Here is a 55,874-nt window from a genome sequence, read left to right on the forward strand (position 1 = left end):
GCCTGCCTCGACGACGCGGAGGCCGCCGCCATCACCGAGACCGCGCACGATCTCGGAATGGACGTGCTGGTGGAGGTCCACGACGCGCAGGAACTGGAGCGGGCCCTGCCGCTGGGGACGCGGCTGGTGGGCGTCAACAACCGCAACCTCAAGACCTTCGAGGTCTCGTTCGAGACGGCGATCACCCTCAAGCCCGGCATTCCCGCCGACCGGATCGCGGTGGCCGAGAGCGGCATCGGCAGCCACGCCGACGTGCTGCGGCTGAAGCGGGACGGGCTCGACACCATCCTCGTCGGCGAGAGCCTGATGCGGCAGGCGGACGTGACCGCGGCGACGCGGGCGCTGCTGTTCGGGGATGCCGGCCGGTGAGCGGCGCCGGCCTCACCCATATCGACCGGACCGGCGCGGCCAACATGGTCGATGTCTCCGACAAGGCCGCGACCGCGCGCACGGCGGTGGCCGAGGGCGTGGTGGTGATGCGCCCCGAGACGCTGGCGCTGATCCGCGAGGGCGACGCCAAGAAAGGCGACGTGATCGGCACCGCGCGGCTCGCCGGCATCATGGCCGCCAAGCGCACGCACGAGCTGATCCCGCTCTGCCACCCGCTGCTGCTGACCAAGGTGCGGCTCACCTGCGAGCCCGACGCCGCCCTGCCGGGCCTGCGGCTCACCGCGGAGGTGAAGGTGCAGGGCCAGACCGGGGTCGAGATGGAGGCGCTGACCGCCGTCTCGGTCGCCTGCCTGACGGTCTACGACATGGTGAAGGCCGCCGACCGCGGCATGCGCATCGAGGGCATCCGCCTCCTGTCGAAGGAGGGCGGCAAGTCCGGCGCGTGGAACGCCGGATCATGAGCCTGCTGCCGGTCGCCGAAGCGCTCGAAAAAATCCTCGCCGCGATTCCCGGTCCGGTCGAGGCCGAGGACGTGCCGATCGCCCGGGCCGCCGGCCGCACCCTCGCCGCCGGCCTCTCGGCGACGCGCACGCAACCCCCCTTCCCCGCCTCGGCCATGGACGGCTACGCCGTGCGCGCCGCCGACGTGGCGACCGTTCCGGCGCGCCTGCGCCTGATCGGCACCAGCGCCGCCGGGCACGGCTTTCCCGGAAGGGTCGGGCCCGGCGAGGCGGTGCGGATCTTCACCGGCGCGCCGGTCCCCGAGGGCGCCGACGCGATCCTGATCCAGGAGAACGCCGAGGCCGGGGGCGCTACGGTCACTGCCCGCGAACCCGTCGCGGCGGGTCGCTTCCTGCGCCGGGCCGGCCTCGATTTCCGCGAGGGCGAGACGCTGCTGAGGGCCGGCGCCACCCTCGATGCGCGCCGCCTCGCTCTGGCGGCCAGCGCCGGCCACGCCGTGCTGCCGGTGCGGCGCAAGCCCCGCGTCGCCGTGCTCGCGACGGGCGACGAGCTGGTGCGGCCGGGCGAGACGGCGCGGTGGGACCAGATCGTCGCCTCGAACGGCCTCGCGCTCGCCGCGCTGAGCCTGGAAGCGGGCGCGGAGCCCATCGATCTCGGCATCGTCCGCGACGACCTCGGCGCCCTGCGCGACGCGATCGGTCGGGCCCGCGCGGCGGGCGTCGACCTCCTCGTCACGCTCGGCGGCGCCTCGGTGGGCGATCACGACCTCGTCCAGGCGGCGCTCGGCGCGGAAGGGATGGAACTCGGCTTCTGGCGGGTGGCGCTCCGCCCCGGCAAGCCGCTGATGCACGGGCGGCTCGGGGCCATGACGGTGATCGGGCTGCCGGGCAATCCGGTCTCCTCGATCGTCTGCGGCCTGCTCTTCGTGGTGCCGGCGATCCGGGCGCTCCTCGGCGATCCCCACGCGGATGCGGATCGCGGCGAACCGGCGATCCTGGGGTGCGACATGCCGGAGAACGACGCACGCCAGGACTATCTGCGCGCCCGTCTCGAAACGGCATCGGACCGGGTGCCGGTCGCCCATCCCGAGACCCGCCAGGATTCCTCGATGCTCTCGGTGCTCGGCACCAGCGAGGCCCTGCTGATCCGCCCGCCGCACGCGGCCCCGGCCAGGGCGGGCGATCCCTGCCGCATCATCCGGCTGGACCGGCGGATCGTGTGAGGCGGAAGCACCAACCGTCAAGATTGTATCGAGCCTGCAAGGTTGTTGGCGACTGCGCCATTGACGTAGGACCGCGGACAGCTCATTTGGCTTGATGGCTGACCCGCTCCATACCGTCATTGAGAGCCTGTTTGACCGGCCACCGTGTCTTCGTCAGGCAACGGCAAGGCGAGAGGAAGATCCTACTCCCATCCCCACCCTCATCCTGAGGTGCCGGAGCGCAGCGGAGGCCTCGAAGGGGGCTCCAGGAATCGCGCGGGATCTGGAGCACCCTTCGAGGCCGCTCACGCGGCACCTCAGGATGAGGGGCGAGATGGGATCACTGCAGTCAAACAGGCTCTGAGACCGAAATTCATCTTCGGTCGGCGGAGCGCCTGATGACCGAGCCGGAGCGGGCGGCGGTTGTGGACTTCCTCGCCGCCGAGCCATTCGCCGGTGACGTGATCCCCGGCACGGGCGGACTGCGCAAGGTGCGGGTGCCTTTGGCCGGTCGTGGCAAGCGTGGGGGAGCACGGGTGATCACGTGTTTCGTGGGTGCGCGCGACGTGTACCTACTTCCGGCCTACGCGAAGAGCGATCAAGCCAATCCGACACCGGCACAGGCTCGAGCGCTGGCGCGGTTGGTCGAGACGCTGTTTTGAGGATGAAGCCATGGATGAGGCGAGGTTCCAAAAACTGACGCGCAGCCTTGAGCAGGCGGCCGCCCACGCCCGCGGCGAGGCTGTTCCCGGATTGCGGGTTCACGTTCCCCACGACATTGATGTGGCCGCGGTGCGAAAGGCTTCCGCCCTCTCGCAGGACGCCTTTGCCCGCCGTATCGGCGTGGCCGTCGGCACCTTGCGGAACTGGGAACAGCGTCGCCGTCGGCCGGAGGGGCCTGCCCGCGTGCTCCTTGCGCTCCTGGAAAAGAACCCGCGCCTCGTCGAGGAGACGCTCGGCGGTTGAGCCCCCCCTGCGGCGCAAAAGTCTTGCATCCGCCCGATTTTCTGCCGAAGAGGGCGGCCTTCACCGGATAAAGGTCACCGGCAAGGGGCACGGGATCGTGCGGCGGATGCCGCCGGGCAAGCATGGGCGGGGAGCGTTGGAACCGATGAGCGAGACGCGGGAGTTGGGTTCGGCCGACATCCAGAAGGTGCTGGAACTGCTGCCCCACCGCTACCCCTTCCTGATGATCGACCGCATCATCGAGATCGACCGGGACGAGAGCTGCATCGGCATCAAGAACGTCACCGCCAACGAGCCGCAATTCACAGGACACTTCCCCGGCCTTCCGGTCTTCCCCGGCGTGCTGCTGATCGAGGGCATGGCCCAGACGGCGGGCGCGATCTGCTGCCGCCACATCATGAGCGACGAGTTGAGGACCAAGCAGGTCTTCTTCATGACCATCGACAAGTGCAAGTTCCGCAAGCCCGTCGTGCCCGGCGATCAGGTCCGCTTCCACATGCAGAAGATGAACCAGCGCAAGACGATGTGGTGGTTCCGCGGCGAGGCCCGGGTCGAGGGCGCGCTGGTGGCCCAGGCCGAGATCGGCGCCATGCTGGTGACGGAGTGAGCGCGGTGCGGGACGGCATTCACCCGAGCAGCGTCGTCGAGGACGGCGCCCGGCTCGGGGACGGCGTGCGGATCGGTCCGTTCTGCCATGTCGGGCCGGAGGTCGTGCTCGGCGACGGCTGCGAACTCGTCAGCCACGTCGTGGTCGCCGGCCGCACCACGGTGGGCGCGCGCACCAGGATCTACCCCTTCGCCTCGATCGGCCATCCGCCGCAGGACCTGAAGTACCGCGGCGAGCCCTCGACGCTGGCGATCGGCGCCGATTGCCTGATCCGCGAGGGCGTCACCATGAATCCGGGCACCGAGGGCGGCGGCCTGGAGACGGTGGTGGGCGACGGCTGCGCCTTCCTCGCCAACAGCCATGTCGGCCACGATTGCCGCGTCGGCCATCACGTCATCTTCTCCAACAACGTCATGCTCGCCGGCCATTGCACGGTCGGCAACTACGCCATCCTCGGCGGCGGCGCGGCGGTGATCCAGTTCGCCCGCGTCGGCGAGCACGCCTTCGTCGGCGGCCTGTCGGGTCTGGAGAACGACTGCATCCCCTACGGCATGGTGCTCGGCAACCGCGCCTACCTCTCGGGGCTCAACATCATCGGCCTGCAGCGCCGCGGTTTTTCGCGCGAGGACATCCATGCACTCCGCCGGGCCTATCGGCTGCTCTTCGCCCAGGAGGGCACGCTGATGGAGCGGGTCGAGGACGTCGCGGCCGAGTTCGACACCCATCCGGCGATCCGCGAGATCCTCGCCTTCATCCGCGAGGGCGGCAAGCGCTCGATCTGCACGCCCCGCGCCGTCGCCGCGGCGGCCTGAGGCGACCGGCGGTGACCGATCCCGCCCGGCCCCTCGCCCTGGTGGCCGGCGCGGGACGCCTGCCGGAACTGGTGGCCGCCTCGCTCGACCGGGCGCACCGGCCCTTCCGGGTGCTGGCCGTGCGCGGCTTCACCGAGCGGGCGATGCGGCGCCGGGCCGATGCCGTGGTCGATCTCCTCGACATCCAGAGCGCCCTGCGCATCCTCGAGGGCTGGGCGCCCGCCGCCGTGGTGCCGGCCGGCGGCGTCGCCCGTCCGAGCCCGGCGGCTCTCCTCAACGCGGCCCATGCCGTGCGCAACCGCGGGATCCTCAGGAGCCTCGCCGGCGGCGACGACCGGCTCCTGCGTGCGGTGCTGACGCTGCTGGAGGAGAACGGACACCGGGTTCTCGGCGTCCACGAGGTGGCGCCCGACCTGCTCGGCCGGCCCGGCCGCCTCGGCCGCTTCGAGCCGGATGCCGACGCCGCCCTGTCGATCGCCACCGGGCGCGCCATGCTCGGCGCGTTGAGCCCGTTCGACGTGGGGCAGGCCGCCGTCGTGGCGGCCGAGCGCGTCATCGCCGTCGAGGGGCCGGAGGGCACCGACCGGATGCTCGCCCGCGCCCGCGCGCTCAACCGCAAGCCCCTCGGCCGCGGCCGGCCGGCCAAGGGCACCGTGCTGGTGAAGCTGCCCAAGCTCGGCCAGGATCTGCGCATCGATCTGCCGGCGATCGGCCCGCGCACCGTGCTCCGCGCCGCGCGGGCCGGCTGCGCCGGCATCGCCATCGGCGCCGGCCATACCCTGGTGATCGACGGGCCCGAGACGGTCGCGGCGGCGGATGCGGCGGGCTTGTTCCTGCTCGGCGTGGAGGTCTCTCCGTGACGCACCGGCGGATCTGGCTCGTCGCGGGCGAGGATTCCGGCGATCAGCTCGGGGCCAAGCTGATCCGGGCCCTGCGGGCGCTCTCGCCCGAGCCGCCGACGCTCGGCGGCGTCGGTGGCGAGGCGATGGAGGCGGAAGGCTTCCGTTCGCTCTTTCCCATCGACGACGTGGCGGTGATGGGCTACCTCCCTGTGCTCGCCCGGGCCCGCACGCTGCTGCGGCGCATCCGCGAGACGGTGGAGGATGTCGTCGCGGGCAGCCCCGACGTGCTCGTCATCATCGACAGCCCCGGCTTCACCCACGCCGTGGCGACCCGCGTGCGCAAGCGCCTGCCGGATCTGCCCATCGTCGATTACGTCTCGCCGAGCGTCTGGGCCTGGCGGCCCTGGCGGGCCAAGGGCATGGTGCCCTTCATCGACCACGTGCTCGCCCTCCTCCCCTTCGAGCCGGAGGCGCATCGCCGCCTCGGCGGCCCGGCCTGCACCTATGTCGGCCATCCCCTGATCGAGCGGCTGGCCGAGCTGCGCCCCTCCCCCGGGGAAGCGGCGGTCCGCGAGGGCCGACCGCCGACCCTCGCCGTCCTGCCCGGTTCGCGCCGCTCGGAGATCGAGCGGCTGATGCCGGTCTTCGGCCGGACGGTCACGGATCTCGTCCGGCGGGTCGGGCCGTTCGAGATCGAGCTGCCGGCGGTGAGCCGCCACCGCGCCCTGATCGAGCGCCTCGCCGCCGCCTGGGAGCGGCCGCCGCGCATCGTCCACGGCGAGGCGGCCAAGCACGCCACCTTCCGCCGGGCGCGCGCCGCCCTCGCGGCCTCGGGCACCGTGACGCTCGAACTGGCGCTCGCCGGCGTGCCGATGGTGGTGGCCTACAAGGTCTCGCGGGTCGAGGAGGTCATCGCCCGGCGCCTGATCCAGGTGCCGACGATCGTGCTGCCGAACCTGATCCTGTCCGAGAACGCGATGCCGGAATTCGTGCAGGCCGAGTGCACGCCGGAGCGGCTGGCCGAGACGCTGGAACCGCTTCTCGCCGGTGGGCCCGCCCGGCGGACGCAGCTCGAAGCACTGGCCCGCATCGACGGCCGGATGCGGCTTTCCGGCGACGAGGAGCCGAGCCGAGCCGCCGCGCGGATCGTGCTGGAGGCGCGGCGGGCGGCATGAGCGAGGAAGCGCCCCGGCAACCCATCGCGATCTACGTCGATGCCGACGCCTGCCCGGTGAAGGACGAGGTCTACCGCGTGGCCGCCCGCTACGGCCTCCACGTCACCGTCGTCTCGAACGGTTTTTTGAATTTGCCGCGCGAACCCTGGATCGAACGGGTCATCGTCGGTGACGCATTCGATGCGGCCGACGACTGGATCGCCGAGCGGGCGAGCCGTGGCGCCATCGTCGTCACGGCGGACGTGCCGCTGGCGAGCCGCTGCGTGAAGGCCGGAGCGGTCGCGCTCGCCCCGAACGGCAAGCCCTTCACGGAATCGTCCGTCGGCCTCGCCCTCGCCACCCGCAACCTGATGCAGGAATTACGGGAGGCCGGCGCGATCACCGGCGGCCCCAAGCCGTTCTCGCCGAAGGACCGCTCGGCCTTCCTCGGTGCGCTGGACCGCGTGGTGGTCCGGCTGAAGCGCGATCTCGGGGTCTGATACGCCATCCGGTTGATGACTTCGGCCTGTCCTGCGTCATCGCGAGGCGAAGCCGTGGCGATCCAGGGCGCGCCCTTTCCGGACCTGTGGCGCCCTGGATCGCTTCGCGGCCGCTCGCGAGGACGGAGGGGGGCCAAACCCGAAGCGATCAAGCGGAAACGGTATGACTTCGAGCGAGGAACGCCCGGCTTGAGGCGTTGGACTCTTTATCCCCGGTGGCGAGAAGACATCGCTTCTCGGGCGAGGCCGATGCTGTAGGATCAGGCATGCTCGATCCTGTCGTTCTCGAATCGCTCCATATCCCCTTTCCTCCCGAGCGGCCCGTGCTGGTGGAGGAGCAGGTTCTGCGCAGTGCCGCCACCGAGCAGGCCGCACGGATCGGGCGCCGGTTGGCGGACGGTTTCGACGCGGCGGCCGATGCTTGGATTGCCACCATGGAACGGGCGCACCGCTCGGTCGAACATGCAACGATCGAGAGCGCGTCTCCCGCCGATCTTCGCACCCTCTCAGCAACGATCGACGATTTCGAAACGGTCGCGGAGATGCGGGCGAAGCACGGCGCTCGATTGCAGAAGCGCATCGCCCGCGAGGTGAAGCCGGTCTTCCAGACGGACCCTTCCCTTGCAGCCGCGCATCGCGCGTTCGGCGGTCGGATCGTGGCGACGGAGAAGCGGATTGTCGACGCGCTTCTCGACTACGCCCTGTTCCTGCGAGCGGTGCGGGCCGAAATCGATTCATCGACGCGCGGCGGCCCGACGTTCGAGACGTCGGATAGCCTCGCCCGATATCTTGCCGGCCTCGGTGCTGCGTGAAGGTGCGCCTGACCATTGAAGCCGGTTTCGAGGCGGGCCTCAAAAGTCTAAAAGTCTGCCGCCGGATCGCTGAAAGGCTGCCGGTCGTGCCCTCCTCAAGTTCACCGAGGAGCCCGGCTTGCCGAGCCTACGCTTCCGTCCTTTAGCCGGCCGGGTCGGCTACTTCATCATCAATCCGACGAGAGGGGACCGGATCATCCTGCGGAAGGATGGTGACGATCTCTACGCTGCCGTCGATCTCGGACCTCACGACAACGTCTATCGCCGCTGGGATCGATAGAACGGCGATCGCCCGAACAAAAAGGGGGCGCCCGAGCGCCCCCATCCCTTCGCGTCGATCAGCTCCGCTGGCCGATCGGCACGTAGTCGCGCCGGTCCGGGCCGACATAGAGCTGGCGCGGGCGGCCGATCTTCTGGGACGGGTCCTCGATCATCTCGGCCCACTGGGCGATCCAGCCGACGGTGCGGGCGAGCGCGAACAGCACCGTGAACATCGAGGTCGGGAAGCCGAGCGCCTTGAGCGTGATGCCCGAGTAGAAATCGATGTTCGGGTAGAGCTTCTTCTCGATGAAGTACTCGTCTTCGAGGGCGATCTTCTCGAGCTGCACCGCGACCTCCAAGAGGTCGTCCTTCAGCCCGAGCTCGTTCAGCACCTCGTGGGTGGTCTTCTGCATGATGCGCGCGCGCGGGTCGTAGTTCTTGTAGACCCGGTGGCCGAAGCCCATCAGGCGGAAGGGATCGTTCTTGTCCTTCGCCTTGGCGACGTATTTCTGCACGTTCTCGGGTTGGCCGATCTCCATCAGCATCTTCAGCGCCGCCTCGTTGGCGCCGCCATGGGCCGGCCCCCACAGGCAGGCGATGCCGGCGGCGATGCAGGCGAAGGGGTTGGCGCCCGAGGAGCCGGCGAGCCGCACGGTCGAGGTCGAGGCGTTCTGCTCGTGGTCGGCGTGCAGGATGAAGATCTTGTCGAGCGCGCGGGCGTAGATCGGGTTGACGACATATTCCTCGCACGGCACCGCGAAACACATCCGCAGGAAGTTCGAGGTGTAATCGAGATCGTTCTTCGGATACACGAACGGCTGCCCGATCGTGTATTTGTAGGCCATCGCCGCCAGCGTCGGCATCTTCGCGATCATGCGGAGAGACGCGATCATCCGCTGCTGCTCGTCCGAGATGTCGGTCGAATCGTGGTAGAAGGCCGAGAGCGCGCCGACGCAGGCCACCATCACCGCCATCGGGTGGGCGTCGCGGCGGAATCCCTGGAAGAAGCGGTTCATCTGGTCGTGCACCATGGTGTGGCGCGTGACCCGGTAGTCGAAATCCGCCTTCTGCGCGGAGGACGGCAACTCGCCGAACAGCATCAGGTAGGCGGTTTCGAGGAAGTCGCCCTGCTCGGCGAGCTGCTCGATCGGGTAGCCGCGATAGAGCAGCACGCCCTCGTCGCCGTCGATGTAGGTGATCTTCGACTCGCAGGAGGCGGTCGAGGTGAAGCCGGGATCGAAGGTGAACTTGCCGGTCTTCGCGTAGAGCTTGCCGATATCGACCACGTCGGGGCCGATCGTTCCGGTCTTGATGGGCAGTTCGACGTGGTTGTCGCCCACGATGATGGTGCTGGCGGAAGCGCTCATGGGATCGCGGACCCTTTCTCGCGACGGGAACAGCACGGGAGCGGAAGAACCCGCCTTCCGCTCCGTTGTGGCGCCGCAGCAGAGCGCTGCGCCCGCCCACTGGATGCACCGGGTTAGCGGATCGCTCGGCGCCCAGCAACGGGCGGCCGCTCCCGGTTCCTTCGCAGATGCGAGGACCGGGCCGAATCTGTCACCCTCCGTGAGGGATTAAGGTCTCCCTCGTTCTCCGCAAACAGCGACGCTCCGACCGCATCGGCGCATGGGCGTGTGTTATTGGGCAAAGCGTATCATGACGCGATCGCGATCGAGCCCGCAAGGCAGTGCGTCCGATGATTCATCCGATCACAACGAAGATCGGCCGTCGACGGCTGCCGCACCGACGACGGGAACGCCATCCGCTCCACCGGATACAGGACGAAGTTCTCCCCTCCCTGTCCGCCGTGATGCGCCGATGGGTCGCGCTCCGACGGAGCGCGGCGCGCCGTCACGAACGCCTTTCGAGACCCGTTTCGGGAGGAAGGGCTTTTCGCCCCATGCGCGGCCCCATGCGCGTCAGGCCGGGATCCGATCCCGCAGCCGCGCCAGCGCCTCGTCGCGGCCGAGCACCGCCATCACGTCGAAGACCGGCGGCGAGGTGGCGCGGCCGGTCAGCGCCGCCCGGAGCGGCTGGGCGACCTGACCGAGCTTCACGCCCTCGCTCTCGGCGAAACCGCGCACGGCGGCCTCCGTCGCCGCCGCGCTCCACGCCGGCAGGGCCTCCAGCGCCGACAGAAGGGCGCGCAGCCGCTGGGGCGCCTCGCCCGCGAGCAGGCTCTCGGCCTTGACGTCGAGAGCCAGGGGACGCGGGGCGTAGAGGTAGTAGGCGCTGTCGAGGAGTTCGACGAGGGTCTTGGCGCGCTCCTTCAGGCCGGGCATCGCCGCCATGAGCTTGTCCCGCAGGGCCGGCGTCAGCGCGGTCGGCAAGCCGCGCTCGGGGCCGCGGGCCGGCAGGATCCGCTCGATCGCGTCCACCAGCACCGAATCGGCGCTGCCGCGGATGTAGAGCCCGTTGAGGCTCTCCAGCTTGGTGAAATCGAACCGCGCCGCCGAGCGGCCGATCGCCTTCAGGTCGAAGGCCGCGACCATCTCCTCGGCCGAGAACACCTCCTGATCGCCGTGGCTCCAGCCGAGGCGCACGAGGTAGTTGCGCAAAGCGGCCGGCAGGTAGCCGCGGTCGCGGTACTCCTCGACCCCGAGGGCGCCGTGGCGCTTCGACAGCTTGGCGCCGTCCGCCCCGTGGATGAGCGGGATGTGCGCCATGGCCGGCACGTCCCAGTCCAGCGCCCGGTAGATCTGGCTCTGGCGGGCGGCGTTGGTGAGATGGTCGTCGCCGCGGATCACCTGCGTCACGCCCATGTCGTGGTCGTCCACCACGACGGCGAGCATGTAGGTCGGCGTGCCGTCGGAGCGCAGCAGCACGAGGTCGTCGAGGTCGCGGTTGGCCCAGGTGACGCGACCCTGCACCGCGTCCTCGACCACGGTCTCGCCCTCGGTCGGGGCGCGCAGGCGGATCGCCGGCTTGACGCCCGCCGGCGCCTGCGACGGGTCGCGGTCGCGCCAGCGGCCGTCGTAGCGCGGGGCGCGGCCCTCGGCGCGGGCTCTCTCGCGCATCTGCGCCAGCTCCTCGGCGCTGGCGTAGCAGCGGTAGGCGTTGCCCGACGCGAGCAGGCTCTCGGCCACCGCCCGGTGCCGCTCGGCGCGGGCGAACTGGTAGATCACCTCCCCGTCCCAATCGAGGCCGAGCCAGCGCATCCCGTCGAGGATCGCGTCGATGGCGCCTTGCGTCGAGCGCTCGCGGTCGGTGTCCTCGATGCGCAGCAGCATCCGGCCGCCGAAGCGGCGGGCGTAGAGCCAGTTGAACAACGCCGTGCGTGCCCCCCCGATATGCAGGAAGCCCGTGGGCGAGGGCGCGAAGCGCGTGACGACCGGTGACGACATCGGGCTCTGGGGAGGCTTCTTTTGAAAAAGTGCGGGACGGCGCGAGGGCGGCCGCGGCCGGTCTCGGCGGGCGTGTAGCACGCGGGAGCGGATGCGTTAAGAATCCGTCACGATGGCCCGCCGCGCGGGCATCGCGACGGCGAGGGCCATAGGGGCGATGACGGAGGGCGGCGGCAGGGTGGCGCGCGGGGCCGTTCCGGCCCTCCGCGCCGGCCGTCTCCCGGCACCGTCGCGGCTCGGGCCGATCGTGCTCGGCGGCCTGCGCGCCGGCCTGTCCCGCGAGGCCGAGCGGCGGCGGCTGTTTCCCTGGCTCACCGTGGCGTTCGGGGCCGGCATCCTCGTCTTCTTCACGGCGACCGACGGCGAGCCGGCCCTCGCCGCGCCCCTGGTCGCGGCGGCTCTGAGCCTCGCCGTGACCCCGTTTCTTCGGACGCGCCCCGTGGCGCTCGCCCTGGCGCTCGGCCTCACGGCCGTCTTCCTCGGCTTCGCCGCCGGGGTCTGGCGCGTGGCGTCGGTGGCGGGGCCGGTGCTGGAGCGGGTCACGATCGCGCCGCTCGTCGGCTTGGTGGAGGGGCTCGACGAGCGGGAGGGCGGCGCCCGCCTGATCGTGCGCGTCGAGCGCTTCGGCGATCTCGATGGGGCGCGCCGTCCGCGCCGGGTCCGGGTCTCCTACCGGGCGGCGCAGGCCGTGCAGCCGGGCGATGCCATCCGCGCCACAGCCCGCCTGCTGCCGCCGCCGGAGGCGGTGCGGCCGGGCGGTTACGACTTCGCCCGGGACGCCTACTTCCGCGGCATCGGCGCGGTGGGCTCGCTGGTCGGCAAGGTCGAGGTCCGGCCGCCGTCCGAACCGCTGCCCCTCTCGCTCCGCCTCGCCGCCGCGATCGATCGGGCGCGCAACGCGCTCACCCGACGGATCACCGACGCGATCGGCGGGCAGGCCGGGGCCGTCGCCGCGGCCCTCGTGACGGGAAAGCGCGGGCTGATCGCCGACGAGACCAACGAGATCCTGCGGGCGGCGGGGATCTATCACGTCGTTTCGATCTCCGGGCTGCACATGGTGCTGGCGGCCGGCGTGGTGTTCTGGCTGGTGCGGGCCGGGCTCGCCCTGGTGCCGATCCTGGCGCTGGCTTGGCCGATCAAGAAGATCGCGGCCGGCGCGGCGATGCTGGGCGTGACCGCCTACTGCGTCTTCTCGGGCTGGGATGTCGCCGCCGGGCGATCGCTGATCATGACGCTGGTGATGCTCGGCGCGATCCTCGTCGACCGGCCGGCGCTGAGCATGCGCAACCTCGCCCTCGCCGCGATCCTGGCGCTCGCCCGCGAGCCGGAGGCGCTGCTGGGGCCGAGCTTCCAGATGTCGTTCGGCGCGGTGGCCGGCCTGATCGCCTGCGCACCGCTTCTCGACGGGCGGCTCCTTCGCACGTCCGGCCGCGCGCGGATCGCCCGGGCCGCCTCGTGGATGGTCACGGCGGTGGTGGGCACGCTGGCCACGACCCTCGTCGCGCAGGTCGCCACCGCGCCGTTCGCGACCTTCCACTTCCAGACCGTGCAGCCCTTCGGCCTCGTCGGCAACGCGCTGACCCTGCCGCTCGTCTCGCTCGCGGTGATGCCCGCGGCGGTGCTGGGGATGCTGGCCTACCCCTTCGCCCTCGATCGCCCGGTCTGGTGGCTGATGGGCTTGGCGGTCCGCGGCATGCTCGACATCTCGGGTTGGATCGCCGGGTTCGGGCAGGCGAACGTGACCCTGCCCGCCTTCGGGCCGGGTGCGCTGGCGCTGCTCACCGCGGCTCTTTTGATGGCGACCCTGCCGGTTTCGCGGCTGCGCCTCGTCGCCCTGTTGCCGGCAGGTCTCGGCGTCGCGCTCGCCGCCGCACCGACCCGCTACGACATCTACATCGACCGCGACGGGGCCGGTGCGGCGGTGCGCGCCCGCGACGGCCGGCTGGCGGTGCTCGGGCGTCCGCCCGGCTTCGTCCTGGAGCAATGGCTGAAGGCCGATGGCGACGGGCGGCGACCGGAGACCGCAAGCGCGTCGGCCGGACCGCGCTGCGACCGTCTCGGCTGCACCCTCACGGCGATCGACGGACGGGCGGTCGCCCTGGTCACCGACGCCCGCGCCTTCGCCGAGGATTGCGCCCGGGCCGACATCCTGATCAGCCGCCTGCGCGCCCCGACGGGCTGCGCCGCGCCGGTGATCGCCGACCGCACCTTCCTCGCGGCGCGCGGAGCCACCGCAATCCGCCTCGGCGGGGCCGGACCGGAGATCGTCACCGCCCGCGATGCCGGGCGATCGAAGCCGTGGCAGATCGAGGCCCGCACCGGGCTGCCGACGCCGGCCGCCCTGCCGGAATCCGGCTCCGGGCAAGGGACGAGCGCGGCGGACCCTTCCGACCCGCCACCCGAATCCCCTCAGTAGCGGCGCACGAGGCTGACGAGCTTGCCCTGGATGCGCACCCGGTCGGGCCCGAGCACGCGGGTCTCGTAGGCCGGGTTGGCCGCCTCCAGCGCGATCGAGGAGCCGCGGCGGCGCAGGCGCTTCAGGGTCGCCTCCTCGTCGTCGATCAGCGCGACGATGATGTCGCCGTTATTGGCCGTATCCTGCTTGTGGATCACCACGAGATCGCCGTCGAGGATGCCCGCCTCGACCATCGAATCGCCGCGCACTTCGAGCGCGTAGTGCTCGCCGCCCGACAGGAAGTCCGGCGACATCGAGATGGAGTGGCTCTGGCTCTCGATCGCGGAGATCGGCGTACCGGCGGCGATCCGGCCCATCACCGGCACCATCACCGATTGCCCGCTCCCGTCATGAGCCTGGAGCATCGGCGGCTTCGGGGCGGGCGGCTTTCCGGACAGGCCGCCCTCGACCACGCTCGGGGTGAAGCGGCGCGGCTCGGATGCCGATGCGGGCTTCGCGGCGGGCGCGTCGGGCATGCGCAGGATCTCGATCGCCCGCGCCCGGTTCGGCAGACGGCGCAGGAAGCCGCGCTCCTCCAGCGCCATGATCAGGCGATGGATACCGGATTTGGACTTGAGATCGAGCGCGTCCTTCATCTCGTCGAACGACGGCGGGACGCCGCTCTCCTGCATCCTCTGCTGAATGAACCGGAGCAGTTCGAGTTGCTTGCGAGTCAGCATGCGGCACCTGCGATCGCCCGCGGGCCGGGGGCCCCGCAGAATCGTTAGAAACAAAACACGAACAGCCTAGACGTTCCTCACCTGTTCCGCAAGACGAGCGCAGTGGGTGGTTTTTGGTGGGGCGGTTTTCGAAAATTGGCGGCGGCTTGTCATCGCTAATTGGCGAGGGAAGCCGAGATACCGTAATTATCGCCGCCACCTTGAAACGTCTGTGCCGCGAGGCGTGCTTCGCGCCCATGATGCTGTTCGATGACCATCGTGCGCGCTCACCAGCATGCGGCGGGCGCGAAAAAAGGGGGTCTGGAAAACCTAGAGCTGCTTCACCTCCTTCGCCGGATTCCCCACCACCACGGCCCCCGCCGGCACGTCGCGGGTCACCACGGCCCCTGCGCCGATCACCGCCCCGTCGCCGACCGTGATGCCGGGAAGCAGGATCGCACCGCCGCCGATCCAGACGTCGTCGCCGATGGTGACGGGACGGGCCGATTCCCAGAACGCGGCGCGCTGGGCCCGGTCGAGGGGATGCTCGGCGGTGTAGATCTGCACCGCCGGAGCGATCTGCGCCCGGTGGCCGATGGTGATCGGGGCGCAGTCGAGGAAGACGCAGTTGAAGTTGCAGAAGAAGTCGTCGCCGACCGCGATGTTGCCGCCGTAGTCGCAGGCGAAGCCCGGGCAGATCGTCGGGTTGCGCCCGGCCGAGCCGAGCAGTTCACGGATCACCGCCTCGCGGCCGGCCGCGTCCTCCGGCTCCATCGCGTCGAGCCGCAGCAGCCGCCGCTTGGCGGCGTTGCGGAGCCGGACCAATTCGGGATCGTCGCCGCGATAGGGCTTGCCGGCGAGCATCCGCTCGCGCGCGGTCTCGGTCATGGGTGCCTTTCCGAGAATCCGAAGAGAATCAGCCGCGGCTGGCGCGGAAGGTGTCGCAGGACTTGGTCTGGCCGCTCTTGTAGCCGGTCATGAACCAGCGCATGCGCTGCTCGGAGGAGCCGTGGGTGAAGGAATCCGGCACGGCGTAGCCTTGCGACTGCTCCTGCAGCTTGTCGTCGCCGATGGCGCTGGCGGCGTTGAGCGCCTCTTGGATGTCGCTCTGGTCGAGCGAATTCCAGCGGTCGTTGGAGTTCTTGGCCCAGACGCCGGCGAGGCAGTCGGCCATCAGCTCGACCCGCACGGAGAGCTGGTTCGCCTCGGTCTTGCCGCTCGCGTTCTGCTGGCGGCTCTGCACCTTGCCGAGGATGCCGAGCACGTCCTGCACGTGGTGGCCGACCTCGTGGGCGATGACGTAGGCGTAGGCGAAATCCCCCTTCACGCCGAACTTCGTCTGCATCTCCTTGAAGAAGCCCGTGTCGAGATAGACCTTCTTGTCGAGGGGGCAGTAGAACGGGCCCATCGCCGCCTGGGCCATGCCGCAGCCCGAGCGGGTGCCCCCCTGGTAGAGCACCATCGTGGTCGGCGTGTATTGCCGCCCGGTCTGGTTCGGCAGGACCTCCTTCCAGACATCCTCGGTATTGCCCAGAATCTTCGAGGCGAACTGGCCGGTGCGGTCGGTCGGGGCCTCGCGGCGCCGGGCCTGGGTCTCGGGATCGGCCCGTTCCTCGCGCTGGCTGCCGCCGCCGGCCATCTGCTGGGCGCCGCCGATCAGGATCGCCGGATTGATGCCGGTGACCCAGGAGATCAGCAGAAGCACGACGATGGTGCCGATGCCGAGGCCGCCCGCGCCACCGCCGGGGAAGCCGAAGCCGCCCCCGCCTCCGCCCTCGCCGCGCCGGTCCTCGACATTCTCCGAGGCGCGAAAATCGTCCCAGCGCATACCGTCTCCCGCCGCCGCGTCTTGCCCGGCCCTCATGGCCCGGCCTCATGGGAAGTCCGGGACCCGGTGTGTAGAATGACCGTGCGGAGGCTACGGTTCCGCTTCGGCCGAGCCTCGCCCTACTTGGCCCCGGCGCTCCCGTCGAGGGCCGCCTTCAACATCCGGAAGTCGCGCCAGGCGAGGCGCTTCTGCACCGGCTGGCGCAGCAGGTAGGCCGGATGCAGGGTGGCGAGCGCGCGGATCTCGCGGCCGTCGCGCAAGGTGTAGGGGTAGAAGCGCCCGCGCGCCTTGAGGATGCCGTCCTTGGTGCCGGTCAGCGTCTGCGTCGCGGGCGCGCCGAGGCAGACGAGGATGTCGGGACTGGCGAGTTCGATCTGGCGCTCGACGAACGGGCGGCAGATCGCGATCTCCTGCGGGGTCGGGTTGCGGTTGCCCGGCGGGCGCCAGGGCACGACGTTGGAGACGTAAGCCGTCGTCCGGTCGAGCCCGATCGCCGCCATCATCCGGTCGAGGAGCTGGCCCGAGCGGCCCCTGAACGGCTTGCCGATCCGGTCCTCGTCGGCACCCGGCGCCTCGCCGACGAACATCACCCGCGCCTCCGGGTTGCCGTCGGCGAAGACGAGGTTCTTGGCCGTGAAGCGCAAGGAGCAGCCCTCGAAGCCGCGCAGCAGCGCCTCCAGTTCGTCGAGGGTGTTCATCTGCGCGGCACGCGCCCGGGCGTCGTCCGCCGCCTCGCCCGGCTTGGCGGAGGCCGCGTTGCCGTAGGTGCGGGGCGGCTCGCGCGGGGGCGTGCCGCGGCTCGGCCATTCGCGCCGGACGTCCGGCGGAGCGCCCCCGGACGCGTCCGGACGCGGCGGCTCGCGGCGCGGCGGTTCCGGCCGGGGCCGCGCCTCGGCGCGAGGGGCGGGGACCGACGCGGCGGCGTCCGCCTCGGCGAAGCGATCGTGGGGACGCTCGTCGAGCGCGGCATCGACGCCCGCCTCGACATGGAAGTCGAGGAAGGCGATCAGGTCGGCCCGGGCGTCGGTCTCCGCGTCGTCGGCGATCATGTCTTCCATGGGACGTGCATGTGGCGTGTCACCGCGCTGTGGACAACGGTCCCGCAGGCGGCACGGTTCTTCGCACGAATCGCGGGTTTGCGCGCGCTTTCACTACCCTGGCGGGCTTGCCTTCCTACCTTGGAATCGCTTGAGAGACATCTTGACCGTGAAACGGGCCGGATCGGTGTGAAATCCACCGACGGGAACGGCCGCAGGAGGAACGAGGATGGCGCTGCCCGAACGCGAAGGCATGGATTTCGACGTGGTGATCGTCGGCGCGGGCCCCGCCGGCCTCGCCGCCGCGATCCGCCTGAAACAGCGCGCCGCGGAGAAGGGCGAGGAGATCTCGGTCGTCGTGGTGGAGAAGGGCGGCGAGGTCGGCGCGCATATCCTGTCCGGCGCGGTGGTCGATCCGATCGGCCTCGACACCCTGCTGCCCGACTGGCGCGAGGATCCGGAGCGCCCGCTCAAGACGGCGGTGGAGCGCGACGAGTTCCTGTTCCTGACCAGGAACAGCGGCCTGACGCTGCCGAACGTGTTCTTCCCCAAATTGATGTCGAACCACGGCAATTTCGTCGGCTCGCTCTCCAACACCGTGAAGTGGCTGGGGGCCAGGGCGGAAGCGCTCGGCGTCGAGATCTATCCCGGCTTCCCGGCCTCGGAGGTGCTCACCGACGCACGCGGCACGGTCACCGGCATCGCCACCGGCGATCTCGGCATCGCCCGCACCGGCGAGGCACGGGACGACTACACCCGCGGCATGGAGCTGCGTGCCAAGTACACGGTGTTCGGCGAGGGCGCCCGCGGCTCGCTGACCAAGACGCTGATCGAAAGGTTCGGGCTCGGCAAGAACAGCGACCACCAGAAATACGGCCTCGGCGTGAAGGAGCTCTGGCAGCTATCTCCGGAAAAGTTCCAGCCGGGGCTGGTGCAGCACACCATGGGCTGGCCGCTGCCGAACAAGGCCGGCGGCGGCTCCTGGCTCTACCACTTCGACGATGGGCTGCTCTCGGTCGGCTTCGTCACGCACCTGAACTACGAGAACCCGACCCTGTCGCCGTTCGAGGAGTTCCAGCGCTTCAAGACCCACCCGATGATCGCCGAGACCTTCGAGGGGGCCAAGCGCATCGGCTACGGCGCGCGCGCGATCATGGAGGGCGGCTGGCAATCGGTGCCGAGGCTCGTCTTCCCCGGCGGCTGCCTCGTCGGCGATTCCGCCGGCTTCGTCAACGTGCCGCGCATCAAGGGCTCGCACAACGCGATCCTTTCGGGGATTCAGGCGGCCGAGGCCATCTTCGAGGCGCTCGTCGCCGGGCGTCAGGGCGACGAACTGACCGCCTACGAGGAAGGCTGGCGCGACAGCCCGATCGGGCGCGACCTGAAGCCGGTGCGCAACGTCAAGCCGCTCTGGTCGCGATACGGCACGCTGGTCGGCGTGGGTCTCGGCGGCCTCGACATGTGGATGAACACGATCGCCGACGCCTCGCCGTTCGGCACGCTTTCCCACGGCAAGCCGGACCATGCCTGCCTGAAGCCCCTCTCCGAGGTGAAGCCGATCGTCTACCCGAAGCCGGACGGCAAGCTGACCTTCGACCGGCTCTCCTCGGTGTATCTCTCGAACACCAACCACGAGGAGGACCAGCCGCCCCACCTCAAGGTGAAGGACATGGGGCTGCAGAAGACCTCGGAGCACGACGTCTACGGCGGCCCGTCCGGCCGCTACTGCCCGGCCGGCGTCTACGAATGGGTGGAGGACGCCGCCGCCGGCGACGGCATCCGCTTCCAGATCAACGCGCAGAACTGCGTCCACTGCAAGACGTGCGACATCAAGGACCCGAACCAGAACATCAACTGGGTCACGCCGGAAGGTCCGGGCGGGCCGAACTACACCAACCTGTAGGACGCACTGGCGTCATCGCGAGGCGAAGCCGAAGCGATCCAGGGCACGACCTTTCCGGAGAGGTCGCGCCGTCTGGGTGGCTTCGCTTCCGCTCGCCATGACGAGGTGAAGCTCAGCCACCGTACAGATCCCGCCACGCCGGCAAATCCAGACACGGCAGCCGGGTCGCGGCGTGGACGCCGATGGCGACCGCCCGCGCCAGCGTCTCCGCCGCCGCCGCGCCGAGGCGGGCGAGATCGCCGACCGGATCGGCGAGCGGCACCGCGCCGGTGGCGACCGCGAACACCACGTCGCCGTCGAGCGGCGTGTGCGCCGGGTGGATCGCCCGGGCGAGCCCGTCCTGGGCGGCGATGGCGAGGCGCTTGGCCTGCGCCTTGGTGAGCCGTGCGTCGGTGGCGACCACGGCGAGCGTGGTGTTCGCCCCCGGCAGGGGCTCGCGCGGCCAGGACAGGGCATCGTCGGGCACGCGCGGCGGCAGGCCGAGGCCGCCGAACTCGCCGTCCCGCTCGAACGGCGCGGCCCAGAAATGCGGCCCCTGTCCCATCGTCACCCGGCCGAAGGCGTTGACCGCCACGAGCGCGCCGACCTGTGCGGACAAGCCCGGCACCGCGCGCGAGGCCGAGCCGAGGCCGCCCTTGAGGTTGGCGGTGCGCGCCCCGAACCCCGCCCCGGCCGATCCGAGGGCGAAGGCGCCCCCCTCGGCGCCGCGCGCCGCGGCGTAGCCGAGGTCGCGGTAGGGCGGGAAGCGGCCCCAATGCTTGTCGCCGCCGTTGAGGAGGTCGAACAGGATGGCGCCGGGCACGATCGGCACCCGCACGTCGCCGACCGCGAAGCCGCGCCCCGCCTCCCGCAAGGCGGCGACCACGCCCGCGGCGGCGTCGAGCCCGAAGGCCGAGCCGCCCGACAGCACGAGCGCGTCGACCGCCTGAACCGTCGAGGCGGGATCGAGCAGGTCGGTCTCGCGGGTGCCGGGCCCGCCGCCGCGCACGTCCACGGCGCAGACGAAGGGCGTTTCGAAGAGGAGCGCGGTCACGCCGCTCGCGACCCGCGCATCCTCGGCATGGCCGACGCGAATCCCGGAAATGTCGGTGATGCGGTTGAGCCGGGTCATCGCTTCTCCCCGACCGCGGCGGCGCGCCGCCGGCCCTCGTGCCTGAACTCTTGGCGAATCGCATCGAACGCGTAGAACGCCAGCGCCAGCCAGATCAGGGCGAACAGCACGATGCGGTCCGGCGTCAGCGTCTCGCCGTAGACGAGCGTGCTGAGCCCCATCAGGCAGGAGGGGGCGACGTACTGCATCAGCCCGAGGGTCGCCAGCGTCAGCCGGGTCGCCGCGGCGGCGAACCAGATCAGCGGCAGCGCCGTGGTCACGCCAGTCAGCGCCAGCAGCGCCCAGGTGCGGGCATCGTCGGGCACCGGGGGCGCGGCGAAGGCGAGGTAGCCGAGGGCGGCGGGCAGCAGCAGGAACGTCTCGGCGCAGAAGCCGACCGTGCCGTCGACGCCGACGAGCTTCCGCACCAGCCCGTAGAGCGCGAAGGTGGCCGCGAGCCCCAGCGAGAGCAGCGGCAGGCGTCCCGCCATCACCACCGCGACCACCACGCCGAGGACGACGATGGCGACGGCGGCCGCCTGGACCGGGCGCAGGCGCTCGCCGAGCACGAGCGCGCCGAGCAGCACCGAGACGAGCGGATTGATGAAGTAGCCCAGACTCGCGTCGAGCATGTGCCCGGTCGTCACCGCAACGAGGTAGAGCAGCCAGTTGAACGCGATCAGCCCCGCCGAGACGACGAGCAAGGCGTGGCGCGGCCGCAAGGGGAACGGGTTGGCGAGCCGCTTGCGCAGCAGCGCGATCAGCCCGACCACGAACAGCGCCGACCACGCGACGCGCTGGGCCAGGATCGTCTCGGCGGGGAGGCCGGCGAGCAGCCGGAAATGCACCGGGACGACGAGGCCCCAACTGAGATAGGCGGCGAGCGCGTAGGCGAGACCCAAGGTTGCACGGTCGGCGGCGTGGCGGGGCCCCGCTTGTAGCCCGGACGGAGCCCGCGGTCAGCGCTTGCGGGCGGGCGCCGGGAAGGTCTCGCCGCGCATCAGGGCGTTGAGGCGCTCGGTGTCGAAGCCGGTGAGCATGCCGCCCTTCGCTTCGGAGGCCGCCGGCCCCTGCGTCACCGTGCCGGTCGTGGCGGGATCGGGCCGCGCCGGGGCCTTGGCCCGCACGACCGCCGGAGCGGGGATCGCGGCCAGGGCCGGATGCGCGATCCGGTCCGCGCTCACGAGGACGACGCTCAGGGTTCCAAGACCCGTGACGGTGCCGAAGGCGATGATGCGCAGGATGCTCAAGGCGACGGACTCACGGGAACGCGGCGACGCGGAACCCGTGGACGGACAGGTTCCGGAAACAGGATGAGCCACCCATCGTTAACGAACCGGGCGGCCGGGCCCGGTGCGGACCGGCCCTATTCAGGACAACCGGCAGAGGATCTTCGCCATGAACGAGCAGGCCACGGCGAGCGACAGCCCCTTCATCCAGGGCCGCAACGCCCGGCTCTACGGCAAGAGCGTCGCGGAATGCCCCTATCCGGAGGGCTCGCAGGACCGCGAGGCCTGGATGCAGGCCGACGAGCCGAAGCAGGGCTGAGCACGACCGGCTTGACGCCTCGGGCGGCGGAGGGCTGAAAGGGCCTTGACGCGACGCTCCCTTTCATCCCTCCGAGGCCGATGTCCAAGACCCCTCCCCGCGACCGCGGCCGCTTCGGCGCCGACACCCGCCTCGTGCTGGCCGGGCGCGACCCCTCGGCCCAGCACGGCTTCGTCAACACGCCGATCTACCGCGGCTCGACGGTCCTCTACCCCACCTACGACGACATCAAGCACCGGCGCGGGCGCTACAATTACGGCACCTCCGGCACGCCGACGATGGACGCGCTGGCGGAAGCCTGGAGCGAGATCGCCGGGGCGGCCGGCACGGTGCTCACGCCCTCCGGCCTCTCGGCGTTGACGCTGGCGCTGATGGCCTGCGTCAGTGCGGGCGACCACCTCCTCGTCACCGATTCCGCCTACCGCCCGACCCGCATCTTCTGCGACGGGGTGCTGAGGCGCTACGGCGTCGAGGTCGAGTACTACGACCCGGTGATCGGTGCCGGGATCGCTGCCCTGATGCGCGGCAACACGCGGGCGGTGCTGGTGGAGGCGCCGGGTTCGCAGACCTTCGAGATGCAGGACGTGCCGGCCATCGCCGAGGCGATGCACGCCCGCGGCGGCGCGGTGGTGATGGACAACACCTGGGCGACGCCGCTGCTGTTCCCGCCGCACGAGCGCGGCGTCGACCTCGCGGTCGAGGCCGGCACCAAGTATCTCAGCGGCGGCTCCGACCTGCTGCTCGGCCTCGTCTCGGCCAATGCCGCGCACTATCCGGCGCTCAAGCGCACCTACGAGCACTTCGCCCCCTGCGCCGGTCCCGAGGACATCTTTTTGGGACTGCGCGGCCTGCGCACCATGGGTCTGCGCCTGCGCGAGCACGGTGCCCGCGGTCTGGCCATGGCCGCGTGGTTCCAGTCCCGCCCGGAGGTGCTGCGGGTCTTGCATCCCGGCCTGCCGGACGATCCGGGCCACGCCATCTGGAAGCGCGATTTCTCCGGGGCGTCGGGCCTGTTCGGCGTGATCCTCGAGCCCGTCTCGGAAGAGGCGCTGGCCGCCTTCCTCGACGGGCTCGAACTGTTCGGGATGGGCTTCTCCTGGGGCGGCTTCGAGAGCCTCGTCATCCCCTTCGACCCGACGGTCTACCGCACCGCCACGCGCTGGCAGCCGGGCGGGCCGGCGCTGCGCTTCCATATCGGGCTGGAGGATCCGGAGGATCTGAAGGCGGATCTGGAGGCCGGGTTCGCACGGATGAGGGCGGCTTAGGTGTACGGTTCCGGCATGCAGGTCGTCACCAAGCCCTTCGTAATGGAGGCGCTGGCCGTCATCGCGAGCGTCAGCGAAGCGATCCAGGGGCGCGACCTCTCCGGACAGTGCGGAGGCCTGGATCGCTTCGGCTTCGCCTCGCGATGACGGCAGGGCAGCGCTTCAGAACCGCGCCGGATCGAGTTCGAAGGTCGGCGGCAACGCTTCGAACCATTCGCTGTAATAGGGGTCGCGCGGGATGGCTTGCGCCCAGCGTGCGCGGAAGCGGACCTGCTCCCCCGCATCGACGGTGCGCGCCCGGTTGCGGCTCTCGTAGTGGTAGAGTTCGGCTTGCGCGCAATAGACGCTGCGCAGGCCCCGCGCGCGCAGGCGCAGGCAGAGGTCGACGTCGTTGTAGTTGACGGCGAATCCCTCGTCGAAGCCGCCGACCGCCTCGAAATCCGTCCGCCGCAGCATCACGCAGGCGCCGGTCACCGCGAGATAGTTGCGGTTGCCCGCCGTCGAGAAGAAGTGGCCGGGATCCTCCCGCGGATAGGTGCGGCGGGGGTGGTCCGGCGTCGCGTCGATCACGGTGACGCCGACATGCTGCAACTCGCCGGTCTCGAACAGGAGCTTGGGGCCGACCGCGCCGACACCGGGGATCTGCAACAGGGCCAGCATCGCCTCGATCCAGTCGGGGCTGATCACCTCGATGTCGTCGTTGAGGAAGACCAGCACCTCGCCCGTCGCCGCCCCGGCCCCGCGGTTCATCTTGGCGGCGACGTTGAAGTCCGGCCGGTCCCAGGTGACGGAGCGGGCGCCGTGGCGCTCCAAGGCGGCGCGGGTGGCCGGCCGCAGGTCGCCGTTGTCGACCGCCACGATCTCGAGCGTCTCGTAGGTGCTCCGCGCGCGGATGCTGTCGAGGCAGGCGGCCAGGAGATCGACGGTGCGGCCCCGCACCGTGCTGTCGCGGCCGGCGGTGGGGATCACGATCGAGACGCGCGGACGCGTCCTCAGCGGGCGCCGCAGGTGGAAGCTGCCGGCGAACGCGGTGGGGCGCACGGCGTCGAGCCCGCCGGTGCGGCGCGCCCGGTCTTCGAGCGCGCGCACGGCGGCGGCGACCACGTAGCCCTTGTTGTCCATGGCCTGGGCGGTCGAGCCGGGGATCGCCCGCCAGTGGTAGAGCACCTGCGGGATGTGGCGCACGCGGGCGGCGTGCTCGGCGTAGCGCAGGACGAAGTCGTAATCCTGCGCCCCCTCGCATTCCGCCCGGAAGCCGCCGATGCGGGCGACGATGTCCCGCCGGTAGAGCGCCAGATGGGCCGTGTACATGCAGGCCTCCAGCGTCTCGGGCGACCAGTCCGGCTTGAAGAACGGCTCGTAGCGCTCGCCGCGGATCGTGATCTTGTCCTCGTCCGAGTAGAGGAAATCCGTGTCCGGCTCCCAGTCGAGGGCTTCGGCGAAGGCGAAGAGGGCGTGCGCGGGAATCGCGTCGTCGTGGTCGATCAGGGTGAGCCAGTCGCCGGTCGCCAGCGCCAGGGCGTCGTTGCTCGCCGCGACGATGCCGCCGTTCTCGCGCCGCCGGTGCAGCCGCACCCGCGGCTCTTCCGCCGCCAGCGCGTCGAGCATCGGCGCGATGTGGGGCGCGCTCGACGCGTCGTCGCAGAGGCACAGCTCCCAATCGGGATAGGCTTGCGCCCGGATGCTGGCGAGCGCGGCCTCCAGATAGGGTTTGGGCGTGTCGTAGACCGGCATGACGATGGAGATGCGCGGCCGCACCCGAAACCCTGCGATCGCCGCCCGCATCGCCGCGGGCGACGGCAGCGAGGGCCGCTCGACCCGCTCGATCCAGGCGGCGTAGGAGGCCGCGGCCGGGCGCGGCCGGGCGCTCTCCCAGAAATCCCGCCACAGGGCGGCGGGCGAACGGCTCAGCCCGAGCCGGGCGAGGCGCCCGAGCAGCGGCCCGAACCCCCGCTCCTCCGCCGGCAGCCGCGCCCGAAGCCGGCGGGCGACGGCGAGGGCGGCGGCGGGGCCGCGCAGCGGTTCGAGGGTGGCGCGAGAGAGCCGGAACCGCCCGCTCGCGGCGAGCGGATCGAGGCGCAGGCCCCGCACCCGGCGCGGCAGGCGCACGAGGTCGTCGATGCCGCCCTCTTCGCGCAGTTCGAGCCGGACCGCCTCCTCCTCGCGAAAGCCCGAGCCGTCGTCGACGTAGAGGAGCGGCACGGGTTTCGTCGTGCCGAGCCCTTCGAGATCGGCGCGGATGCGCACCCAGCCCCCCATGAGCCGGAACGGGAACAGCCGCCCGCCGCCCGGACGGGTCAGCCGGAACTGCGGATCGGAGCCGGTGGAGCGCCAGACGCCCTCCCCCTCCGGCTCGACCTGTCCCTTCGGTTCGATGCGGCACGCGATCATGCCCGCCGGGTTAGCGCGGCGCGACGTGAACCGCGAGCCAGATCGTCGGATTTGCCGTGCGCTCGACCCGGTGGCGGCGATGGGCCGGGATCAGGAGATGGTCGCCCGAGGACAGAAGCCGCGGCGCCCGTTCGTCGGCGAAACGGAGTTCGGCCGCGCCTGTCAGCACCGCGACCCACTCGTCCTCGTCCTGATCGTACCAGAAGCCCGGCGGGCTCGCCTGTCCCGTCGAGAGGATGCGCTCGACCCTCACGCCGGGCCGCGCGAGCAGCGTCTCGAAGATCTCCTCGTCCGTGCCGGCCGGCAGGTCGGCGAACAGGTTGGGGCGGGCGGTCATGCGAAGGCCTCTCCTCGGGCGGGGGCGCTCGATCGATGAAGGACACCGGGCGGCGGATGCGGCGTTGACCCGGGGAAGGCGCAGGCGGAGCGAATCCGCGCGCTGCCCCGGCAAGCCATGTGATCCAGGACGATGCCCGAGACCAAGCCCCCGCCGCCCCCGCCCGCCACCGAGGATGCGGGCCTGCCGGCTCCACCGAGTCCGGGCCGGGTGCCGCCGCCGAAGCTGCCACCGGCGGACGAGGCGCCGCCGCGCGAGCGCGGCGACGGCAAGCGCGAGGCGTGAATCCCGTGCCGGATTTCGCGGCCGCCCGCGCCCGGATGGTCGAGACGCAGTTGATCGCCCGCGGCCTGCGCGACGCCGCCGTGCTCGACGCGATGCGCGCCGTGCCGCGGGAGGCCTTCGTCGCGGCGGGTCTCGGCGAAGACGCCTACGGCGACGGGCCGCTGCCGATCGGCGAGGGGCAGACGATCTCGCAGCCCGCCGTCGTCGCGCTGATGATCGAGGCGCTGGCCCTTCAGCCCGGCGACCGGGTGCTGGAGATCGGGGCCGGCTGCGGTTACGCGGCGGCCGTGCTGGCGCGGACCGGCGCGCGGGTCTTCGCCATCGAGCGCCATCCCGCGCTGGGGCAGGCGGCCCGGGAGCGCCTCGCCGCCCTCGGCTTCGCATCGGTGGAACTGCGCATCGGCGACGGCGGCGACGGCTGGCCGGAGGCCGCGCCCTTCGACGCGATCCTCGTCTCGGCGGCGGGATCGACGGTGCCGGAGGTGCTGAAGGGTCAGCTTCGCGAGGGCGGCCGCCTCGTCATCCCGGTCGGCCCGCTGGGCGGGCAGACGCTGCTGCGGCTGACCCGGCGCGGGCCGGACCGGTTCGAGAGCCAGGATTTCGGCCCGGTCTCGTTCGTGCCGCTGCTGCGGGGCGTGGGGGGGGGCGGAGGCGAGATGAGGTCCGACGACGAGGGTTCTTCCCAGCGGTCGTAACGGCCTTCTATACTGACGCGGCATCTGCCGGACCTTACGGCATGCGGCTGTCCGTCCACGAGCGAGGCGCATGATTCTGTTCGACAAACTTCGCCGGAATGTGGATGCGATCCGGCACATGGGTGTCGAGGCGATCGAAGAGGCCAAGCGCCTCGGCGTGCCCAGCCACTACGTCGATCCTGCCGTCGGCGACGGAATCGTGCGGGAATGGCCGGATGGCACCCGGCAGCGCCTCCGGCGCAGCGAGGGACGCGTCGTCGTCGAGCCGGTCGGCCCCAGGCGCTGATCCCGGGCCGTGGCCACGCCGGTCTGTACGATCCTGGGCGGCCCCAACGGATCCGGGAAGTCGAGCCTCTACCGGGCCATCGATCCGCCGGGCGAGTTCGTCAATGCCGACATCGTTGCCCGACGCATCAACCCGGTCGATCCCGAAGCGGCGTCGCTCGCAGCCGGCAGGGCTGTCCTCGTACGCCTGAACGAACTCGTCGAGGCCGGACGGGACTTCGCCTACGAGACGACCTTGAGCAGCAACCAAGCGGTCGGCCTGATGCGCCGGGCGAGGGAAGCCGGTTATCAGGTGGCTCTCGTCTTCGTTGCCTTGGACTCGGCGGACCTGAACGTGGAGCGCGTCGGCGACCGGGTGCGGAAGGGCGGCCACGCGATTCCCGAGCCGGTCATCCGGCGGCGTTACGGCATCGCGTTGTCGAGGCTGGCGCAGGCGATCCCGCTGGCGCACGAGTCGGCGATCTTCGACAACTCGGAAGCGACGACGCGCTTGCTGCTGCGCATCGCTGGAAACGCGATCGAGGAGAACCACCTCGACCGGGGAAAGCGACTCCACACCCGCATCGCCGATGCTGCTGCGCAGGCTCTCGGCCTCGGAGCGGGCGAAGTTTTGCGCACGGGCCGCTTCGACTGAGCGCGACGACCCCACACGGTCGCCGCATTCGGCTCCTACCGCCGCCCGAACAGCCGCTCGATATCGGCCAGCCCCAGGGTCACGAAGGTCGGGCGGCCGTGGTTGCACGAGCCGGAGAGCGGGGTCGCCTCCATCTCGCGCAGGAGCGCGTTCATCTCCTCCGGCTTGAGGCGACGCCCGGCGCGGATCGAGCCGTGGCAGCTCATGCACGACAGGAGCGCGTCGAGGCGTCGGCTCACCGGATCGGGATCGCCCGCGCCGGCCGGGCCGCCCTCCTCGACGCCGCTGGCGTCGAGCGCGTCGAGCACGTCGAGGACGAGGCCCCTCACCGAGCCGCCGGCGAGCGCGGCCGGCACCGCCCGCACCAGGACGGCGCCCGGCCCGAAGGCTTCGAGGCTCAGGCCCAGCCGCTCCAGTTCGGAGGCGGCCTCGACCAGGCGGTCGGCGGCCTCGGGCGCCATCTCGACCACGTCGGGGATCAGCAGGACTTGGGCGAGCACGCCGCCGCCGGTCCGCTCTCGCTTCAGCCGCTCGTAGACCAGCCGCTCGTGGGCGGCGTGCTGATCGACCAGCACGATGCCTTCGCGGGTCTGGGCCAGGATGTAGGTCTCGTGGATCTGCGCCCGGGCGGCGCCGAGCGGATGGGCTTCCGCCGCGGCGACGGCGTCGGGGCCCGTGTCCGGTTCGGGACGCAGGTCGGCGCCCGGCGGGGCGAGGTCGGCCGAGAACAGGGCCTGCGGCGTCTCGGCGAAGCCCGAACGGCCCTCGTCGCGGTGCGCGCCCAAGCCTGCGCCCAAGCCCTCGTTCAAGCCCTCGCCCCATCCCGCACCCCTGTCGTCGGCGAAGGCCGGGCGCTGCGGCGCGCGGTAGCCCGCGGGCGCGGCCACCGAGGGGCCGGCGAACGGGCGGCTCGCCGGTCGGGGGCTTGAGGAGCTGGCGGCGGCACCCGAATGCACGGCGAACCGCCCGAGCTCCGCCGCCTCGGCGAATCGCCCTCCGACGCTCCCCGCGCGCAGGGCGTCGAGGGCGGCCCGGGTGCCGGTGGTCGAGGACCGCGCCCCGGCCCGGCGCAGGGCTTCGTGGATCGCGCTGACGATCAGCGCCCGCACCAGCCCCGGCTCGCGGAAGCGCAGCTCGGTCTTGGCCGGATGCACGTTCACGTCGACCAGGGCGGGATCGCAGGTGAGGTGGAGCGCGAGCACCGGGTGGCGGTCGGAGCTCATGGTGTCGGCATAGGCGCCGCGCACGGCGCCGAGCAGCAGCCGGTCGCGCACGGGGCGGCCGTTGACGACGAAGTGGATGTGGCTCGCCGCGCCGCGGTGGAAGGTCGGCAGGCCGGCGTGCCCCTGGAGCGCGAACCCCTCGCGGGCCATGTCGACGGGCACGGCATTGCCGGGAAAGTCCGGCCCCAGCACCGCCCCGAGCCGGCGCAGGAAGCCGGCCGGGCCCGGCTCGCTCTCGGCGGGAAACACCGTCGGGCTGCCGCTCTCGGTGCGAAGCGTGAAGCGGATCCGCGGCTGCGCCACCGCGAGCCGGCGCAGGATCTCGGAGACGGCCGCCGTCTCGGCCCGGTCGGATTTGAGGAATTTCAGCCGGGCCGGGGTCGCGGCGAAGAGTTCGGTCACCTCGATGCGGGTGCCCCGCGCGGCGGGGGCCGGGCGCACCGGGCCCTTGGCGCCGGAATCGATCGTCAGGCTCACCCCCTCCCCGTCCGCGGTGCGCGAGGTCAGGGTGAGCCGCGACACCGCGCCGATCGAGGGCAGGGCCTCGCCGCGAAAGCCCAGCGAGCCGATCCGGGTGAGGTCGCCGTCGGGGAGCTTCGAGGTGGCGTGGCGCTCGACCGCCAGCGCCAGGTCGTCGGCTCCCATGCCGATGCCGTCGTCGACGACGCGGATCAGGCGCCGCCCGCCGCCCTCGATCGCCACCTCGACGCTGCGCGCGCCGGCATCGATGGCGTTCTCGACCAACTCCTTGACGGCGGAGGCCGGCCGCTCGACCACCTCGCCCGCGGCGATGCGGTCGACCAGGATCGGGTCGAGGCGGCGCACGTGCGCCCGGGGCGGGGCGAGGGGTTCGGGGGCGGCGGACATCGCTGCCGAATATAGGAGGGTTGCGCATGACCCGATAGGCGACGGGTTCGGGCCGTCCACCGCGCCGCCGCTCCCGCTTCGTGTCCGGGCGGTCCGCTCCGGCGGGCACCGTCGTCGCGAGCACCGGCGAAGCGATCCAGCGGCGCGACCGATCCGGAAAGGCGCGGCGCGTCCGGCTCGCTCCGGCTCCGCCTCGCGATGAGCCTGAAGTGGATGCCCTCGTCCGAACGGTTCGAACGGAGACCCCTTCGTCCCCTCACCCCCGCGGCAGCATCCGGTCGCTGATGATGCGGCGCTGGATCTCGCTGGTGCCCTCGAAGATCGTGGTGAGGCGGGCGTCGCGCCAGTAGCGCTCGATCCGCCGCTCGGTGGTGTAGCCGTTGCCGCCGTGGAGCTGCATCGCTTGGTTCGTCACCCGCACCGCCATCTCGGTGGCCAGGAGCTTCACGCTCGCCGACTCGCTCTCGGCAGCCTCGCCCGCGTCGAGGAGGTGGGCGACCTGTTGCCAGTAGGCGCGGGCCTGCGCCACCTCCGCCGCCATGTCGGCGAGCGCGAAGCGCAGGGCCTGGAACCCGCCGATCGGCTGGCCGAACTGCTCGCGCTCCTGAAGGTAGGCGGTGCAATCCTCCACCGCGGCCCGCGCCACGCCGACGGCGCGGGCCGCGGTGTGGACCCGGGCGATGTTGAGGCCGCGCTGCACCGAGGCGAAGCCGCCGGAATCCGCGTCCGCCCCCTCGTCGCCGTAGAGGCCGGTGAGCCGGTCGCGCTCGGGCACGCGCACGCGATCGAGGTTCAGCTCGAAGGTGAGGAAGCCGTGATAGCCGATCTTGTCGATGACTTTGCCGGTCATGCCCGCGGGGAAGGTGCCGGGCTCCTTGACCACGAGGAACGGTTCGAGGCCGGCCGAGCGCGGCTCGCCGGGCCCGGGGTCGCGCACCCGGGCCAGCACCTCGATGAAGTCGGCCCCTTGCGCGAAGCCGGCCCAGCGCTTGGTGCCGGTGAGCACCCATGCGTCGCCCTCGCGCTCGGCGCGGGTCTGCACCCCGGCGAGGTCCGAGCCGGCGGTGGGTTCCGACAAGGCGATCGAGCCGATCCACCGCCCCCTGGCGGATTTGGCGAGCAGCGCCCGGCGGCGCTCGTCGTCCAGCGTCTGCGTGCCGAGCCCCTGGCCGCGGGCGAGGATCGAGCCGGTGGAGAGCCACGCGCGGGCGAGTTCCTCCGAGACGAGGCAATATTCGAACACGCCGAGCCCGAGGCCGCCGGACTCGGCGGGAATCGTGATGCCGAACCAGCCCTTCTCCGCCATGGCGTCGATCAGCGAGCGCGGCATCTCCCCTTTTTGCGGATCGAGCGCGTCGGCCAGCGGCAGGATCACGTCGCGGGCGAACGTCCGCGCCTCCGCCTGGAGCGCGACGCGGCGTTCCGTGCGCCAGGGCGGGAGCAGCTCCGGCGGGCGCGGCGCCTTGAAGTCCGGCTTCACGAAGTCCGACTTGGCGAAGTCCGGCTTGGCCATGGTTCCTCCCGGTTCTTGTCTCGGTTCGCCCGAGCCGAACGCTCAAGTTGGCGAAACGTTCGCGCGGGCCCGGCTCACGCGACGCTCGCGAGAGACCCTTGCGGGGACCCTTGCAGAGACCCTTGCGCTGAGGCCCGCCCGCCCCCAGAACGCCGCCCATGCTGCGCGTCAACGATCTCACCTACCGCATCGGCGAGCGGGTCATCCTCGATGCCGCGACCTTCGCGATCCCCGACCGGGCCCGCGTCGGGCTGGTGGGCCGCAACGGCGCGGGCAAGACCACCCTGTTCCGGGCGATCCTCGGCGACCTGCCGACCGATGCCGGGGCGGTCTCGCTGCCGAAGGGCATGCGCATCGGCGCGGTGGCGCAGGAGGCGCCGGCCGGGCCCGAGACCCTGCACGCGGTGGTGCTCGCCGCCGACACCGAGCGCGCCCGGCTGATGCGCGAGGCGGACGGCGCCGACGGCCTGCGCCGCGCCGAGATCGAGACGCGGCTCGTCGATATCGGCGCGCATTCGGCCCCGGCCCGGGCGGCGGCGATCCTGCACGGGCTCGGCTTCGACGCGGCGGCGCAAGCGCGCCCCTGCTCCGACTTCTCCGGCGGCTGGCGGATGCGGGTGGCGCTCGCCGCGGTCCTGTTCTCCGAGCCCGACCTGCTGCTGCTCGACGAGCCCACCAACTACCTCGACATCGAGGGCACGCTCTGGCTCTACGACTACCTGGAAAAGTACCCGCGCACGGCGATCGTCATCAGCCACGACCGGGAGCTGCTCGACACCTCGGTCGATCACATCCTGCACCTCGACCGCGGCAAGCTGACGATCTACCGGGGCGGCTTCACCAGCTTCAGCCGGCAGCTCTCCGAGAAGCGGGTGCTCCAGGCCAAGGCGAAGGCCAAGCAGGACGCCGAACGGGCCCACCTCCAGAGCTTCATCGACCGCTTCAAGGCCAAGGCGACCAAGGCGCGGCAGGCCCAGTCGCGGATGAAACGGCTCGCCAAGATGGAGCCGATCGCCGCGCTCCTGGAAGACGAGGCGCCGGTGATCCACCTGCCGAGCCCGGAAAAGCCGCTCTCGCCGCCGATCGTCGCGATGGAGCGGGTGCAGGCCGGCTACGGCGAGCGGATCGTGCTCTCGGGACTCAACCTGAGCCTCGCCCCCGACGACCGGGTGGCGCTCCTGGGCGCCAACGGCAACGGCAAGTCGACCTTCTGCAAGCTGATCGGCGGGCGCTTGGCCCCGCTGGCCGGCGAACTGAAACGCGCCTCGAAGATGGAGGTCGCCTACTTCGCCCAGCACCAGCTCGACGAGCTGCGCCCGGCCGAGAGCGCGGTGGCGCATGTGCGCGGCCGGATGCCCGACGCTCCGGAAGCGAAGGTCCGCTCGGCCGCCGCCCGTCTCGGTTTCCCCGCGTCGAAAGCCGACACGCCGGTGGAAAAGCTCTCCGGCGGCGAGAAGGCGCGCCTGCTGATGGGGCTCGCCGCCTTCGGCGGGCCGCACCTGCTCATCCTCGACGAGCCGACCAACCACCTCGACATCGAGAGCCGGCAGGCGCTGGTCGAGGCGATCAACGACTACGAGGGGGCGGTGATCCTCGTCTCCCACGACCGCTTCCTGATCGAGGCCTGCGCCGACCGGCTCTGGATCGTCGGCGACGGCTCGGTGAAGACCTTCGACGGCGACATGGACGACTATCGCCGCCTCGTGCTGGCCGGCCCGGAACGGTTGGAATCCGCGAACGAATCCACCGGCGGCCAGCGGGCCGAGGCCCGCCGCTCGGCGGTGGAGCGGCGCGCGGCGCTGGCGCCCCTCAGGAAGCGCCTCGACGCGATCGAGGCGCGGATGGCCAAGCTCTCGGGGGCGATCGGGAAGATCGACGCGGCGCTCGCCGACGGCACCGCCTTCCTCAAGGATGCGGCCAAGGCCGGCGACTTGGCCCGGATGCGCGCCGAGGCGGCCGAGGCGCTGGCCAAGGCGGAGGAGGAGTGGCTCGAGGTGAGCGGGGAGATCGAAGGGGCCAATCAATAAAGCCCTGGATCCAAAATTTCAATCCAAGACATATCAAATTTACGAATGCAGTTCGTGTGCCAATGATGTTAAATTCGTTTTATATTCCTTCTGACCAGGGGCGGCAGTGCCTTGAGTGGGCGGCCGATGAATTTGCATGCGATGGATCTTGAATGGACCGCTTCGCATAATTTCGAGTTTTTTCAAATCAAATATTGACGATGGTGCCTTTTCGAAAGCAATGCGGAGCAAGAATTTTGCTTCGATTGCTGACCTGTTTGGTTTTTTCCTCATAAGCGGTGGCATTTTTATGCTATTGCTGAGCACCGTTGGCGCCTGGATCTCGGGAACGCCTGGACTGGCATGGACGGTGTTCGGCCTGGGATTGCTTTTGGGAGGTGCGAGCTTCGTCAGCGGCTGGCTTCTCGGCCTGCTGTTCGGCATCCCCAGAACTCTGGCGCGTCCTCAGCCCTTGCCTGCCACGCCCGACGCAACGGACACCGCCTCGACGCGTCGGGCCGCGGCCTCTCGCGTCAACACGAATCTCGAAGACGTCTCCGACTGGCTGACCAAGACCCTGATCGGCGTCGGACTCACGCAGCTCTACGTATTCCCGGAAAAGCTCTGGTCGATCGCGGGACAGATCAACGAGTCCGGCTTTGGCTGGAAGCCGCACGGCCAGCTTCTTGCCCTGGCTCTGATCCTCTACTTTGCTCCAGGCGGCTTCTGGCTGGGCTACGTCGCGACCCGGACCGTCCTCACGAAGCTTTTCGACAGTATGGAAGAGGCAGCCGCGGATGCCGACATCGTGCTGGCTCAGGACCAACTGCAACTCAACATCAAGGGCAACGAATTGCAGCCGGCGACCGATCCCGCCGTCGCCAACGCAGATCGTTCGCTGCTAAAGCTGCCGATGCACGCAATGGAAACGCCGAGGCAACTCGCGGCCTGGGGCGTTGCCCGTGCCCGCGTCGGGGAATGGCCGGCGGCGCTGACCGCCGTCGAACAAGCTGCCGTTGCCGATCCCAAAGACATCCTGATCAAGGACGCGCTGGCCAAGCTGTATACCGTCCAGAATCGAAGGCCGGACGCGGAGCGGGTGCTTCGCGATGCGCCTCCAACGGATACAGCCGTTCTGTGGGCCCTGTACGAACCGGCTCCCGACGGCTTCCGGCGCGCCATCCAACTCGGCGAGACGATCCTGGCCGATCCCAAACAGGGCCACAGCGTCAATCTTCGCGTCTGGCTGGCCTGCGCCTACGGTCAGCAGCATGCGGATGCCGAGGCGCGAGCCGACGAAGCGTTGGCTCACACGTCCCGAAACAAGGCCGTCGAGAACGTCAAGGCTGCCCTGAACGTAAATCCGGGCGTCCGGCCGTGGCTGTATGCGCTCTGGAAGCCGTCCGAGGACTCGGTCGACGATGATCTGAAGAGCCTGGGCGACGATCCGGAAGTAGCAGCCCTGCTCGCGCCTTCGCCGTCCCAACCCGCTCGCGCGGGTGGGCGCATCGGATCGGACAGTGAGAACCCTGCGCCACGCCAGACGGGCAGGCCCGCAGCCGAGCCATAATCCTCGGCAACACGGTCGATCTCAGGACGTTGTCGCAGGCGCATCGCGACCGGTGCGGGGTGAGCAGCGACCGGATATGCCTCGACGCCTTTTGAAAGGTTCCGCCCTCCTGCCGCTGGCGGCGGCCGGCGCCTGGATCGCCTGGAGCCATCTCGGGCTGAACCGGGCCGGTCCCCTGCCCCCGGCCCTGTCGGGGCGGCGCACCACCCTGCGCACGCGGGCGGGCCGGGTGAACCTCTACGCCGCGGATGCGCGAGCGGGCCGACCGCTGCTCCTGATCCACTCGGTCAACGCCGCCGCCAACGCCTACGAGGTCCGGCCGCTCTACGAGCATTACCGCCGGAGCCGGCCGGTCTACGCGCTCGAACTGCCGGGCTTCGGTTTCTCGGAGCGGGCGGACCGGATCTACACGCCCCGGCTGATGACCGACGCGATCCTCGACGCGGCCGCCGAGATCGCCGGCCGCCACGGCGGCGCGGCGCTCGACGCCATCGCCCTCTCGCTGCCTTGCGCCTACCTCGCCCGCGCCGCGCTGGAGCGGCCCGACCTGTTCGCGACGCTGGGCCTGATCAGCCCGACCGGCTTCGACGCCCGGCTGTCGGGCCGCGGGCCGGCGGACACCGACCGCGGCAACCCGCTCGCGCGGCAGCTCGCCGCCTTCCCGCTCTGGGGCCGGCCGCTGTTCGACGCGCTGGTGAGCGGCCCGAGCATGCGCTTCTTCCTGGAAAAGACCTGGGGCAGCCGCGACATCGACGAGGGCCTGTTCGCCTACGACCGGATCTCGGCCGGGCAGCCGGGGGCCGAGCACGCGCCGTTCTCGTTCCTCGCGGGCTACCTGTTCCCGGACGACACCACCCGGGTCTACGAGGCGCTGAACCTGCCGGTCTTCATGGTGCACGGCGCGCGGGGCGACTTCGTCGATTACCGCCACGTCGGCACGGTGGCGGGCCGCCCGAACTGGACGATCCTGCGGCTCCCCACCGGCGCCTTCCCGCATTTCGAGGACCGGCCGGCGGTGACGAACGCCTACGACGCCTTCCTGGCCGCGCATCGCGGGAACGATGCGTGGGCGTGAGGGAGCGTCAACCTACGGATTCGATCCGGTAGCGCAGCCAGACGGTGCCGTCCTCGAACGGCTCGCAGGCGGTGCGGGTGAGGCGGCGGCGCGCGCCCATGGAATCGCCCTCCGTCCCCTCGAAGTCGAACAGGGCCGGCGTGCCGATCACCCCGTCGACCGCCGGGGCCAGCAGCAGGCTCAGCTCGTCCACGAGCCCGGCCTTCAGCATCGAGCCGTTGATGCGCCCGCCCCCCTCCACCAACAGCCGCTCGATGCCGAACAGGAGCTTGAGCTTGGCGAGCGCCAGGGCGAAATCGACCTCCCGCGCGCCGGCCAGGATGTAGGACTGGCCGCCTGCCCTGAGCCGGCGCAGGCGGTCGTCCGAGGCTTGGCCCGTCGTCAGCACGATGACGTGATCGCCCTCGATGTCGTTGCGCGCGCCCCAATCCATCGCCCCGCGGGCGTCGAGCGCCACGGCGTAGCCGGAGGCGTCGGTGCGGGCGACGTGATCCTCGCGGGAGACCGGCTCCTCGGGCGGGGCGGAGGCGAGCGGTTTCGCGCTGTCGGCGTAGCCCTGCATGGTGATGCGCCCGCACATCCAGGCATCGCCGGCAAGGCGCTTGTGGACCGTCTCGTAATGCGAATCCGCGTCGATGGCAGTCCAGCGCCGCACCTTGATGCGCCCGTCGACCGAGGCGGTCATGTGGCACAGGACGTAGGGGCGCTCCGAGATGTCGGTCATGGCGGTCGTTCCTGCTCTCTGCAACCGGAGGCGGAACTAGACCGGTCTCCCCTTCGGGCCAGGGCAGGCCGCCGCGGCGACGCGCCGCCGGCTTGGCCGGGAGCCGCGGCGCCGGATAGGCTGAAGGCGGCGCTTGGCGAAACGGGACGCTCGGCGAAAGGAGGCGCTTGGCGAAAGGAGGCGCTTGGCGAAACGGCCTTCGCCGGTGCATGTCCTCAGGCGGACGCCCTGCCCTTCGAGGACATCCGGATGACCGACCTGACGCTCGCCGCCGCCCAGACCCTCGTCGCGACCGCCCTGAAGACCGCCCGCGAGCGGGGGCTCAAGCCGCTGGCGGTGGTCGTCTACGACGCCCGCGGCGCCCTCAAATGCCTCGCGGCCGAGGACGGCACCGCACTGCGCCGGGCCGAGGTCGCCCGCGGCAAGGCCAACGGCGCGCTGGCGCTGGGCCTCGGCTCGCGGGCGATCGCCAAGCGCGCCGAGGAGCAGCCGCATTTCGTGGCCGCGGTGAGCCACCTCGTCGGCCCGGACGCCCTGGTGCCGGTGCCCGGCGGCGTGCTGATCCGCGATCGCGAGGGCCGGCTGCTCGGCGCGGTCGGGGTCTCGGGCGACACCTCCGACAACGACGAGATCTGCGCGCTCGCCGGCATCGAGGCGGCGGGGTTGAAGGGGGAGACGGGGGCCTGAGGGGCTGACGACCGTGTTCGGAGGCCCGCACCGCTTGTCCCCTCTCCCCGCTGGGCGGGGAGAGGGGATGCGTCGGAAGCCTGTTCGCTTGTCCGTAAGCCCATGAGCCTCCTCCGGCGCACCATCCTGCAAACCGGCGCGGCGCTCGCCGCCGGGCTCGCCCTGCCGGCACGGGCGGCCTCGCCGGTCTATCGCCGCGGCAACGACGCCGACCCGGAAACGCTCGACCCGCACAAGACCTCGACCGCCGCCGAGGCCCACATCCTGCGCGACCTGTTCGAGGGCCTGCTCACCTACGACAACCTCGGCACCATCATCCCCGGCGCCGCCGAGGGCTGGACCGTCTCCGACGACCGCCTCACCTACCGCTTCCGCCTGCGTCCCGACGGGCGCTGGTCGAACGGCGACCCGGTCACGGCCGACGACTTCCTGTTCTCCCTGCGCCGCATCCTCGACCCGAGGACGGCGGCGAAATACGCCGAGGTGCTGTTCCCGATCCGCAATGCGGCCGCCGTCAACGCCGGCGAGCGGCCGCCGGAGACGCTGGGGGTGGCGGCCCCCGACGCCCGCACCCTGGAGATCGGGCTCTCCGAGCCGGTGCCCTACCTCCTCGAACTCCTGACGCAACAGACCTCGCTGCCGGTGCACCGCCCGTCGCTGGAGCGCTGGGGCGACGCCTTCGCGCGACCCGGCCACCTCGTCTCGAACGGCCCCTACGCGCTCGTCGACTGGATCCCGAACGACCGCATCACCCTGACCAGGAACCCGCATTACCGCGACGCCGCCGCGATCCCGATCGAGCGGGTCGACGTCATCCCGACGCCGGACCTCGCCGCGGCGGTGCGGCGCTACGCGGGCGGTGAGATCGATTCCCTCTCCGACCTGCCCGCCGACCAGATCGCCTCGCTGAAGGAGCGCTTCGGCGCGCAGGTGCGACTCGGGCCGGGGCTCGGCCTGCTCGCCGTCGCCTTCGATCTGCGCAAGAAGCCCTTCGACGACGTGCGGGTGCGCCGCGCCCTCTCGCTCGCCCTCGACCGGGAGTTCCTGGCCGAGATCGTGTGGGGGCAGACCATGGCCCCGGCCTATTCCTTCTGCCCGCCGGGCCTCGACCACGCCCTGCCGCCGCCGCTGCTGCCGGGGCGCGAGGACGGGCCGATCGACCGCGAGGAGGCGGCGCTGCGGCTGCTCGCGCAAGCCGGCTACGGGCCGGGCCGGCCGCTCACGGTCGAGTACCGCTTCAACGTCACCGACAACAACCGCAACACCGCGATCGCGCTGGCGGATGCGTGGCGCGGCCTCGGCGTCGAGACCCGCTTCGTCGCCACCGACGCCAAGACCCACTTCGCCTACCTGCGCGACGGCGGCCCCTTCGACCTCGCCCGGATGTCCTGGATCGCCGATTATTCCGACCCGCAGAATTTCTTGTTTCTGCTCCGGACCGGCAACGACGGACTCAATGCGGGGCGCTGGTCGAACCCGGCCTTCGACGGGCTGCTGACGGAGGCGGCGCAGGAGCGCGACGTGGACCGGCGCGCGCAAAGGCTGTTCGCCGCGGAAAAGATCGTGCTCGACGAATTGCCCTGGATCCCGCTGCTGCACTACCGCTCGAAGGCGCTCGTGTCGCCGCGCCTGCACGGGATGCATCCGAACATCCGCAACGTCGCGCCCACCCGCTATCTCCGGCTCGACCCGTGATCGCGCTGATCGCCCGCCGGATCGCCCAGAGCCTGCCGACCCTGTTCCTCGTGGTCACGGGCAGCTTCTTCCTGATCCGGCTGGCGCCGGGCGGCCCGTTCGATCTGGAGCGGCCCCTGCCGCCGGCGGCGATGGAGAACCTGCGCCGGGTCTACGGCCTCGACCAGCCGCCGATCGTGCAGTACGGGCGCTACCTCGCGAGCCTGCTTCGGGGCGACCTCGGTCCCTCCTTCACGTTTCGCGACCTCACCGTCACCGACCTGTTCGCGCGGGGGCTTCCGGTCTCGGCCACCCTCGGAGCGCTGGCATTCGGGCTCGCGCTGACCCTGGGGGTCGGGCTCGGGAGTCTCGCCGCCTTCCGCCGCGGCGGGCCGGCCGACCGGCTGGTCGGGCTCGCCGCCTCCCTCGGGCTCGCGGTGCCGAACTTCGTCACCGCGCCCCTGCTGCAGATCGTGTTCGGCCTCGGCCTCGCGTGGCTCCCCGTCGGCGGCTGGGGCGCCCCGCAGAACCTCGTCCTGCCGGTGATCACGCTCGCTCTGCCCCACGCCGCCGGCATCGCCCGGCTCACCCGGGCCTCGCTCGCCGAGGTGCTGATCCAGCCGCATGTCCGCACACAGCGCGCCATGGGGCTGTCGCGGGCGCGCGTCGCCCGCCATGCCCTGCGCGGGGCGCTGCTGCCGGTCGTGGCGACCCTCGGGCCGCTGGCCGCCGGGCTGATGACCGGCTCGGTCGTGGTCGAGACCGTCTTCGGCCTGCCCGGGATCGGCCGCTACTTCGTCGACGGGGCGCTCAACCGCGACTACACCCTGGTGATGGGCACCGTGGTTCTGGTGGCGGCGATGGTGGTCGCCTTCAACCTGATCGCCGACCTCGCCGCCGCCGCCCTCGACCCGCGCCTGAGGGGTTTCGCGTGAGCGCGGCTTCGGCCGCCCTCGCCCGCCGCCGGCTCGTGCGCGACCGCGGTGCCATGGCGGCCCTGGCGAGCCTCGCCGTGATCGTGCTCGCCTGCCTGGTCGGGCCGTTCCTCAGCGGGCACAGGCCCGAGCGGATCTATCCCGATTTCGTGCGGGTGAGGCCGGGGCTCGCCGCCCACCCGCAACCCGGCGAACTGCGGCCGGCGCTGGAGCGCCTCGCCTTCCGCATGCGTCTCACGCTGGAGGATGCCGCGCTCCACGGCGACCGGGTGCGCCTGACGCTGGCTGCGCCGAAACCCATCGACGCGCGCGCCTTGCGCCTCCTGCCGCGCTCCGAAGCGTTCGGCGCGGCCCAGGTGCTGGAGCGCGCCCCCGACGGCCGCAGGCTCGTGGTCGAGGCGCCCGTGCGAAGGCTGTTCTTCCTCCTCGGCACCGATGCGCTCGGGCGCGACCTCCTCACCCGCTGCCTCGCGGCGGGGCAGGTCTCCCTGCTGATCGGGCTCACCGCGGCGCTGGCCGCGCTGTCGATCGGCGTGAGTTACGGCGCCGTCTCCGGCATGGCCGGGGGGCGGGTCGACGCGCTGATGATGCGCATCCTCGACATCCTCTACGCCCTGCCCTTCGTGTTCCTCGTCATCATGCTGCTGGTGTTCTTCCGCGCCGGCCTGTGGCTGGTGCTGGTGGCGGTGGCGGCGGTCGAGTGGCTCGACATGGCCCGCATCGTCCGCACCCAGACCCTCGCCCTGAAGGGCCGCGACTTCTTCCGCGCCGCCACGGCGCTGGGCGCGGGCCCGGGCACGATCCTCGTGCGCCACGCCGTGCCGAACACCCTCGGCCCCATCATCGCGGCGGCGACCCTGCTGGTGCCGCGGGTGATCCTGCTGGAAAGCTTCCTGTCGTTCCTCGGCCTCGGCGTGCAGGAGCCCAGGACCTCCTGGGGCGTGCTGATCGCGGAAGGGGCGCGGGCGCTCGAATCCGCGCCCTGGATGCTGGCGGCACCCGCGGGCTTCCTCGTCGTCACCCTGGTCGCCCTGAACCGGCTCGGCGACGGGCTCGGCGCGGTCCTCGATCCGCGGCTGTCCGGCGGGACGCGGTGAGCTCGCGGCGAGGCCGCCCTCAGCGCGGCTCCGCAGGCAGGTAGCCCTGGTAGACGATGCGCACGCTGCGCCGCTCGCCCGGCAGATCCGACGGCGGGACCGACGTCGCGCCGCGCAGGACCGGACCGGGCGGGATCGCGGTGGGGACGGCCTCGGCGGAGGCCGTTTCGGCGGTCGCAAGGGGTGTCGTGTCGCCGGTCTTCGGCCGCAGGGACCAGCGCTCGGCCCCGCCCGCGGCGGCGAGCGTCGAGACGGCGAGCACCGCCCCCATGGAGGCCAGGGCGGCGGCAGCCGGCGGAAGGAGCGTCCTGACGACGGAGCGTGCGAAAAAAGTCATGGCGTGCGGCCCGGCGGATGGGGCCATTGCACAACCCGAAGCGTTTCCGAACGCTGCCGCGCCCCCGCTTCGGGCGGGCTTTGCGAACAATTTTGCCGAGTCAGAGTAAATGGAGGCGCAATGACGAGCCGAGCGGAAGGTCAGCCCGGAGCCGCGGCCCCCGAGCGCGTCGCGGCCGGCACGGTCGTCGACACCGACATCTCCGCCCGGCTCGACCGACTGCCCTTCGGCCGCTTCCACACCCTCGTCATCGTCGCGCTCGGCATCACCTGGGTGCTCGACGGGCTCGAAGTGACGCTGGCCGGCGCCCTCGTCGGGGCGCTGCGCAAGGCGCCGATGTCGTTCACCGAGTTCGACGTCGGCCTCGCCGCGAGTTCCTACCTCGTCGGCGCGGTGACCGGCGCGGTCGGCTTCGGCTGGCTCACCGACCGCATCGGGCGGAAGAAACTGTTCTTCATCACGCTGGCCCTCTACCTCGCGGCCACCGCGGCCACGGGCCTGTCGTGGAATATCGGGAGCTTCTGCCTGTTCCGCTTCCTCACGGGCGCCGGCATCGGCGGCGAGTACACCGCGATCAACTCGACCATCCAGGAGCTGATCCCGGCCCGCGTGCGCGGCTGGACCGACCTCGTCATCAACGGCTCGTTCTGGATCGGCGCGGCGCTCGGCTCCTTCCTGTCGATCGCGCTGCTGCGGCCCGAATGGATCGACCCGGCCTATGGCTGGCGCATCGCCTTCTTCGTCGGCGGCGGCATCGGCCTCGTGATCCTCCTGCTGCGCACCTGGATTCCCGAGAGCCCGCGCTGGCTCGTCACCCACGGCTACGCGGCGGAGGCCGACCGGGTGGTGACGGGCATCGAGAAGCGCTTCACCGACGAGGGGCTGACCCTGCCTCCGCCGGACGAGAGGCGGCACCTCAAGCTCAAGGTCCGCAGCCACACCCCGCTCGCGGAGGTCGCCAACGCCCTGTTCGTGACGAACCGCCGCCAGACCCTGGTCGGGCTGGCGCTGATGATCGCCCAGGCCTTCTTCTACAACGCGCTGTTCTTCACCTACGCCCTGGTGCTGGAACGCTTCTACGACGTGCCCGGCGGCGATGTCGGCTGGTACCTGCTGCCCTTCGCGCTCGGCTCCTTCCTCGGTCCGCTGGTGCTGGGACGCCTGTTCGACACGGTGGGGCGGCGCCCGATGATCGCCTTCACCTACGGCATCTCGGCGGTGCTGCTGGCCGTCGTCGGCCTCGTCTTCCGCGCCGACCTGCTCGGCCCCGCGGGCCAGACCGCGGCCTGGATGGGCGTGTTCTTCTTCGCGTCGGCGGCCGCGAGTTCCGCCTACCTGACGGTGGCCGAGACCTTCCCCCTGGAGATCCGGGCGCTGGCGATCGCCGCCTTCTACGCCATCGGCACCGGCATCGGCGGCGTCTCGGGCCCGCTCCTGTTCGGCACCCTGGTCGAGACCGGCTCGCGCGACCTCGTGCTGGTCGGCTACCTCATCGGCGCGGCCCTGATGGCGGTGGCCTCGGTCGTCGGCGCGATCTGGGGCACGGCCGCCGAGGGCAAGTCGCTGGAGGACGTGTCGAAGCCGCTGGCTTCGGCGTGAGGCGAGACGCTACGGCGTCTCGTCGCCCGCGAAGAAGTCATCGATGTCCCGCCGGGAATGGAGGATGTTCACGACCTCGAACGTGTCGTCGAGATAACGGAAAAAGATGATGTAGCTTCGGTACGGGGTGCTGCGGATATCCGGCTGCAATTCCGGGCGAGCTCGCCCCAGGGTGCCTGGAAGAGCCGCGAGCCTGTGATACGATATCCGGTTGATGCGTTCGGCCTGTCCTGCGTCCTTGCGAGGCGAAGCCGTGGCAAACCAGGGCGCGCCCTTTCCGGACCTGTCGCGCCCTGGATCGCTTCGCGGCCGCTCGCGATGACGGAGGGTGGCCAAACCCGAGGCGATCAATCGGAAACGGTATGACACTGTGCCCGCAACTGGCGCACGAAGCCCTGTCCCGTGGCGAGGCTTCCGCTCGCCAGGGTCACGTCCTCCAGGATCCGGAGGAGATCGTCCCTGGCAGCGGCCAGGAAGACGGCGCGTCTCACGTCCGGACGTTCGGAGTCAGAAGCCCTCGGCAGCGAGGTGCGCGCTCCGAGCTGCCAGGGCAGCGTCGATCCCGTCCTCGCTTACCCGCTCCCCTGCCGCCATCGACGCCTTCAGTGTCTCTCGCAGGGACTGCAAGCGCGCTTCCCGCTCCGCGACCAGCCGCAGCCCCTCGCGCACGACATCATTGGCAGATGCGTAGCGTCCCTCCCGCACGACCTGCTCGATGAAGCCTTCCCAGCGATCCCCCACGGACACGTTCATGCTGCTCTCCTCACGGAGCGGAGAACAACAGAAAATCCGTGGGTCGGATCATCCGATCCGTGTCGCGGCAGCGTCCGGCCCTGCGCATCGGCTCCCCTTCCGCAGCCAGATCGCCGACGCCACCGCCAGCGCGTCGAGCGGGAGCGTCACGGCGCCCTGGCGCTTGCCCCAGAGTTCGAGGCCGCCGAAGCCGACACGGCGGATCTCCAGCCACGCGCCGAAGGGAAACACCGTCTCGGTGCCCTCGCCGGGACCGAAGCAGTCCTCGAAGGCGAGGGGATCGACCATGATCGCGTCGTACTTGGCGAGATGGTCGGCCATCGCGACCTTGGAGCGGAACGGCCCGCGGTCGCGGTGGAACGAGGAGAAGCAGGGCTCGAATCCGGTCAGCGTCACCCACAGCTTGCCGCCGATGCGCAGGTAGGGCGGGTTCGGGCCCTCGACGCCGAAATTCTCCGCTCCCCAGCCGGCCTCGCGCATCAGGGATTCGGCGAGCGTCACCGGCTCGCCGGGCGGGGAAGCGGACCCTTGTTCGTCCGACGAGTCCGCGGGTTCGGCACGCGTGCCGGGCCCGGTCGAGTCGCCATCGGCCAAGATACCATCGGCCAAGATACCGTGGATCATGCCACGCCCTCGCGCCTGCCGCCGCTCGACGGGAGCGGCGACAAACATTATTCCGCAATGAATAAGGGCGGGCGAGAACTTTCTTTCAAGGGCCGGCCCACCGGGCGCGAAAAAATCAGTCCTCGTCGTCGTCCTCGTCGATGCGGCTCATGCCCTTGAGCTTGGCGAAGACCGCGTCGGCGTTGAGATCCGCCTCGTCGCGCTCCTCCTCCCGCTCCTCGGCGGCCGGGGCGGTCGAGACCTCGGTCGGCAGCAGCTTGGCGCCGCCGTCGGCCGGCACCACGGCGGGGCGGTCCTTGGCGGCGCGCTGCACCTCGAAATCGAGGTCGATCTGCGAGCACAGGCCGAGCGTCACCGGGTCCATCGGCTGGAGCGAGGCGGAGTTCCAGTGGGTGCGCTCGCGGATCTGCTGGATCGTCGCCTTGGTGGTGCCCACCAGCCGGATGACCTGCGCGTCCTTCAGCTCGGGATGGTTGCGGATCAGCCAGAGGATCGCGTTCGGCCGGTCCTGGCGGCGCGACAGGGGCGTGTAGCGCGGGCCCTTGGTGGTGCGCTTCACCTCCGGCAGCTTGACCTTGGAGACCGCGACCTTGAGCCGGTAATGCGGCGCCTTCTGCGCCTTCTCGATCTCGTCGCGGGTGAGCTGGCCGGTGGTGATCGGGTCGAGCCCCTTGATGCCGGCGGCGACCTCGCCGTCGGCGATGCCCTTCACTTCGAGCGGGTGCAGCTTGCAGAAATCGGCGATCTGCTCGAAGGCCAGCGACGTGTTCTCGACGAGCCACACGGCGGTCGCCTTGGGCATCAGCGGACCTTGGGACATCGGCAAAGCTCCAGGCGTCTTTTCGTGAGGGCGCGACAGGTCCGGGCCGACGGAAACAGTCTCTCCCGGTCTCCGGCCTCGTGTGTCGAGCCCGGAGAATCCCGTATCGCGCTGAATGGGGGAATGTCGGTTTATAGCGGGGGAGAGGCACCGGGCGCAATTGGTTATGCCGGTGCTGAGTGTCTCTCACGAAACTCCCGCCGCGCTGTCGTCGCCAGGGCGAGAGCGGTCAGTGACCGGGAGTTTCGTGAGGCGCTCTTACAGGGCGACCGCGCCAGGATCACGATGGAGGCCGCTCCGCATCCCCGCCCTCCAAGGCGGGGCGCAGGGGCGCCACGTCCGCGGCGACGTGGTCCATGAAGGCGCGCACCCGCGCGGCGTGGCGCAGGTCCGGATGGGTCAGGAGCCACAGCGAGCCGGTGAGATCCGGCTCCGGTCCCGAGAGGCGGCGCAAGCGTGCGATCCGGTCGCCGCGATAGCAGGGCAGCGGGCCGATGCCGATGCCCTCGAGAACCGCCTCGCACAGGCCCTGCACCGTGTCGATGCGCAAGGCCACCCGCTCCGGCCCGGCGCGGGCGGCGACGAAGCGGGCGAAGAGGCCGCCGGCCACCGCCTCGCTCGGACTGACCCAGTCGGCCCCGGACAGGCCCCGCTCGTCGCCCGCCGGGCCGTAGACCGCCCAGGCGATGGCGGCGAGCCGCCGCCCGACGAGGTTCGGCGGCGGCTCGCGGGTGGCGCGCAGGGCCACGTCCGCGTCGCGGCGGGACAGGTTCAGCGCCTCCTCGGAGACGACGAGTTCGACCTGCACCTTCGGGTAGCGCACCCGGAAGCGGCCGAGCATCGGCATCAGCAGGTCGGTCACCAGGGTCGCGGCGGCGGTGACCCGCAGCGTCCCGGAGGGCGTCAGCGCCCGGCCGGCGACCTCGCGGTCGAAGCGGGCGACCTCCTCCTCCATCCGCAGGGCGGCCGCGGCCATGGCCTCGCCCGCGGGCGTCGGCACGTAGCCGGAGCGGTGGCGCTCGAACAGGCGCGCGCCGAGCCCCGCCTCGACCGCGGCGAGCCGTCGGAAGGCGGTGGACGGGTTGATGCCGAGATGCGCCGCGGCGGGCGCCAGCGCGCCCCGCTCGGCGATGGCCCGCACGAGGCGGAACTCGTCCCAGGCCACCGGCACCACGCCCTCCCTTGCAATTCCGCAGGAGCGATCTTGCACGACAGGGCGTTTCTGCAAACCGGGCGAACCTCCATAAGAGCGGATCGTCCCGAAAGCCGGCGGCCGACTTTCGGGGCGATCCGCTCAAGGCCCGCGAACGGGAGAGACGACGATGGCGAAGGTTCTGGTGCTGTACTACTCGTCCTGGGGCCATGTGGAGCGGATGGCGAGGGCCGTGGCCGAGGGCGCCCGCGAGGCCGGGGCCGAGGTCGCGGTGAAGCGCGTGCCGGAACTGGTGCCCGAAGAGGTGGCCCGGCAGTTCCACTACAAGCTCGACCAGGAGGCGCCGATCGCCACCGTCGAGGAGCTGGCCGACTACGACGCGATCCTCTTCGGCACGCCGACCCGCTACGGCAACATGGCCTCGCAGATGAAGCAGTTCATCGACCAGACCGGCGGCCTGTGGGCCAAGGGGGCGCTGGTCGGCAAGGTCGGCTCGGCCTTCACCTCGACCGCCTCGCAGCACGGCGGCCAGGAGACCACGCTGACGAGCTTCCACACGGTGATGTTCCACCACGGCATGGTGGTGGTGGGCCTGCCCTACAGCTTCAGTGGTCAGAACGGCGTCGAGCAGGTGAAGGGCAACTCGCCCTACGGCGCCACCACGATCGCCGACGGCGACGGCTCGCGCCAGCCCTCCCAGGTCGAACTCGACGGCGCCCGCTTCCAGGGCCGCCACGTGGCGGGCATCGCGGCCAAGCTCGCGGGCTGAGGCGACGTCCGTCCGATCGCGTCGGGTTCCGCCACGCGCCGTCATCGCGCGGCCCGGCGCGAGCGATCCAGCGGCGCGGCCTTTCCTGAAGAGTCGGCGCTGCGGATGGCTTCGGCATTGTGAAGCGCGGGTTTCCCCCTCTCCCCGCACGCGGGGAGAGGCCCGTGGGCACCCTGTCGTGCCCACGGGAAGCGGAGGCGGAGCCGCAGCGAAGGTGAAGGGGGCGGTTCCGGCAGAGCCTCCTCCGTTCAGGCCCCCTCACCTTCGGCTGCCGCCTCGCTTTGCCGACGGCAAGGTCGGCAAAGCCCTCTCCCCGCACGCGGGGCGAGGGGATGCACGGGGCGGGCAAGGGGGCCTTACCGAGCCGCCGCCACGTCCCCTGCCACGTCCCCCTTGCCCACCGCCGCCAGCACGATCCCTTCCGTCAGAATCTGCGGCAGCACCTGCGCCTCGCCCTGCCCCCGATAGACGAGGTAGAGCGGCACGCCGCTGCGGCCGTGGCGCTCCAGGAGGCGGGTGATCTCCGGGTTCCGGTTGGTCCAGTCGCCCTTCAGGTAGGCCACCCGTCCCGCCCGGAACGCCGCCTGCACGCCGTCGCGGGCGAGCACCGTGCGCTCGTTGACCTGGCAGGTGATGCACCACGCCGCGGTCATGTCCACGAACACCGTGCGTCCCTCCGCCCGCAGGGCGTCGAGGCGTCCTTGCGTGAAGGCCTCCTCGCCCTGCGCCAGGGCCGCGCCCCGCGCGCCCGCGCGGTCGCCGTCGAGGACGGCGACGAGGCCGAGGGCGGCGGCAAGCGCGGCGAGCGCCGCCGCCCGCCCGAAGGTCGTGCCGAGCCGGCCCGCGCCGCGCGCCCGCTCCCAGGCCCAGGCGGAAAGCCCCACCAGCACGAGGCCGGTCAGCCCCGCGAGCAGCCCGTCCGGCCCGACCTGCTGGGCCAGCACCCAGACCAGCCACGCCACCGTGGCGTAGACCGGGAAGGCGAGCGCTCCCTTGAGCACGTCCATCCAGGCGCCCGGCCGCGGCAGCAGGCGCAGCGCCTGCGGAAAGGCCGTGAGGCCCAGGAAGGGCAGGGCCAGCCCGAGCCCGAGGCTCGCGAAGACCGCGAGCGCGGCGAGCGGCGATTGCGTCAGCGCGAAGCCCACCGCCGCGCCCATGAACGGCGCCGTGCAGGGCGTGGCGACGAGCGTCGCCAGCACGCCGGTGAAGAAGGAGCCCTGATAGCCCGCCCGCCGGGTCAGGCGATCGCCGAGCCCGACGACGCGACCGCCGAGTTGCACCGCGCCCGACAGGCTGAGGCCCATGGCGAACAGCCCGTAGGCCAGGAGCGCCACCACGACCGGCGACTGGAGCTGGAAGCCCCAGCCGATCCCGGCGCCCCCCGCCTTCAGCGCGATCAGCAGCCCGGCCAGCCCGAGGAAGCTCAGGAGCACCCCCGCGGTGTAGGCGAGGCCGTGCAGGCGCACGCGGGCGGTGGATTCGCCGGCCTGCCGCACGAGGCTCAGGACCTTGATCGACAGGACGGGGAAGACGCAGGGCATCAGGTTGAGGAGGAGACCGCCGAGCAGCGCCAGCCCGGCGGCGCTCCACAGGGTCAGGCTCTCGTCCTCCGGCGGTGCGGGCGGGGCCTCGGGGACGGCGGCGGCCGTCGGCGCGGGCTCCGGCCCGAGGGCGTAGGCCTTGCGCACCCCGCCCTCGGTGAGGGCGAGCACGCCGGCGAGCGCCTCGGGCGGTCGTCCGGCGTCTCCCGGCGTGAGGGTGAGGCGCAGGCCGGTCGCATCGACCGTCAGATCCTGCGGGGCGGCGTTGTCGAGGGCGCCTTCCGCATAGGGGAAGAAGGCCGCCCCGCTCACCGGCCCGGCGGCCGGACCCGGCCGATCGAGATGCAGCACGAGGCGGTTCGCCTCGCGGATGGTGCGGAATGGGCCCGGTGCGGCCTCGGGCAGGGCGGCGCGGGCGCGGGCGAACAGGGCGGCCTGCCCCGGGGCCGGCGCGGCGGAGGCCGCCACCGGCAGGTCGAGACTCAGCTCGACGGATCCCGGAATGCAGATCTCCTCGCAGACGAGATAGGACAGCGTGCCGGCCAGATGCGCCGTGTCGCCGATCGCGGCGCCCGTCGGCACCTTGAGCGGCACCAGCAGGGTGACGGCGCCCTCGTAGCCGAAATTCATCAGGGTCTGGACCGGGATGCGCTCCGGAACCGGCCACCGCACCGGGCCGACCGAGAAGCCCGGGGGCAGGCGCCACGCCATCTCCGGCGGCAGGCCGGAATCGCCGGGATTGCGCCAGTAGACGTGCCAGCCCGGCTTCATCGCCATGTGCAGGCCGAGCGTCACGGTGCGGCCGGGCACCAGCGCCTCGCTCTCGGCCACGAGGCGCGCCCGCACCAGATCCTTCGCCTTGGCCGGCGACAGCACCCCTTGCGCCGCGGCGGGGCCGGCGCAAGGAAGGGCGAACGCCAGGGCGAGGGCCAGGATCGGGGTGAGAAGGCGGAGCATCGGACGTCCCTGTTGCGGACCGGCCTTTCCCCTTGTGGGGAGGGGGGAGGAGAGACGCCCGCCGGACCCGGCCGGGCCGACTGTCGTCAGCGGCACCGTATAGCAGACCCGGGCCGGGAAATGAGGCGCGGCCTCGGACCGCGCCGGACGGTGATGCGCGAAAAATCACGCCTTCGGCACGTTGCGCTCCAACTCGTCGAGCCACGCCCGCGCGCTGGCGTCGGAGGGCGCGCGCCAGTCGCCGCGGGGCGAGAGGGAGCCGCCGGCCGAGACCTTCGGGCCGTTGGGCAGGGCCGAGCGCTTGAACTGGCTGAAGCGGAAGAAGCGGTCGAGGAACACGTGAAGCCAGCGCCGGATCTCCGGCAGGTCGTAGGCGACGCGCTGAGGCACCGGAAAGTCCGGCGGCCAGTCGCCGCCCTGCGCGTCGCCCCAGGCGTGGAGCGCGAGGAAGGCGATCTTGGACGGCACGAAGCCGTGGCGCAGGGTGAACCACAGCGAGAAGTCCTGGAGCGCGTAGGGGCCGACCTTCCCTTCCGTGCTCTGCGGCCCCTCGCCTTCCGCGGCCGGCACCAGCTCCGGGGAAATCTCGGTGTCGAGCACGGCCTGGAGGGTGCGGTTCTCCTCCGACCCCAATTGCCCGGACGAGATCACCCAGCGGATCAGGTGCTGGATCAGGGTCTTGGGCACGCCCGCGTTGACACCGTAATGGCTCATCTGGTCGCCGACGCCGTAGGTGCTCCAGCCGAGCGCCAGTTCGGACAGGTCGCCGGTGCCGATGACGATCCCGCCGTGCTGGTTGGCGAGCCGGAACAGGTAGTCCGTGCGAAGCCCCGCCTGCACGTTCTCGAAGGTGACGTCGTAGACCGCCTCCCCCCGCCCGTACGGGTGGCCCATGTCGGTCAGCATCTGCCGGGCGGCCGGGCGGATGTCGATCTCCGCCGCCGTGGCACCGAGCGCCTGCATCAGGGCGTGGGCGTTGGCCTTGGTCCCGTCGGAGGTGGCGAAGCCCGGCAGGGTATAGGCGAGGATGTTTTCTCGCGGGAGGCCGAGTTTGTCGAAGGCCTTGGCGACGACGATCAGGGCGTGGGTCGAGTCGAGGCCGCCGGAGACGCCGATCACCGCCCGCTTCGTGCCCGTCGCGGCGAGCCGCTGGGCGAGGCCGGCGACCTGGATGCTGTAGGCCTCGTAGCAATCCTGGGCGAGGCGGGCCGGGTCGGCGGGCACGAAGGGGAAGCGCTCGACGCGGCGCCTCAGGCCCAGGTCGCCCTGCGGCGGGTCGAGCCGGAAGGGGATCGTGCGCCAGGGCGGGCCGCCGTGCCGGCGGGCGTTGTCGTCGAGGCTGCCGGCCTGGAGCCGCTCCTGGGCGATCAGGTCGAGGTCGAGGTCGGCGAGCGTCACCACCGGTCCCGCGGGGAAGCGCTCACCTTCGGCCAGCCGCACGCCGTTCTCGTCGATGCTGGTCTGCCCGTCCCAGGACAGGTCGGTGGTGGATTCGCCCGCACCCGCCGCCGCGTAGACGTAGGCGCACAGGCCCCGCATCGAGGCGGCGCGGGTCAGCAGGGCGCGGGACTCGGCCCGGCCCACGGTGATCGGGCTGCCGGAGGGGTTGGCGATCACGGTCGCGCCGGCCAGCACCGCCGCCATGCCCGGCGTCTGCGGCACCCAGAGATCCTCGCAGACCTCGATGGCGAGGCGGAAACCGGGCAGGTCGTCGGCGGAAAAAATCAGGTCGGTGCCGAACGGTGCCTCCAGCCCGCCGAGCCGGATCGTTTCGCCGGAAAGGCCGGCGCCGGAGGCGAAGTGGCGCTTCTCGTAGAATTCCCGGTAGTTCGGCAGGTAGCTCTTCGGCACCGCGCCGAGGAGCCGCCCGCCCCGGATCGCCACGGCGCAATTGTAGAGCCGGTTGCGCCAGCGCAGCGGCGCGCCGACCACGAGCACCGGCGTCAGCCCGGCGCTCTCCTCGACCAGCCGCGCGACCCCGGCCTCGACCGCATCGAGCAGGGCCGCCTGCAGCAGCAGGTCCTCGATGGCGTAGGAAGAGACGCAAAGTTCGGGGAAGACCGCGAGCGCCGCGCCGGCCGCGTGGACCTCCCGCGCCAGCCCGAGGATGTCCGCGACATTGGCCGCCGGGTCGCCCGGATGGCTGCGCCCGGTGCAGGCGGCCACGCGGGCGAAGCCGTGCCGGTAGAGGGAGCGGAAGTCCTTCGGACTCAAGGTCTCTTGGCTCGGAGTCATCACCGGGTCTCGAAGCTCACCTGATACGGCAGGAAGCCCTGCCAAGTGCCTGTCGGAACGTCATTTCTCGAGCCATATCCAAGGCATCGCCGCAACCGGGCCGCCGCCTGCCGTCGGGTCTCGGGAAGACACCGTGAAGCGCCGACCGCTCGCGACGATACCCGGTTCGCGCCACGCTTGCACCGGCGGCCCCGGGACGGCCGGGAGGCGGGGAGGGCAAGGGCGGGGGCAAGCGTTCGTTAACGACGATCCGCCTACCTTGGGGCTCGAACCGCTCCGCAGGAGCCGGACCTTGTTTCGAGTCATCTCACAGATCATGCGCGCATCGGGACGGCCTCCCTATTCCCATCGTGATCCGTCGCGGCCGAGCCGCGGCGGCGACCGCCTGGACCGGTCGATCGGCGGTCTCGCCCATCGGCTGATGAGTCTGCGCTCCAACCTCGCCCGGCGCATCGCCGGCGCCCCCCCGGCCCCGCCGCGGGCGCTGCCGCACGCGCTTCCGCATCCCGCCCTGCCGGAGCCGGGCGCGGACGGGTTCGACGCGGGCAGCGTGCCGAGCTGGCTGGTGCCGCCGGGGGCGATGCTCGGGCGCGGGGCCGCGGCGGAGGACGGGCCGCACGGCGCGGAGGAGGGGCTGTTCGCGACGGCCGACCCTGCCGCCCTGTCCGAACACGCCCCGCCCGGCCAGGCGCCGGCGTATCACGGCGGGCCGGAGATGCCGTTCGAGAGCCGGATCGACGCCCGCGCCTCGGGGCCCGGCGTTCTGGTGCGCACGCCGCGCCGCCCGGCGGCGATCGCTCCGGAAGCCGGTGCGATTCCGGCACCCCGTGCCCTGCCCTCCTCCCCGGTGCATCCGCAGGGACATCCCCAGGGCACGCCGCAGGCCGTGCCCGAGGCGGTGCGCTTCACCCGCACTCCCGACACCGTTCTGATGGAGCGCCGCCGCCAGGCGCTGGAGGCCGAGCGCGAGGCGCAGTCCCGGGCCCAGGCCCTGCTCGACGCCCGGGCGGCGGCCGAGGCCGCGGCCCTGGAGGCGGAGCGGGCCCGCGAGGCGGCGGAGCGCGAGGCCGCCGAGCGCGAGAGGCTGATCGCCGCCGAGGAGGCGGAGGCCGCGCGGCTGCGCGCCGAGCAGGCCGCCCTGGAAGTGCCGAGCTGGCGCCGCCCCTTCGTGCCGCCGCCGGGCGTGAGCTTCTTCCGCACCCCCGACCGCCGGCCGAAGCCCGCCGCCCCGCCGCCGCCGGCCGCTGCCCCGGTCGAGGACGCACAGGTCGCGACGGAGTCCCGGATCGGGGCCTTCGCGCCTCCCGCCGCTCCCGCCGTCGCGGCGGTCGGGGTCGCCCCGCTGCCCTTCGGCTTCGACGTGCCGTTCATCCCACCGGTTCCGGCCGAACCGTCCGACTGGTCGGACGTGCCGGACTGGTCGTCGCTGCACGGCTGGTTCGGCCCGGCCGAGGCCCCGGTCGAGGTCGCGCCCGCGTCCGAGCCTCGGCCCGCCGCGCCGCGCCCGGCGCTGCACGCCATGGCCGCCCGCGCCGCGATCCGCCCGGCTCACCAAGCCCAAGTGGAGGCCGGCGGCGAGGCCGCGATCGCGGCGCGGCCCGTGCCCTTCGCCGCCCATCCGGTTGCGCCCCACGCCGGACCGCAGGCCCCGGCCGCCACCGCGGCGCCCGCTTCCGCACAGCCCGCGCCGCAGGCCCCCTCCCCTGCCCCGCAGGCGGTGGCGCCGCTGACGATCCCGGCACGGCCCGTCCTGCTGCGGACGCGGCCCGGCGCCGAGCCCGAGGCGGCCGAAGAGACCGTCGACGAGACGAGCGGATCGGCCGTCGAGGCGGCGCAGGACGCCTTCCCGGACTTCGACGCCGCGTTCGAGCCGGAAGCCGTCCCCGCGGCCGCCGAGCCCGTCGCCGTCGAGGCGGAATCCGAGCACCGCCCGCGGGCGATCCTGCCCGAGCGCCCGACGCTGATCCCCGCCGGCCGCCACCTGGAGGCGTCGTTCATCGGCAATGCCGATTACGAACTGCCCGCCCTGGAGCTGCTCGCCGAACCGCCGCTGCCCGACGGCGAAGAGGTCGATGCGGACGAACTGGAGCAGAACGCCCTCAACCTCCAGCAGACCGTGCAGGACTTTGGCGTGCGCGGCGACATCCTGGCGGTGCGCCCCGGCCCCGTCGTCACCCTCTACGAGCTGGAGCCGGCGCCGGGCACCAAGTCGAGCCGCGTCATCGGCCTGTCGGACGACATCGCCCGCTCGATGTCCGCCGTCTCCGCCCGCGTCGCCGTCGTCCCCGGCCGCAACGTGATCGGCATCGAACTGCCGAACCCGGTGCGCGAGACCGTGTACCTGCGCGAGCTGCTGGCCTCGGTCGATTTCGTGGAGACCAGGCACAAGCTCGCCCTGTGCCTCGGCAAGAACATCGGCGGCGAGCCGATCATCGCCGACCTCGCCCGCATGCCGCACCTGCTGGTCGCCGGCACCACCGGCTCGGGCAAGTCGGTGGCCATCAACACCATGATCCTCAGCCTGCTCTACCGGATGAAGCCGGAGGAGTGCCGCCTGATCATGGTCGATCCCAAGATGCTGGAACTGTCGGTCTACGACGGCATCCCGCACCTGCTCTCCCCCGTCGTCATCGACCCGAAGAAGGCGGTCATCGCCCTCAAATGGGCCGTGCGCGAGATGGAGGAACGCTACAAGAAGATGTCGAAGATCAGCGTGCGCAACATCGACGGGTACAATGCCCGGATGAAGGAGGCGCGCGAGCGGGGCGAGACCATCACCCGCACCGTGCAGACCGGCTTCGACCGCACCACCGGCGAGGCGGTCTACGAGGACGAGGTCATGGACCTCAACCCGCTGCCCTACATCGTGATCGTTGTCGACGAGATGGCCGACCTGATGATGGTGGCGGGCAAGGACATCGAGGGGGCGATCCAGCGGCTGGCGCAGATGGCGCGGGCGGCGGGCATCCACCTGATCATGGCGACGCAGCGCCCGAGCGTGGACGTGATCACCGGCACGATCAAGGCGAACTTCCCGACCCGGATCTCGTTCCAGGTGACGAGCAAGATCGACTCGCGCACGATCTTAGGGGAGATGGGCGCGGAGCAGTTGCTGGGCCAGGGCGACATGCTGTTCATGGCCGGCGGCGGGCGCACGACCCGCGTGCACGGGCCGTTCTGCTCGGATTCGGAAGTCGAGACCGTGGTCGCCCACCTCAAGGCGCAAGGGCGGCCGTCCTACCTCGAAGCGGTCACCGCCGACGACGGTTCCTCCGACCAGCCGGAGAAGCCGGCCAAGGGCTCGCGCGCCGCGGCCAAGGCCGAGAAGGACGACTTCGCGGAAGGTGAGGACGCGGACGCCCCGGTCTTCGACATCGGCGCCTTCGCGGCGAGTGCGGGCGCCGAGGGCGGCGAGCTCTACGAGCAGGCCATCGCCGTGGTGTTGCGCGACCGCAAGGCCTCGACGAGCTACATCCAGCGCCGCCTCCAGATCGGCTACAACCGCGCCGCCTCGATCATGGAGCGGATGGAGATCGAGGGGATCGTCGGACCGGCCAACCACGCGGGCAAGCGCGAGATCCTGGTCGAGGGCCTCGCGGGCGCCCCCTCCGGCGGCTACGACGACGAGTGACCCCGGGAATCCGGCCCCCGTCGCATATTCGCCACAGGGGCCGGGTCTACCCGCGAACACGACATCCGGACGCGCCGCTGCCCTGCGCGTCCGCACCCGGGACGACCTGCCCCGCGCGCCCGCAGCTTATCGGAGATGCCCACACGATGACTGGCCGACGCCTCTCCTTCGCCGGTCCGCTGCTCGTCGCCGCGCTGGCGCTCCAGCCGCAGCCGGCGGACGCCCAGGTCTCCTCCTTCCTCGACGGCCTGTTCGGCCGCAAGGAGGAGTCGGCGCCGCCCCCGGCCGCGGCACCCGCGCCGGAGGCCGCACCGGCCCCGG

General features: G+C 71.6%; 55 protein-coding genes (2 of these 55 running past the window's edge). 32 read left to right on the plus strand and 23 right to left on the minus strand.

The window, feature by feature from the left end; all coding sequences use genetic code 11:
• From trpC to PGN25_22420, 12 genes are all read left to right on the plus strand, one after another.
• Positions 1 to 369 carry the 3' end of an indole-3-glycerol phosphate synthase TrpC gene (gene trpC, locus PGN25_22365; GenBank protein MEH3120246.1) on the plus strand. It extends 480 nt beyond the left edge of the window, so only the last 369 of its 849 coding nucleotides appear in the window; its start codon lies off the left edge, out of view; the stop codon is at positions 367 to 369.
• Positions 366 to 851 (plus strand): cyclic pyranopterin monophosphate synthase MoaC, encoded by a 486-nt coding sequence (gene moaC, locus PGN25_22370; GenBank protein MEH3120247.1) that lies wholly within the window; start codon positions 366 to 368, stop codon positions 849 to 851. The genes trpC and moaC overlap by 4 nt, the downstream gene beginning before the upstream one ends.
• Positions 848 to 2,074 (plus strand): molybdopterin molybdotransferase MoeA, encoded by a 1,227-nt coding sequence (locus PGN25_22375; GenBank protein MEH3120248.1) that lies wholly within the window; start codon positions 848 to 850, stop codon positions 2,072 to 2,074. The genes moaC and PGN25_22375 overlap by 4 nt, the downstream gene beginning before the upstream one ends.
• A 377-nt stretch (positions 2,075 to 2,451) precedes the next feature.
• Complete coding sequence (locus PGN25_22380; protein ID MEH3120249.1) at positions 2,452 to 2,715, plus strand: type II toxin-antitoxin system RelE/ParE family toxin; 264 nt, start codon at positions 2,452 to 2,454, stop codon at positions 2,713 to 2,715.
• A gap of 10 nt (positions 2,716 to 2,725) precedes the next feature.
• Entirely contained in the window at positions 2,726 to 3,019 is a 294-nt protein-coding gene (locus PGN25_22385; protein ID MEH3120250.1) for a helix-turn-helix domain-containing protein, read from the plus strand.
• Between the two features lie 145 nt (positions 3,020 to 3,164).
• Positions 3,165 to 3,626 carry a 3-hydroxyacyl-ACP dehydratase FabZ gene (gene fabZ / locus PGN25_22390; GenBank protein MEH3120251.1) on the plus strand — a complete coding sequence of 154 codons (462 nt, stop codon included), beginning with the start codon at positions 3,165 to 3,167 and terminating at the stop codon, positions 3,624 to 3,626.
• Positions 3,627 to 3,631: 5 nt separating this feature from the next.
• Complete coding sequence (gene lpxA, locus PGN25_22395) at positions 3,632 to 4,438, plus strand: acyl-ACP--UDP-N-acetylglucosamine O-acyltransferase (GenBank protein ID MEH3120252.1); 807 nt, start codon at positions 3,632 to 3,634, stop codon at positions 4,436 to 4,438.
• An 11-nt stretch (positions 4,439 to 4,449) separates the two neighbouring features.
• Positions 4,450 to 5,298: a UDP-2,3-diacylglucosamine diphosphatase LpxI gene (lpxI, locus tag PGN25_22400; GenBank protein MEH3120253.1), complete on the plus strand. Its 849-nt coding sequence runs from the start codon at positions 4,450 to 4,452 to the stop codon at positions 5,296 to 5,298.
• Positions 5,295 to 6,455 (plus strand): lipid-A-disaccharide synthase, encoded by a 1,161-nt coding sequence (lpxB, locus tag PGN25_22405; protein ID MEH3120254.1) that lies wholly within the window; start codon positions 5,295 to 5,297, stop codon positions 6,453 to 6,455. The genes lpxI and lpxB overlap by 4 nt, the downstream gene beginning before the upstream one ends.
• Entirely contained in the window at positions 6,452 to 6,934 is a 483-nt protein-coding gene (locus tag PGN25_22410; protein ID MEH3120255.1) for a YaiI/YqxD family protein, read from the plus strand. The genes lpxB and PGN25_22410 overlap by 4 nt, the downstream gene beginning before the upstream one ends.
• A 266-nt stretch (positions 6,935 to 7,200) precedes the next feature.
• Positions 7,201 to 7,746, plus strand: coding sequence for a hypothetical protein (locus PGN25_22415; protein ID MEH3120256.1), 546 nt, complete (start codon positions 7,201 to 7,203; stop codon positions 7,744 to 7,746).
• Between the two features lie 118 nt (positions 7,747 to 7,864).
• On the plus strand, positions 7,865 to 8,026 hold the full coding sequence (locus tag PGN25_22420; GenBank protein MEH3120257.1) for a hypothetical protein: 162 nt from the start codon (positions 7,865 to 7,867) through the stop codon (positions 8,024 to 8,026).
• 58 nt (positions 8,027 to 8,084) lie between these two features.
• Here the strand turns inward: PGN25_22420 and gltA are convergent, their stop codons facing one another.
• The gene (gltA, locus tag PGN25_22425) at positions 8,085 to 9,374 is read right to left on the minus strand and encodes a citrate synthase (protein MEH3120258.1); all 1,290 of its coding nucleotides are present in this window, start codon (positions 9,372 to 9,374) and stop codon (positions 8,085 to 8,087) included.
• A 552-nt stretch (positions 9,375 to 9,926) separates the two neighbouring features.
• Positions 9,927 to 11,351: a glutamate--tRNA ligase gene (gene gltX / locus PGN25_22430; GenBank protein MEH3120259.1), complete on the minus strand. Its 1,425-nt coding sequence runs from the start codon at positions 11,349 to 11,351 to the stop codon at positions 9,927 to 9,929.
• A gap of 157 nt (positions 11,352 to 11,508) precedes the next feature.
• On the opposite strand from gltX, the gene PGN25_22435 reads away from it, so the two are divergent.
• Positions 11,509 to 13,767 carry a ComEC/Rec2 family competence protein gene (locus PGN25_22435; protein MEH3120260.1) on the plus strand — a complete coding sequence of 753 codons (2,259 nt, stop codon included), beginning with the start codon at positions 11,509 to 11,511 and terminating at the stop codon, positions 13,765 to 13,767.
• On the opposite strand, the gene lexA is transcribed toward PGN25_22435, so the two are convergent.
• The 4 genes from lexA to PGN25_22455 form a co-directional block, all read right to left on the minus strand.
• Positions 13,761 to 14,486: a transcriptional repressor LexA gene (gene lexA, locus PGN25_22440; GenBank protein MEH3120261.1), complete on the minus strand. Its 726-nt coding sequence runs from the start codon at positions 14,484 to 14,486 to the stop codon at positions 13,761 to 13,763. The genes PGN25_22435 and lexA overlap by 7 nt on opposite strands.
• 309 nt (positions 14,487 to 14,795) lie before the next feature.
• Positions 14,796 to 15,353 (minus strand): sugar O-acetyltransferase, encoded by a 558-nt coding sequence (locus PGN25_22445; protein MEH3120262.1) that lies wholly within the window; start codon positions 15,351 to 15,353, stop codon positions 14,796 to 14,798.
• A gap of 28 nt (positions 15,354 to 15,381) precedes the next feature.
• Positions 15,382 to 16,293: a zinc metallopeptidase gene (locus PGN25_22450; protein ID MEH3120263.1), complete on the minus strand. Its 912-nt coding sequence runs from the start codon at positions 16,291 to 16,293 to the stop codon at positions 15,382 to 15,384.
• Positions 16,294 to 16,412: 119 nt separating this feature from the next.
• Positions 16,413 to 17,351 (minus strand): uracil-DNA glycosylase, encoded by a 939-nt coding sequence (locus tag PGN25_22455; protein ID MEH3120264.1) that lies wholly within the window; start codon positions 17,349 to 17,351, stop codon positions 16,413 to 16,415.
• A gap of 208 nt (positions 17,352 to 17,559) precedes the next feature.
• Here PGN25_22455 and PGN25_22460 point away from each other — a divergent pair, with 208 nt between their 5' ends.
• Positions 17,560 to 19,233, plus strand: a complete 1,674-nt coding sequence (locus tag PGN25_22460; GenBank protein MEH3120265.1) for an electron transfer flavoprotein-ubiquinone oxidoreductase — start codon at positions 17,560 to 17,562, stop codon at positions 19,231 to 19,233.
• A gap of 112 nt (positions 19,234 to 19,345) precedes the next feature.
• Here the strand turns inward: PGN25_22460 and PGN25_22465 are convergent, their stop codons facing one another.
• Genes PGN25_22465 through PGN25_22475 form a run of 3 tightly spaced genes read right to left on the minus strand, consistent with a single transcriptional unit; the run spans position 19,346 to position 21,573 of the window.
• Positions 19,346 to 20,344, minus strand: a complete 999-nt coding sequence (locus tag PGN25_22465) for a P1 family peptidase (GenBank protein MEH3120266.1) — start codon at positions 20,342 to 20,344, stop codon at positions 19,346 to 19,348.
• The gene (gene rarD, locus PGN25_22470; GenBank protein MEH3120267.1) at positions 20,341 to 21,225 is read right to left on the minus strand and encodes an EamA family transporter RarD; all 885 of its coding nucleotides are present in this window, start codon (positions 21,223 to 21,225) and stop codon (positions 20,341 to 20,343) included. Before rarD ends, PGN25_22465 begins: the two co-directional genes overlap by 4 nt.
• A gap of 57 nt (positions 21,226 to 21,282) precedes the next feature.
• Entirely contained in the window at positions 21,283 to 21,573 is a 291-nt protein-coding gene (locus PGN25_22475; protein MEH3120268.1) for a hypothetical protein, read from the minus strand.
• A gap of 148 nt (positions 21,574 to 21,721) precedes the next feature.
• Between PGN25_22475 and PGN25_22480 the strand changes: the two genes are divergently transcribed.
• The 3 genes from PGN25_22480 (at position 21,722) to PGN25_22490 (ending at position 23,283) form a co-directional block, all read left to right on the plus strand.
• Entirely contained in the window at positions 21,722 to 21,871 is a 150-nt protein-coding gene (locus PGN25_22480) for a hypothetical protein (GenBank protein MEH3120269.1), read from the plus strand.
• Positions 21,872 to 21,951: 80 nt separating this feature from the next.
• On the plus strand, positions 21,952 to 23,136 hold the full coding sequence (gene metC, locus PGN25_22485; GenBank protein ID MEH3120270.1) for a cystathionine beta-lyase: 1,185 nt from the start codon (positions 21,952 to 21,954) through the stop codon (positions 23,134 to 23,136).
• Positions 23,137 to 23,151: 15 nt separating this feature from the next.
• On the plus strand, positions 23,152 to 23,283 hold the full coding sequence (locus PGN25_22490) for a hypothetical protein (GenBank protein MEH3120271.1): 132 nt from the start codon (positions 23,152 to 23,154) through the stop codon (positions 23,281 to 23,283).
• 15 nt (positions 23,284 to 23,298) lie between these two features.
• On the opposite strand, the gene PGN25_22495 is transcribed toward PGN25_22490, so the two are convergent.
• The gene (locus PGN25_22495) at positions 23,299 to 25,527 is read right to left on the minus strand and encodes a glycosyltransferase family 2 protein (protein ID MEH3120272.1); all 2,229 of its coding nucleotides are present in this window, start codon (positions 25,525 to 25,527) and stop codon (positions 23,299 to 23,301) included.
• A 10-nt stretch (positions 25,528 to 25,537) separates the two neighbouring features.
• Entirely contained in the window at positions 25,538 to 25,864 is a 327-nt protein-coding gene (locus tag PGN25_22500; protein ID MEH3120273.1) for a cupin domain-containing protein, read from the minus strand.
• 132 nt (positions 25,865 to 25,996) lie between these two features.
• Between PGN25_22500 and PGN25_22505 the strand changes: the two genes are divergently transcribed.
• The 4 genes from PGN25_22505 to PGN25_22520 all read left to right on the plus strand — a co-directional run bounded on the left by PGN25_22505 (position 25,997) and on the right by PGN25_22520 (position 27,763).
• A complete protein-coding gene (locus tag PGN25_22505) occupies positions 25,997 to 26,149 on the plus strand; it encodes a hypothetical protein (GenBank protein MEH3120274.1) in 153 nt (50 codons plus the stop codon).
• Between the two features lie 5 nt (positions 26,150 to 26,154).
• Complete coding sequence (locus tag PGN25_22510; GenBank protein ID MEH3120275.1) at positions 26,155 to 26,844, plus strand: protein-L-isoaspartate(D-aspartate) O-methyltransferase; 690 nt, start codon at positions 26,155 to 26,157, stop codon at positions 26,842 to 26,844.
• A 70-nt stretch (positions 26,845 to 26,914) separates the two neighbouring features.
• On the plus strand, positions 26,915 to 27,130 hold the full coding sequence (locus tag PGN25_22515) for a hypothetical protein (GenBank protein ID MEH3120276.1): 216 nt from the start codon (positions 26,915 to 26,917) through the stop codon (positions 27,128 to 27,130).
• A 9-nt stretch (positions 27,131 to 27,139) separates the two neighbouring features.
• Positions 27,140 to 27,763: a zeta toxin family protein gene (locus tag PGN25_22520; protein MEH3120277.1), complete on the plus strand. Its 624-nt coding sequence runs from the start codon at positions 27,140 to 27,142 to the stop codon at positions 27,761 to 27,763.
• A 35-nt stretch (positions 27,764 to 27,798) separates the two neighbouring features.
• Here the strand turns inward: PGN25_22520 and mutL are convergent, their stop codons facing one another.
• On the minus strand, positions 27,799 to 29,853 hold the full coding sequence (mutL, locus tag PGN25_22525; GenBank protein MEH3120278.1) for a DNA mismatch repair endonuclease MutL: 2,055 nt from the start codon (positions 29,851 to 29,853) through the stop codon (positions 27,799 to 27,801).
• 256 nt (positions 29,854 to 30,109) lie between these two features.
• On the minus strand, positions 30,110 to 31,366 hold the full coding sequence (locus PGN25_22530) for an acyl-CoA dehydrogenase family protein (protein MEH3120279.1): 1,257 nt from the start codon (positions 31,364 to 31,366) through the stop codon (positions 30,110 to 30,112).
• A gap of 158 nt (positions 31,367 to 31,524) precedes the next feature.
• On the opposite strand from PGN25_22530, the gene PGN25_22535 reads away from it, so the two are divergent.
• From PGN25_22535 to PGN25_22545, 3 genes are all read left to right on the plus strand, one after another.
• A complete protein-coding gene (locus PGN25_22535; GenBank protein ID MEH3120280.1) occupies positions 31,525 to 33,393 on the plus strand; it encodes an ABC-F family ATP-binding cassette domain-containing protein in 1,869 nt (622 codons plus the stop codon).
• A 136-nt stretch (positions 33,394 to 33,529) separates the two neighbouring features.
• Positions 33,530 to 34,942, plus strand: coding sequence for a hypothetical protein (locus PGN25_22540; protein MEH3120281.1), 1,413 nt, complete (start codon positions 33,530 to 33,532; stop codon positions 34,940 to 34,942).
• Positions 34,943 to 35,033: 91 nt separating this feature from the next.
• Entirely contained in the window at positions 35,034 to 36,017 is a 984-nt protein-coding gene (locus tag PGN25_22545; protein MEH3120282.1) for an alpha/beta hydrolase, read from the plus strand.
• Positions 36,018 to 36,024: 7 nt separating this feature from the next.
• Here PGN25_22545 and PGN25_22550 read toward each other — a convergent pair whose 3' ends face one another.
• Complete coding sequence (locus PGN25_22550) at positions 36,025 to 36,741, minus strand: RibD family protein (GenBank protein MEH3120283.1); 717 nt, start codon at positions 36,739 to 36,741, stop codon at positions 36,025 to 36,027.
• A 249-nt stretch (positions 36,742 to 36,990) separates the two neighbouring features.
• Between PGN25_22550 and PGN25_22555 the strand changes: the two genes are divergently transcribed.
• The 4 genes from PGN25_22555 to PGN25_22570 all read left to right on the plus strand — a co-directional run bounded on the left by PGN25_22555 (position 36,991) and on the right by PGN25_22570 (position 41,134).
• A complete protein-coding gene (locus PGN25_22555; GenBank protein ID MEH3120284.1) occupies positions 36,991 to 37,428 on the plus strand; it encodes a heme-binding protein in 438 nt (145 codons plus the stop codon).
• A 102-nt stretch (positions 37,429 to 37,530) separates the two neighbouring features.
• The gene (locus PGN25_22560; protein ID MEH3120285.1) at positions 37,531 to 39,123 is read left to right on the plus strand and encodes a peptide ABC transporter substrate-binding protein; all 1,593 of its coding nucleotides are present in this window, start codon (positions 37,531 to 37,533) and stop codon (positions 39,121 to 39,123) included.
• A complete protein-coding gene (locus tag PGN25_22565; protein MEH3120286.1) occupies positions 39,120 to 40,037 on the plus strand; it encodes an ABC transporter permease subunit in 918 nt (305 codons plus the stop codon). The genes PGN25_22560 and PGN25_22565 overlap by 4 nt, the downstream gene beginning before the upstream one ends.
• The gene (locus tag PGN25_22570; GenBank protein ID MEH3120287.1) at positions 40,034 to 41,134 is read left to right on the plus strand and encodes an ABC transporter permease; all 1,101 of its coding nucleotides are present in this window, start codon (positions 40,034 to 40,036) and stop codon (positions 41,132 to 41,134) included. Before PGN25_22565 ends, PGN25_22570 begins: the two co-directional genes overlap by 4 nt.
• A gap of 19 nt (positions 41,135 to 41,153) precedes the next feature.
• Here PGN25_22570 and PGN25_22575 read toward each other — a convergent pair whose 3' ends face one another.
• The gene (locus PGN25_22575) at positions 41,154 to 41,471 is read right to left on the minus strand and encodes a hypothetical protein (GenBank protein MEH3120288.1); all 318 of its coding nucleotides are present in this window, start codon (positions 41,469 to 41,471) and stop codon (positions 41,154 to 41,156) included.
• A 120-nt stretch (positions 41,472 to 41,591) separates the two neighbouring features.
• Here PGN25_22575 and PGN25_22580 point away from each other — a divergent pair, with 120 nt between their 5' ends.
• Entirely contained in the window at positions 41,592 to 43,070 is a 1,479-nt protein-coding gene (locus tag PGN25_22580) for an MFS transporter (GenBank protein ID MEH3120289.1), read from the plus strand.
• Between the two features lie 9 nt (positions 43,071 to 43,079).
• On the opposite strand, the gene PGN25_22585 is transcribed toward PGN25_22580, so the two are convergent.
• The 6 genes from PGN25_22585 to PGN25_22610 all read right to left on the minus strand — a co-directional run bounded on the left by PGN25_22585 (position 43,080) and on the right by PGN25_22610 (position 46,438).
• Positions 43,080 to 43,406, minus strand: coding sequence for a type II toxin-antitoxin system RelE/ParE family toxin (locus tag PGN25_22585; GenBank protein ID MEH3120290.1), 327 nt, complete (start codon positions 43,404 to 43,406; stop codon positions 43,080 to 43,082).
• Positions 43,407 to 43,417: 11 nt separating this feature from the next.
• Entirely contained in the window at positions 43,418 to 43,561 is a 144-nt protein-coding gene (locus PGN25_22590) for a hypothetical protein (protein ID MEH3120291.1), read from the minus strand.
• A gap of 16 nt (positions 43,562 to 43,577) precedes the next feature.
• Entirely contained in the window at positions 43,578 to 43,823 is a 246-nt protein-coding gene (locus PGN25_22595) for a type II toxin-antitoxin system ParD family antitoxin (protein ID MEH3120292.1), read from the minus strand.
• Between the two features lie 48 nt (positions 43,824 to 43,871).
• A complete protein-coding gene (locus tag PGN25_22600) occupies positions 43,872 to 44,417 on the minus strand; it encodes a hypothetical protein (GenBank protein MEH3120293.1) in 546 nt (181 codons plus the stop codon).
• 145 nt (positions 44,418 to 44,562) lie between these two features.
• Complete coding sequence (locus tag PGN25_22605; GenBank protein MEH3120294.1) at positions 44,563 to 45,267, minus strand: DUF1013 domain-containing protein; 705 nt, start codon at positions 45,265 to 45,267, stop codon at positions 44,563 to 44,565.
• Between the two features lie 280 nt (positions 45,268 to 45,547).
• Positions 45,548 to 46,438, minus strand: coding sequence for a LysR family transcriptional regulator (locus PGN25_22610; protein MEH3120295.1), 891 nt, complete (start codon positions 46,436 to 46,438; stop codon positions 45,548 to 45,550).
• 151 nt (positions 46,439 to 46,589) lie between these two features.
• Here PGN25_22610 and wrbA point away from each other — a divergent pair, with 151 nt between their 5' ends.
• Positions 46,590 to 47,189 (plus strand): NAD(P)H:quinone oxidoreductase, encoded by a 600-nt coding sequence (gene wrbA / locus PGN25_22615; GenBank protein MEH3120296.1) that lies wholly within the window; start codon positions 46,590 to 46,592, stop codon positions 47,187 to 47,189.
• A 356-nt stretch (positions 47,190 to 47,545) separates the two neighbouring features.
• Here wrbA and PGN25_22620 read toward each other — a convergent pair whose 3' ends face one another.
• Positions 47,546 to 49,687 carry a protein-disulfide reductase DsbD family protein gene (locus PGN25_22620; protein MEH3120297.1) on the minus strand — a complete coding sequence of 714 codons (2,142 nt, stop codon included), beginning with the start codon at positions 49,685 to 49,687 and terminating at the stop codon, positions 47,546 to 47,548.
• A 165-nt stretch (positions 49,688 to 49,852) separates the two neighbouring features.
• Complete coding sequence (locus tag PGN25_22625; protein ID MEH3120298.1) at positions 49,853 to 51,922, minus strand: NAD(+) synthase; 2,070 nt, start codon at positions 51,920 to 51,922, stop codon at positions 49,853 to 49,855.
• 421 nt (positions 51,923 to 52,343) lie between these two features.
• Here PGN25_22625 and PGN25_22630 point away from each other — a divergent pair, with 421 nt between their 5' ends.
• Entirely contained in the window at positions 52,344 to 55,553 is a 3,210-nt protein-coding gene (locus PGN25_22630) for a DNA translocase FtsK (GenBank protein MEH3120299.1), read from the plus strand.
• A 146-nt stretch (positions 55,554 to 55,699) separates the two neighbouring features.
• Positions 55,700 to 55,874, plus strand: partial view of an outer-membrane lipoprotein carrier protein LolA gene (locus tag PGN25_22635; GenBank protein ID MEH3120300.1) — the 5' portion only. 761 nt of this gene lie beyond the right edge of the window; 175 of the gene's 936 nt are visible here — the first part of the coding sequence; the start codon lies at positions 55,700 to 55,702; its stop codon lies off the right edge, out of view.

The organism is Methylorubrum populi (assembly GCA_036946625.1).
GTDB lineage: Bacteria > Pseudomonadota > Alphaproteobacteria > Rhizobiales > Beijerinckiaceae > Methylobacterium > Methylobacterium populi_C.

Excerpts from the sequence above, each read along its gene's own strand:
- PGN25_22375 (MEH3120248.1), top strand. The coding sequence starts at position 848 with ATGAGCCTGCTGCCGGTCGCCGAAGCGCTCGAAAAAATCCTCGCCGCG.
- PGN25_22380 (MEH3120249.1), top strand. The coding sequence starts at position 2,452 with ATGACCGAGCCGGAGCGGGCGGCGGTTGTGGACTTCCTCGCCGCCGAG.
- PGN25_22385 (MEH3120250.1), top strand. The coding sequence starts at position 2,726 with ATGGATGAGGCGAGGTTCCAAAAACTGACGCGCAGCCTTGAGCAGGCG.
- fabZ (MEH3120251.1), top strand. The coding sequence starts at position 3,165 with ATGAGCGAGACGCGGGAGTTGGGTTCGGCCGACATCCAGAAGGTGCTG.
- PGN25_22410 (MEH3120255.1), top strand. The coding sequence starts at position 6,452 with ATGAGCGAGGAAGCGCCCCGGCAACCCATCGCGATCTACGTCGATGCC.
- PGN25_22415 (MEH3120256.1), top strand. The coding sequence starts at position 7,201 with ATGCTCGATCCTGTCGTTCTCGAATCGCTCCATATCCCCTTTCCTCCC.
- gltA (MEH3120258.1), bottom strand. The coding sequence starts at position 9,374 with ATGAGCGCTTCCGCCAGCACCATCATCGTGGGCGACAACCACGTCGAA.
- gltX (MEH3120259.1), bottom strand. The coding sequence starts at position 11,351 with ATGTCGTCACCGGTCGTCACGCGCTTCGCGCCCTCGCCCACGGGCTTC.
- PGN25_22435 (MEH3120260.1), top strand. The coding sequence starts at position 11,509 with ATGACGGAGGGCGGCGGCAGGGTGGCGCGCGGGGCCGTTCCGGCCCTC.
- lexA (MEH3120261.1), bottom strand. The coding sequence starts at position 14,486 with ATGCTGACTCGCAAGCAACTCGAACTGCTCCGGTTCATTCAGCAGAGG.
- PGN25_22445 (MEH3120262.1), bottom strand. The coding sequence starts at position 15,353 with ATGACCGAGACCGCGCGCGAGCGGATGCTCGCCGGCAAGCCCTATCGC.
- PGN25_22450 (MEH3120263.1), bottom strand. The coding sequence starts at position 16,293 with ATGCGCTGGGACGATTTTCGCGCCTCGGAGAATGTCGAGGACCGGCGC.
- PGN25_22455 (MEH3120264.1), bottom strand. The coding sequence starts at position 17,351 with ATGGAAGACATGATCGCCGACGACGCGGAGACCGACGCCCGGGCCGAC.
- PGN25_22460 (MEH3120265.1), top strand. The coding sequence starts at position 17,560 with ATGGCGCTGCCCGAACGCGAAGGCATGGATTTCGACGTGGTGATCGTC.
- PGN25_22465 (MEH3120266.1), bottom strand. The coding sequence starts at position 20,344 with ATGACCCGGCTCAACCGCATCACCGACATTTCCGGGATTCGCGTCGGC.
- PGN25_22480 (MEH3120269.1), top strand. The coding sequence starts at position 21,722 with ATGAACGAGCAGGCCACGGCGAGCGACAGCCCCTTCATCCAGGGCCGC.
- metC (MEH3120270.1), top strand. The coding sequence starts at position 21,952 with ATGTCCAAGACCCCTCCCCGCGACCGCGGCCGCTTCGGCGCCGACACC.
- PGN25_22490 (MEH3120271.1), top strand. The coding sequence starts at position 23,152 with ATGCAGGTCGTCACCAAGCCCTTCGTAATGGAGGCGCTGGCCGTCATC.
- PGN25_22495 (MEH3120272.1), bottom strand. The coding sequence starts at position 25,527 with ATGATCGCGTGCCGCATCGAACCGAAGGGACAGGTCGAGCCGGAGGGG.
- PGN25_22500 (MEH3120273.1), bottom strand. The coding sequence starts at position 25,864 with ATGACCGCCCGCCCCAACCTGTTCGCCGACCTGCCGGCCGGCACGGAC.
- PGN25_22505 (MEH3120274.1), top strand. The coding sequence starts at position 25,997 with ATGCCCGAGACCAAGCCCCCGCCGCCCCCGCCCGCCACCGAGGATGCG.
- PGN25_22515 (MEH3120276.1), top strand. The coding sequence starts at position 26,915 with ATGATTCTGTTCGACAAACTTCGCCGGAATGTGGATGCGATCCGGCAC.
- mutL (MEH3120278.1), bottom strand. The coding sequence starts at position 29,853 with ATGTCCGCCGCCCCCGAACCCCTCGCCCCGCCCCGGGCGCACGTGCGC.
- PGN25_22530 (MEH3120279.1), bottom strand. The coding sequence starts at position 31,366 with ATGGCCAAGCCGGACTTCGCCAAGTCGGACTTCGTGAAGCCGGACTTC.
- PGN25_22535 (MEH3120280.1), top strand. The coding sequence starts at position 31,525 with ATGCTGCGCGTCAACGATCTCACCTACCGCATCGGCGAGCGGGTCATC.
- PGN25_22540 (MEH3120281.1), top strand. The coding sequence starts at position 33,530 with ATGCGATGGATCTTGAATGGACCGCTTCGCATAATTTCGAGTTTTTTC.
- PGN25_22550 (MEH3120283.1), bottom strand. The coding sequence starts at position 36,741 with ATGACCGACATCTCGGAGCGCCCCTACGTCCTGTGCCACATGACCGCC.
- PGN25_22555 (MEH3120284.1), top strand. The coding sequence starts at position 36,991 with ATGACCGACCTGACGCTCGCCGCCGCCCAGACCCTCGTCGCGACCGCC.
- PGN25_22560 (MEH3120285.1), top strand. The coding sequence starts at position 37,531 with ATGAGCCTCCTCCGGCGCACCATCCTGCAAACCGGCGCGGCGCTCGCC.
- PGN25_22575 (MEH3120288.1), bottom strand. The coding sequence starts at position 41,471 with ATGACTTTTTTCGCACGCTCCGTCGTCAGGACGCTCCTTCCGCCGGCT.
- PGN25_22580 (MEH3120289.1), top strand. The coding sequence starts at position 41,592 with ATGACGAGCCGAGCGGAAGGTCAGCCCGGAGCCGCGGCCCCCGAGCGC.
- PGN25_22595 (MEH3120292.1), bottom strand. The coding sequence starts at position 43,823 with ATGAACGTGTCCGTGGGGGATCGCTGGGAAGGCTTCATCGAGCAGGTC.
- PGN25_22605 (MEH3120294.1), bottom strand. The coding sequence starts at position 45,267 with ATGTCCCAAGGTCCGCTGATGCCCAAGGCGACCGCCGTGTGGCTCGTC.
- wrbA (MEH3120296.1), top strand. The coding sequence starts at position 46,590 with ATGGCGAAGGTTCTGGTGCTGTACTACTCGTCCTGGGGCCATGTGGAG.
- PGN25_22620 (MEH3120297.1), bottom strand. The coding sequence starts at position 49,687 with ATGCTCCGCCTTCTCACCCCGATCCTGGCCCTCGCCCTGGCGTTCGCC.
- PGN25_22625 (MEH3120298.1), bottom strand. The coding sequence starts at position 51,922 with ATGACTCCGAGCCAAGAGACCTTGAGTCCGAAGGACTTCCGCTCCCTC.
- PGN25_22630 (MEH3120299.1), top strand. The coding sequence starts at position 52,344 with ATGAGTCTGCGCTCCAACCTCGCCCGGCGCATCGCCGGCGCCCCCCCG.